The sequence below is a fragment of the Streptomyces sp. NPDC003697 genome, assembly GCF_053587115.1.
Genome location: NZ_JBSFNN010000020.1, coordinates 1 through 57,494 on the forward strand (window position 1 = coordinate 1; position 57,494 = coordinate 57,494).

At 72.6% G+C, this 57,494-nt stretch carries 49 protein-coding genes and 1 pseudogene (1 of these 50 running past the window's edge); 25 read left to right on the forward strand and 25 right to left on the reverse strand.

Annotated features, from left to right (window positions below):
• Positions 1-186: 186 nt before the first annotated feature.
• Complete coding sequence (locus ACWDNY_RS11025; protein WP_451645442.1) at positions 187-489, forward strand: hypothetical protein; 303 nt, start codon at positions 187-189, stop codon at positions 487-489.
• A gap of 71 nt (positions 490-560) precedes the next feature.
• Here the strand turns inward: ACWDNY_RS11025 and ACWDNY_RS11030 are convergent, their stop codons facing one another.
• The 3 genes from ACWDNY_RS11030 to ACWDNY_RS11040 all read right to left on the reverse strand — a co-directional run bounded on the left by ACWDNY_RS11030 (position 561) and on the right by ACWDNY_RS11040 (position 2,464).
• On the reverse strand, positions 561-1,280 hold the full coding sequence (locus tag ACWDNY_RS11030) for a DUF1775 domain-containing protein (RefSeq protein ID WP_451645443.1): 720 nt from the start codon (positions 1,278-1,280) through the stop codon (positions 561-563).
• A 56-nt stretch (positions 1,281-1,336) separates the two neighbouring features.
• Positions 1,337-1,987 (reverse strand): hypothetical protein, encoded by a 651-nt coding sequence (locus ACWDNY_RS11035; RefSeq protein WP_451645444.1) that lies wholly within the window; start codon positions 1,985-1,987, stop codon positions 1,337-1,339.
• Between the two features lie 156 nt (positions 1,988-2,143).
• Positions 2,144-2,464, reverse strand: coding sequence for a hypothetical protein (locus ACWDNY_RS11040; protein WP_451645445.1), 321 nt, complete (start codon positions 2,462-2,464; stop codon positions 2,144-2,146).
• Between the two features lie 136 nt (positions 2,465-2,600).
• Here ACWDNY_RS11040 and ACWDNY_RS11045 point away from each other — a divergent pair, with 136 nt between their 5' ends.
• Positions 2,601-2,885, forward strand: a complete 285-nt coding sequence (locus ACWDNY_RS11045; protein ID WP_451645446.1) for an acyl-CoA thioesterase — start codon at positions 2,601-2,603, stop codon at positions 2,883-2,885.
• Positions 2,886-3,163: 278 nt separating this feature from the next.
• On the opposite strand, the gene ACWDNY_RS11050 is transcribed toward ACWDNY_RS11045, so the two are convergent.
• Positions 3,164-4,159: a DUF6397 family protein gene (locus tag ACWDNY_RS11050; RefSeq protein ID WP_451645447.1), complete on the reverse strand. Its 996-nt coding sequence runs from the start codon at positions 4,157-4,159 to the stop codon at positions 3,164-3,166.
• A 129-nt stretch (positions 4,160-4,288) separates the two neighbouring features.
• The gene (locus tag ACWDNY_RS11055; RefSeq protein WP_451645448.1) at positions 4,289-4,702 is read right to left on the reverse strand and encodes a roadblock/LC7 domain-containing protein; all 414 of its coding nucleotides are present in this window, start codon (positions 4,700-4,702) and stop codon (positions 4,289-4,291) included.
• A gap of 95 nt (positions 4,703-4,797) precedes the next feature.
• On the opposite strand from ACWDNY_RS11055, the gene ACWDNY_RS11060 reads away from it, so the two are divergent.
• The gene (locus ACWDNY_RS11060; RefSeq protein WP_451645449.1) at positions 4,798-5,226 is read left to right on the forward strand and encodes a PPOX class F420-dependent oxidoreductase; all 429 of its coding nucleotides are present in this window, start codon (positions 4,798-4,800) and stop codon (positions 5,224-5,226) included.
• A gap of 110 nt (positions 5,227-5,336) precedes the next feature.
• Positions 5,337-5,945: a class I SAM-dependent methyltransferase gene (locus ACWDNY_RS11065; RefSeq protein ID WP_451645450.1), complete on the forward strand. Its 609-nt coding sequence runs from the start codon at positions 5,337-5,339 to the stop codon at positions 5,943-5,945.
• A gap of 73 nt (positions 5,946-6,018) precedes the next feature.
• Here the strand turns inward: ACWDNY_RS11065 and ACWDNY_RS11070 are convergent, their stop codons facing one another.
• Positions 6,019-6,924: an oxygenase MpaB family protein gene (locus ACWDNY_RS11070; protein ID WP_451645451.1), complete on the reverse strand. Its 906-nt coding sequence runs from the start codon at positions 6,922-6,924 to the stop codon at positions 6,019-6,021.
• A 100-nt stretch (positions 6,925-7,024) separates the two neighbouring features.
• Here ACWDNY_RS11070 and ACWDNY_RS11075 point away from each other — a divergent pair, with 100 nt between their 5' ends.
• From ACWDNY_RS11075 to ACWDNY_RS11085, 3 genes are all read left to right on the forward strand, one after another.
• On the forward strand, positions 7,025-7,318 hold the full coding sequence (locus ACWDNY_RS11075) for a hypothetical protein (protein WP_451645452.1): 294 nt from the start codon (positions 7,025-7,027) through the stop codon (positions 7,316-7,318).
• A 134-nt stretch (positions 7,319-7,452) separates the two neighbouring features.
• Positions 7,453-8,295, forward strand: a complete 843-nt coding sequence (locus ACWDNY_RS11080; protein WP_451645453.1) for a hypothetical protein — start codon at positions 7,453-7,455, stop codon at positions 8,293-8,295.
• A gap of 286 nt (positions 8,296-8,581) precedes the next feature.
• Positions 8,582-9,970: a tannase/feruloyl esterase family alpha/beta hydrolase gene (locus ACWDNY_RS11085; protein WP_451645454.1), complete on the forward strand. Its 1,389-nt coding sequence runs from the start codon at positions 8,582-8,584 to the stop codon at positions 9,968-9,970.
• A 4-nt stretch (positions 9,971-9,974) separates the two neighbouring features.
• Here ACWDNY_RS11085 and ACWDNY_RS11090 read toward each other — a convergent pair whose 3' ends face one another.
• Together ACWDNY_RS11090 and xylA are read right to left on the reverse strand one after the other, a co-directional pair.
• A complete protein-coding gene (locus ACWDNY_RS11090; RefSeq protein WP_073943599.1) occupies positions 9,975-10,157 on the reverse strand; it encodes a hypothetical protein in 183 nt (60 codons plus the stop codon).
• A gap of 204 nt (positions 10,158-10,361) precedes the next feature.
• Positions 10,362-11,528, reverse strand: coding sequence for a xylose isomerase (gene xylA, locus ACWDNY_RS11095; RefSeq protein ID WP_451645455.1), 1,167 nt, complete (start codon positions 11,526-11,528; stop codon positions 10,362-10,364).
• Between the two features lie 178 nt (positions 11,529-11,706).
• Between xylA and xylB the strand changes: the two genes are divergently transcribed.
• The 12 genes and pseudogenes from xylB to ACWDNY_RS11155 all read left to right on the forward strand — a co-directional run.
• A complete protein-coding gene (gene xylB / locus ACWDNY_RS11100; RefSeq protein WP_451645456.1) occupies positions 11,707-13,152 on the forward strand; it encodes a xylulokinase in 1,446 nt (481 codons plus the stop codon).
• A 53-nt stretch (positions 13,153-13,205) separates the two neighbouring features.
• Entirely contained in the window at positions 13,206-14,417 is a 1,212-nt protein-coding gene (locus tag ACWDNY_RS11105; protein ID WP_451645457.1) for an ROK family protein, read from the forward strand.
• 395 nt (positions 14,418-14,812) lie between these two features.
• Positions 14,813-15,412: an N-acetylmuramoyl-L-alanine amidase gene (locus tag ACWDNY_RS11110; protein ID WP_451645458.1), complete on the forward strand. Its 600-nt coding sequence runs from the start codon at positions 14,813-14,815 to the stop codon at positions 15,410-15,412.
• A gap of 117 nt (positions 15,413-15,529) precedes the next feature.
• A complete protein-coding gene (locus tag ACWDNY_RS11115) occupies positions 15,530-16,873 on the forward strand; it encodes a GAF domain-containing protein (protein WP_451645521.1) in 1,344 nt (447 codons plus the stop codon).
• A gap of 323 nt (positions 16,874-17,196) precedes the next feature.
• Entirely contained in the window at positions 17,197-18,720 is a 1,524-nt protein-coding gene (gene adh / locus ACWDNY_RS11120) for an aldehyde dehydrogenase (protein ID WP_451645459.1), read from the forward strand.
• Between the two features lie 146 nt (positions 18,721-18,866).
• Positions 18,867-19,208: a hypothetical protein gene (locus ACWDNY_RS11125; protein WP_451645460.1), complete on the forward strand. Its 342-nt coding sequence runs from the start codon at positions 18,867-18,869 to the stop codon at positions 19,206-19,208.
• Between the two features lie 893 nt (positions 19,209-20,101).
• Complete coding sequence (locus ACWDNY_RS11130) at positions 20,102-21,295, forward strand: hypothetical protein (RefSeq protein WP_451645461.1); 1,194 nt, start codon at positions 20,102-20,104, stop codon at positions 21,293-21,295.
• A gap of 28 nt (positions 21,296-21,323) precedes the next feature.
• A complete protein-coding gene (locus ACWDNY_RS11135; protein ID WP_451645462.1) occupies positions 21,324-24,440 on the forward strand; it encodes a LamG-like jellyroll fold domain-containing protein in 3,117 nt (1,038 codons plus the stop codon).
• 177 nt (positions 24,441-24,617) lie between these two features.
• Positions 24,618-31,040 carry an RHS repeat-associated core domain-containing protein gene (locus ACWDNY_RS11140; RefSeq protein WP_451645463.1) on the forward strand — a complete coding sequence of 2,141 codons (6,423 nt, stop codon included), beginning with the start codon at positions 24,618-24,620 and terminating at the stop codon, positions 31,038-31,040.
• Positions 31,041-31,123: 83 nt separating this feature from the next.
• On the forward strand, positions 31,124-31,591 hold the full coding sequence (locus tag ACWDNY_RS11145; protein ID WP_451645464.1) for a hypothetical protein: 468 nt from the start codon (positions 31,124-31,126) through the stop codon (positions 31,589-31,591).
• 671 nt (positions 31,592-32,262) lie between these two features.
• Positions 32,263-33,483, forward strand: coding sequence for a cytochrome P450 family protein (locus tag ACWDNY_RS11150; RefSeq protein WP_451645465.1), 1,221 nt, complete (start codon positions 32,263-32,265; stop codon positions 33,481-33,483).
• Positions 33,484-33,587: 104 nt separating this feature from the next.
• Positions 33,588-33,744 (forward strand): annotated as a pseudogene (locus ACWDNY_RS11155) (IS701 family transposase); the annotation flags it as partial.
• Positions 33,745-33,753: 9 nt separating this feature from the next.
• Here ACWDNY_RS11155 and ACWDNY_RS11160 read toward each other — a convergent pair.
• The 14 genes from ACWDNY_RS11160 to ACWDNY_RS11225 form a co-directional block, all read right to left on the reverse strand.
• Positions 33,754-35,139 (reverse strand): MFS transporter, encoded by a 1,386-nt coding sequence (locus ACWDNY_RS11160; RefSeq protein ID WP_451645466.1) that lies wholly within the window; start codon positions 35,137-35,139, stop codon positions 33,754-33,756.
• Between the two features lie 205 nt (positions 35,140-35,344).
• Positions 35,345-35,800 (reverse strand): RpiB/LacA/LacB family sugar-phosphate isomerase, encoded by a 456-nt coding sequence (locus ACWDNY_RS11165; RefSeq protein WP_451645467.1) that lies wholly within the window; start codon positions 35,798-35,800, stop codon positions 35,345-35,347.
• Between the two features lie 371 nt (positions 35,801-36,171).
• Positions 36,172-37,167: a LacI family DNA-binding transcriptional regulator gene (locus ACWDNY_RS11170; protein ID WP_451645468.1), complete on the reverse strand. Its 996-nt coding sequence runs from the start codon at positions 37,165-37,167 to the stop codon at positions 36,172-36,174.
• A 644-nt stretch (positions 37,168-37,811) separates the two neighbouring features.
• Positions 37,812-38,054 (reverse strand): DUF5302 domain-containing protein, encoded by a 243-nt coding sequence (locus ACWDNY_RS11175; RefSeq protein ID WP_451645469.1) that lies wholly within the window; start codon positions 38,052-38,054, stop codon positions 37,812-37,814.
• Positions 38,055-38,258: 204 nt separating this feature from the next.
• Complete coding sequence (locus ACWDNY_RS11180; RefSeq protein ID WP_451645470.1) at positions 38,259-39,674, reverse strand: DEAD/DEAH box helicase; 1,416 nt, start codon at positions 39,672-39,674, stop codon at positions 38,259-38,261.
• A 458-nt stretch (positions 39,675-40,132) separates the two neighbouring features.
• Complete coding sequence (locus ACWDNY_RS11185) at positions 40,133-40,336, reverse strand: cold-shock protein (RefSeq protein WP_451645471.1); 204 nt, start codon at positions 40,334-40,336, stop codon at positions 40,133-40,135.
• A 451-nt stretch (positions 40,337-40,787) separates the two neighbouring features.
• Entirely contained in the window at positions 40,788-42,065 is a 1,278-nt protein-coding gene (locus ACWDNY_RS11190; RefSeq protein ID WP_451645522.1) for an APC family permease, read from the reverse strand.
• A 236-nt stretch (positions 42,066-42,301) separates the two neighbouring features.
• Positions 42,302-43,207, reverse strand: coding sequence for a universal stress protein (locus tag ACWDNY_RS11195; protein WP_451645472.1), 906 nt, complete (start codon positions 43,205-43,207; stop codon positions 42,302-42,304).
• An 80-nt stretch (positions 43,208-43,287) separates the two neighbouring features.
• On the reverse strand, positions 43,288-44,163 hold the full coding sequence (locus ACWDNY_RS11200; protein WP_451645473.1) for a CBS domain-containing protein: 876 nt from the start codon (positions 44,161-44,163) through the stop codon (positions 43,288-43,290).
• Between the two features lie 703 nt (positions 44,164-44,866).
• Positions 44,867-45,340, reverse strand: a complete 474-nt coding sequence (locus ACWDNY_RS11205) for a hydrogenase maturation protease (protein ID WP_451645474.1) — start codon at positions 45,338-45,340, stop codon at positions 44,867-44,869.
• Positions 45,337-46,683, reverse strand: a complete 1,347-nt coding sequence (locus ACWDNY_RS11210; protein ID WP_451645475.1) for a Ni/Fe hydrogenase subunit alpha — start codon at positions 46,681-46,683, stop codon at positions 45,337-45,339. The genes ACWDNY_RS11205 and ACWDNY_RS11210 overlap by 4 nt, the downstream gene beginning before the upstream one ends.
• A complete protein-coding gene (locus ACWDNY_RS11215) occupies positions 46,680-47,558 on the reverse strand; it encodes an NADH-quinone oxidoreductase subunit B family protein (RefSeq protein ID WP_451645476.1) in 879 nt (292 codons plus the stop codon). The genes ACWDNY_RS11210 and ACWDNY_RS11215 overlap by 4 nt, the downstream gene beginning before the upstream one ends.
• A gap of 1 nt (position 47,559) precedes the next feature.
• On the reverse strand, positions 47,560-48,381 hold the full coding sequence (locus ACWDNY_RS11220; protein WP_451645477.1) for an FAD/NAD(P)-binding protein: 822 nt from the start codon (positions 48,379-48,381) through the stop codon (positions 47,560-47,562).
• 61 nt (positions 48,382-48,442) lie between these two features.
• Entirely contained in the window at positions 48,443-49,564 is a 1,122-nt protein-coding gene (locus tag ACWDNY_RS11225; RefSeq protein ID WP_451645523.1) for a 4Fe-4S dicluster domain-containing protein, read from the reverse strand.
• A gap of 232 nt (positions 49,565-49,796) precedes the next feature.
• Between ACWDNY_RS11225 and ACWDNY_RS11230 the strand changes: the two genes are divergently transcribed.
• The 5 genes from ACWDNY_RS11230 (at position 49,797) to ACWDNY_RS11250 (ending at position 53,443) form a co-directional block, all read left to right on the forward strand.
• Complete coding sequence (locus tag ACWDNY_RS11230) at positions 49,797-50,024, forward strand: 2-oxo acid dehydrogenase subunit E2 (protein ID WP_451645478.1); 228 nt, start codon at positions 49,797-49,799, stop codon at positions 50,022-50,024.
• A 203-nt stretch (positions 50,025-50,227) separates the two neighbouring features.
• Entirely contained in the window at positions 50,228-51,148 is a 921-nt protein-coding gene (locus ACWDNY_RS11235; protein WP_451645479.1) for a pyridoxamine 5'-phosphate oxidase family protein, read from the forward strand.
• A 363-nt stretch (positions 51,149-51,511) separates the two neighbouring features.
• Entirely contained in the window at positions 51,512-52,414 is a 903-nt protein-coding gene (locus ACWDNY_RS11240) for a universal stress protein (protein WP_451645480.1), read from the forward strand.
• Positions 52,415-52,439: 25 nt separating this feature from the next.
• The gene (locus ACWDNY_RS11245) at positions 52,440-52,568 is read left to right on the forward strand and encodes a hypothetical protein (protein WP_451645481.1); all 129 of its coding nucleotides are present in this window, start codon (positions 52,440-52,442) and stop codon (positions 52,566-52,568) included.
• 5 nt (positions 52,569-52,573) lie between these two features.
• A complete protein-coding gene (locus tag ACWDNY_RS11250; protein WP_451645482.1) occupies positions 52,574-53,443 on the forward strand; it encodes a universal stress protein in 870 nt (289 codons plus the stop codon).
• 106 nt (positions 53,444-53,549) lie between these two features.
• On the opposite strand, the gene ACWDNY_RS11255 is transcribed toward ACWDNY_RS11250, so the two are convergent.
• The 3 genes from ACWDNY_RS11255 to ACWDNY_RS11265 all read right to left on the reverse strand — a co-directional run bounded on the left by ACWDNY_RS11255 (position 53,550) and on the right by ACWDNY_RS11265 (position 56,317).
• On the reverse strand, positions 53,550-54,926 hold the full coding sequence (locus tag ACWDNY_RS11255; protein WP_451645483.1) for a phosphoribosyltransferase family protein: 1,377 nt from the start codon (positions 54,924-54,926) through the stop codon (positions 53,550-53,552).
• Positions 54,927-55,127: 201 nt separating this feature from the next.
• On the reverse strand, positions 55,128-55,796 hold the full coding sequence (locus ACWDNY_RS11260) for a CBS domain-containing protein (RefSeq protein ID WP_451645484.1): 669 nt from the start codon (positions 55,794-55,796) through the stop codon (positions 55,128-55,130).
• Positions 55,797-55,855: 59 nt separating this feature from the next.
• Complete coding sequence (locus ACWDNY_RS11265) at positions 55,856-56,317, reverse strand: cyclic nucleotide-binding domain-containing protein (protein WP_451645485.1); 462 nt, start codon at positions 56,315-56,317, stop codon at positions 55,856-55,858.
• 418 nt (positions 56,318-56,735) lie between these two features.
• On the opposite strand from ACWDNY_RS11265, the gene ACWDNY_RS11270 reads away from it, so the two are divergent.
• On the forward strand, positions 56,736-57,494 hold the 5' portion of the coding sequence (locus tag ACWDNY_RS11270) for a universal stress protein (RefSeq protein ID WP_451645486.1). Its footprint extends 117 nt past the window's final position; 759 of the gene's 876 nt are visible here — the first part of the coding sequence; its start codon is at positions 56,736-56,738; its stop codon lies beyond the right edge, outside the window.

Consider the following 57,494-nt stretch of genomic DNA (forward strand, 5'->3'; position numbering starts at 1 on the left):
GGCGTCCGGTGCGTGCTCTCGGCGTGCCGGCCGGACGCCCTCGTACTGGATGTACTCGGGCTTCCGGCCGGTGCGGCGAGAGGGCGTGCCGGGCGCCGCGACGGGGCGAACGTTGCCTGTCGCGGCACTAGCTGCCGGACGGCGAGCAGATCGGCGCCTCGGGGACGTCGTCGCCGTACTTCGTCAATGAGCACACGGTCTGCGCCGAGACCGACGATCAGGCGGCACGGTCGGCGCACCGCGGCCTCGGCGCTGCTGGGGATGTGCGAGGCGGCGCCGTCCGGGGTGGTCGGTGGATCGGCGGCGGCGATGACGGGGCCCGACCCTGCCGAGCGCATCCGCCGTCTGATCGCGGCATCGGCCGCGTCACCGAGCCCGCTCGCCGACGCTCTCGTCTCGGCCCCGGCCGTCGCTTCGTTCGCGTTGCCGGCGGCGCTCGCCCTGGCACCAGCGGTGCTGCTGTTCGGCACGGCACACATGGGTGGGTGAGCCGACCGGCACCGGCCAACGGGACGGCCCGGCCTCTCTGCTGAGGGTCGGCCGGGCCGTCAGACCAAGAACTACTCGGACGCGGCGGTCCGGCGGCGTACGAGATATACAGCGCCGCCCGTCACGACGACCACCGCGAGACCGATGCCTGCCCAGGCACCGGCCGACAACCCGCTGTCGTCGTCCTTCTTCTCAGCCCGTGCGGACGAGGAGGCCGGGGACTCAGCCGCCCCGGGGGTGGGCGACGGTGGGGGCGCCGTCTCCGTCTTACTCGGCGACGGGCTGATCGGCTTCGCGCCGGGTGCGGCGGCCTTCAGTTTCAGAAACGGCGCCGGGTTGTCGCTGTTCTCGTCCAGCTCGATCCAGCGGTCGATGCGACCGTCCTCGTAGGTCTGCAGGGTCTTGAACGGCAGCTCCTTCGCGTCCGGCAGCTGCTTGACAACGATGGAGTACTCGGCGTTGACGCCCTTCTTCACCGCCGGTCCTTCGACGGTGTAGCCGTCGTCGGCGGAGGTGAACTTCCAGCCCTTGGGGCCTTCCCCGTAGGACACGTCGGCGGGCGCGATGCCCTCCGGCAGCACCACGCGCAGCTTGGTGATGCCGGCGGTGTCGGACTCCGACTCGGCCTCGAAGGAGATCTCGACGTTCTCGGCGAGGGCCTGGGCCTTGTCGGACTCCACTTCGACGTGAGCGGAGGCCGGACCAGCGGTGACAAGGAGCGCGGTCGCGGTCGCCGCGGTGACAAGGGTCAGACGGCAGAGCGCACTGTGCTTGATCTTGGTGTGGGACATGGGTGTCTCCAGGCAGGGTGGTGGCGCGGGACGGCGCGAGGGCTGTCCCGGCAAGATCAGGTGGCGTGAGTGAGGCCCGCCCGGGGAGGGCCCCGCCGTACCACCACGTCTGCGAGCACCGTCCCCTTCACGGGCGGGCATTCCAACCAGGGGTGGACGAGCGCCGACGGCGTGGTCTCCGCCGGTGCTGTTCGCTCCGTGAACAGCCTCCCCGCCGTGGCGATACGTGCGCACGCCCCGTCGACGGCGGTCGTCACACCGCGTGCCAGAGACCAGCAGGCGGTGTCCGCCCGGTGCAGGAGCACGGCGACCAGTACGGCCGCTATTGCGTGCACCGCGGTCATCGCCAGCGAATCGTGCACTTGGTCGTGCCAGGCTGTGTGGGTGTCCACGGCGTGATGCGTGTGCCCGGACATGGCCATGGACGACGAAGCGCCCGGATGCTCAGCCATGAGCCACAGGTGCAGGGCTGCCTGTGCGGCGCCGCAGGCCGTCACCACAGCGACGAGCGGGCGGGGTCGTCGCGCACCCACAAGGCCGGCCCCGAAGAGCACCGCGGCCGCCAGCACCGACTGCCGCCAAGGCATCGGCCCTTCGGCAACCAGGTGGTGCACGCTCACCCCGAGCACCGTCCCGATGAGCGCGAACACCGCCGCCCGCAGGACGGGCAGCGGCGCCGGGCGCGTCACTGTACGGAGCTTGGTCATGGCCCGCCCATCATCGGGCATCCTCCGGTCGAAGCGGATGCTGGATCCCTCAAGAGGCGGCTCGTCCGGAAAGCTCTTGATCGCCTGATGCCAGCAGTGCAGGGCCGTACCGTAGCTTCTCATCGGCACCTGGCCGCCGCGGCGGTCACCCTCCTGTCACTCGGCGGCGAACGCCCCCGTCGGCGCGTCGAGACGGCACCGCCATCCTCGCAGCCGTCGCGGGTGGCCAGGCCGCGCCACGGTATTGCGCTGCTTGTAGGCGTCGCGGTCGGAGGCCGGTGGACGGCCGCTGCAGCTGCCGAGTGCGAGCGTGTCGACGATGCCGTCCGTGATCTCGTCGTTGTCCAGGTCCCAGTCCTGCAGAGCCTTGTCAGCGGCGAAGAACGTGAAGAAGTCGTCCCGGCTCTTGTCCGGCGCGAGCTTACGATGCTGGTCCTCCAAGATGCGCTCCAGCAGCCGCTGATCGTTGCTCTGCACCGACACCACGCGAGACCCCCAATCTCCGCAACCGGAACAAAGAGATGTTGGCAGGCTTGCGCGGTCATGAACAGCCCGCGGACGAGAAGCCCGTGCGTCCTCGGCGGTGGCAGGCATCGCCTCAGCAACTTGTCAGATGGACTGGCTACCACCCATAGCACGATGGTGCGCATGGTGTGCTGGGCATGCGTCCAAGCGCTCTCTACACCAGAAACATGCAGGTCGCCGAGCACTCGCGGCTTCCATCTCCGCCCACGCCATGTGGTTCCACCGGCCGTTCCGCGCGGACGAGTGGTTCCTGTACGACCAGGAGTCTCCCGTGGCCACGGGCGGCCGGGGCCTGGCCCGCGGGCGCATCTACGACATGGAGGGACGTCTGCTGGTCTCGGTCGTGCAGGAAGGGCTGTTCCGCGCGCTGTGACCGCGGGCCGCGCCGCCGCAGGTGCGACGGCCCCAGTCCGGCGCCGGGGCGGAAGCAGCGGAACTAATTGCCGCGACAGGCAACGTTCGCCCCGTCGCGACGCCCGGCACGCCCTCTCGCCGCACCGGCCGAAAGGCCAAGTACATCCCGTAAGAGGGCGTCCGGCCGGCACACCTGGAGCACGCATCGGACGCCGCTCCTCGACGGGCAATCGTCGCCTGCCGCGGCACTAGAACCTGCCGGGGCCCCTGCGCGACCGTTCCGACCGATCAGGCCGCTCAAGCCATTCGGACCGTTCGAAGGGTTGGGACCGTTCGGACGCGCCCCGGGTCCGCGCCGCGGCCGAGCGTCCCGCCCGCACCGGGCGCCTTTCGGGGACCGCGTGCCCGCTCGGCGCCCCCGGCGCGGCGCAGGGCGCGTGGTCCGGTTCCCTCGCGGCGACGAGCGGCCCGCGGTGCCGGGCGCGGTGCGGGACGGTGGGCGCGCGCCTTCACCAGCGCCTGTTCCAGATCCGTCCGAAGCCGTTCGATCTCGTCGGGATCATGCGCCGTCATGAGGTGGCCGGCAAGCCGGGCGGCGGGTGACCGCGGTGCGCCCTGCGGGCGCGGCAGGGGCCGGAAGCGATCCAGGTGAGCGCGTTCCCAGGGGTCCTGGACGAGCTCGGCGACCTGAGCCTGCCCGAGCAGCGAGGCCACCACGGCCGCCCGCTCCCACGGGTCGTCGGCCTGCCGGAGCAGGAGAGCCATGTGCCGCCCGCGCCAGTTGCGTGGCCGCAGGTCCAGTCCCGCGTCCAGCTGGCCACGGAGCCCTTCGGGCAGGGGCTCGCCCAGGAGGGGAGCGTGCTGGGCGTCGGCCGCGAACCGCCGCAGGTCCTCGGCAAGGTACCGCCACACCACGGCCCGGTACCGGTTCAGACGGAACGCGACGGGCACGACCGCGCCCAGCCGGGCCAGACGCGTGAACCGCGCCGTCGTCACCTTCAGGAGAGCCGCGCCCTCCTTGGTGCCGACCGTCTCGACCTGTTCGAGCAGGGACTCGGGAAAAGCCGGCTCCGCTCGCAGCCGTTCCACCTCGGCGGGATCGACACGGCGGCTGCCTCCCCCGTCTTGCACGGTGGCGATCAGGCCGAGGAGAACGGCCAGATCGACAGCGCTGCGTTCGAGACCCAGCTCCCGTGCCGCGCGACTCAGGGTGAAGGGTGTCCCCCGCGGAGCCGCAGGAGCGGACTGTTCCGCCGCGAACGTGGTCTGCTGGGTGATGATGTCGCCGGACATGGTCGTCTCCCCCGTGGAGTGTGTGGGGCTCGCGCCGTGTGCGTCCGCCCGGAACACACACCGTAGCCCGGGCGGCACACAGCGCGAGGAGCCTGTGGACAACTCGGCCGAAGGGGGCGAATGCGCAGTTCAGAGGCCTGTGGCCGGACTCTCCCCGGGTCGGCGGGCGTCCACGTCCAAGTGCTCCCCGACCCGGTTGACGAGCAGCGTCATCTCGTAGCCGATCTGGCCTATGTCCGCCTCGGCGCCGCTGAGGACGCACAGGCAGCTCCCGGCGCCGGCCGCCGTGACGAACAGCACCGCGTCGTCGAACTCGACCATCGTCTGGCGCACCCTGCCCGCACCGAAGTGGCGGCCCGATCCCCGGGCCAGGCTGTGCAGCCCGGACGAGACCGCCGCGAGGTGCTCCGCGTCCTCACGACGCAGTCCCGTGCTCGCCCCCGTCACCAGTCCGTCGTTGGACAGCACCAGTGCGTGCCGTACGTCTTCCACCCGTTCGGTCAGGTCGTCGAGCAGCCAGCCGAGTTTCTGGTTCTGCGCCATGATGCGGTCTCCCCGTGTGACGGTCTTCCCCCCTGGCCGGAGGATCTGCCGCCAGCCTTCCCCACGACCGGTGTCGCGGCAAGGAGGATGAGGACATGGCACAGAAGATGACCGACGAGGAATGGCGGGCGTTCGTCACACACGGCACCCGCACCGGAAAGCTGTCCACCGTCCGGGCCGACGGTAGTCCGCACGTGGCACCGATCTGGTTCGTGCTCGACGGGGACGAGGTGGTGTTCAACACCGGTAAGGACACCGTGAAGGGGCGCAACCTGGCCCGTGACGGCCGGGTCGCACTGTGCGTGGACGACGACCGGCCGCCGTTCGACTTCGTGGTGCTGCGGGGCCGGGCCCGGCTCTCGGAGGACCCCGGCGACCTCCGGCACTGGGCCACACGCATCGCCGCCCGCTACGTGGGCGAGGAGCGCGCCGAGGAGTTCGGCGCGCGCAACGGCGTGCCGGGCGAACTGCTCGTCCGGGTCCCGGTCGACAAGGTGCTGGCGCAGAAGGCCGTGGCCGGCTGACGGTGCACCCGCCCGGTCCTTCCGAACCGGCCGGCGACGGATCGGACGGGGCGGGGCGGGGGATGCGCGCGCGGTGCGGGCGTGGGCCCGCTCCGCGCCGGTGCGGGATCATGCGGAACATGAGCGAGGAACGCGAACACGTCAGGGAGTTCTTCACCACCCGCGCCGCCGACTGGGACCGGCGGTTCCCGGACGACGGCCCCGCCTTCGCGGCGGCGGTCGCGCAGATGGGGCTGCGGGAGGGCGACCGTGTTCTGGACGCCGGCTGCGGAACGGGGCGCGCCCTGCCGCCGCTACGCGCCGCCGTCGGCCCGGCGGGAGTCGTCATGGCAGCCGACCTGACCCCGGCCATGCTGGGGGCAGCCGTGCGGGCCGGACGGGATCGTGACGGGTGGCTGCTGCTCGCCGACGTCGGTGCGCTGCCGCTGCCGTCCCGGTCGCTGGACGCGGTGTTCGCCGCGGGGCTCGTCTCGCATCTGCCGCACCCCGTGGAGAACCTGCGCGAGTTGGCCCGCGTGGTGCGTCCGGGCGGCACACTGGCGCTCTTCCACCCGATCGGCCGGGCCGCGCTCGCCGCACGCCAGGGCCGCCGCGTCACGCCCGACGACGTGCGTGCGGAGCCCAACCTGCGCCCACTGCTGTCGAGGTCGGGCTGGCGCATGACCTCCTACGTCGACGAGGACACCCGCTTCCTGGCGCTGGCCGTACGCGAGGCCTGACCGGAGCCGGGCGGATCCCCGGCTCCGCCCGAGGGGCCACGGGGCGGTACTCGGCCCGCTGCGCGCCTCCGGGTCACTCGGGGCTCTCGCCCGCCGATCCTGCGGGGCGCCGCACGGGGCAGCCCCGGACGCCGGGAACGGGCCGGGTGCCGAGGTCGGCCGGCCGGTAGCCGTCCGGGTAGCTCTTGATCTCCCAGTTCTGGCGCGCGAAGTGCGGATCACGCCGCGGCGGCAACAGGCGCACCACGCGCCCCCTGGCTCTCACCGCGCGGCGCACCAGCGTCCTGGTCCGGGTGGGAGGGGACTCGTAGCGGAAGGCTCTGAGCAGCGGTTCGTCGAGCAGGGCGAGGACCGCGGTACGCAGAACGGGCGCCAGAGGGCGCGGGTACCACGAGGTCATGAGGTCGAGCGTGGCGTCGGAGACCCGCCGGGCCTGCTCGTCCCAGCCGAAGTGCGCCCTCTCGTAGGCGTCCAGGCAGGCCTCGAACTCCTCGTAGGTCCCAGGGATGTCCTTGATGCCCATGTGCCGCCCGAGTGTGCGGTAGTGGACGGCCGATGCCACGACCTCGTGCCGGGACAGTCTTCGCCAACCGTAGGCGTCGATCCACCGCTTGGGCATCACCACGAACGTGCAGAGCACGTAGCGCATGTCGTCGTTGCCGATGTCGTAGGCGCGGTGCATCTGGTTGATGCGGCGGATCGCGGTGCGGCCGTGGTCGCTGTCGAAGCCGTGCTCGACGACGGCGTCGAGCAGCAGCGCGGTGTCGTCGTAGCGCTTCTGCGGACGGTCGGTGAGTTCCGCCGTCTCGGCGAGCAGCCGGCCGATGCTCGGCACGGCGTAGGTCCGGTACAGGGCGAACTCCAGGGCACGGGTGAAGTCCCAAGGGAACTCGTACGCCGCGGAGAGCCGGTAGATCTGTGAGGCGTCCGCCACCGGATCCAGCCGGCGGATCGTCCGCAGCCGCTCGTACCTCTTCATCCGCGCTGCCCCCTTCTGCCGCCGGGACTCCAACTCTACGGTGAGTAGCAGCAGATGAGCGATCGGTACCGGACGGTAGGCAGGGTGAGAGGTGGTTCGCATGTTCGGCAGGATCCGTGAGTCCGTCGTCAGAGTCGTCACGTCCCGTCCGGGGGCCGGCGGGAGCCGGGACACCCGCTCGCACAACCTGTTCGAGGCCGCTGCCGCCTACGTGTCGGCCTGCGCGGAGGATGACCAAGAACGGATCGACGAGGCCGCGTCCTGGGTGTCGCCGGAGGCCCTGTCCTTCGGGGTGAACGAACTGGCGCGCCGCGCGGTGGTCACGCTGGCGCGCGAGCGGGGCCGGTCGCCGCGGGCGGTGGCGCGTGAGCTGCTCGGGCTCCCGTCGGCCTGAGCCGCGCCGGACCGAGGTCGTTTCGCCCCCGTCCAGGCGGAAAACTGCAGGTCCGCGTGGTGCGGTGGTCGTGACAACCGCGCTCCCCGCGCACTAGGGTGCGCGCCGTTGGACGAACCGATGGGGAGGCTGGGATGGCCGGGACGGACGAGGAAGCCGTCGCCGCCGCGGACGATGCGCTCTATGTGCTCACGGCGGTACTGCTGACTCCTGCGCAGTTCCCGAGTGTGCTCGGCGACGACTACCCGGAGGCCTGTGCCGCGCTGGGTCTGGCACCGCGCGCCGACGGGTACGGCCTGGTGCTCGGTCAGGACGGTGCCGGTGCGCGATGGACGGTCGTCGTCGACGACGTCTCCCTGGTCGCCGTGGCGATCGCCTCCTGGGACTGCGGCATGGAGTACGACCTCTCGCCCGACGAGCGGTCGGTCGTCGCGGCCCTGCCGGGCTGGCCCCTGGCGGTCGCCGTCGCGGCTCCCGGTGTGCCCGCGCCGCACGATCCCGGCCCGGACGTCGTGGAGGGCCCTCCGCTGTCGCCGCCGGACACGAGCACCTGGGGTCCGGCCCAGCGGCGGCTGGGCGCCGACGAGATCGCGCTGCAGTGGGCGATGTGGCGCGAGCAGATCGACGACACGGCCTTCGCGTCTCCCGGGGAGGCGACGCCGGGGGGCGCCGGCCCGGCGGAGGAGTCCGGCGGGGAGGCCCCCCAGGGGCGCAGCCGTGTACGGCGTGTCCTGGCGGAGGCCCGCGCGTACGTGGACTCGCCTCCGCCGCTGGGGCGCGTCCGCTCGTCCTTCGCCCCGGGCGACGCGCGGACCCTGCGGGCCGACGGCCCCGGCTGGTCGCTGGTGGCCCGCACCGACGACATCGCCTTCGTGCTCCTGGACGAGGAACCCGGTGAGGTGCTGCCGGTCGGCCGGGGCCCGGAGCTGCCCGGCCTGCTGGAGGCGCTCGACAAGCTGGCGGTGCGTCCCAGCTGAGCGGTGGGTGCCGCCGTGTGCGTTCGCCCGCCGGCGGCGTCCCGTCGCAGGCCGCCGACGGAACCCGGCACGGGCGGCTCCGCCGAGCTCCGGTGCGTCGGGCCGCGTACTGCGGGACGGGGAGAGGGGGTTGTTCCTCCACGTATGTCTCGGGTCACCATCTGGCGTGGTTCCTCGGTGTGGTGCCGGCCCATGGTTGCCCGGGGCGCCGACCCGCACGATGGGGCGGTTCCGGGCTCCACCGGCCCGTGTTCTCCCTGCCGCCCCATCGCGCTCCGGAGGCTCCATGCGCCTGTCCCGCAGTGTTCCCTTGCTGGCCGCCGCCCTCGTGACGGCCGCTGCCGCCCTCTGGCCGTCGTCCGCCGGTGCCGCGCCGGACGGTGCCGCCGCCTGCCCACGGCGGGCGATCCCCGAGGTGCCGGGCGCGGCCTTCCAGCAGAGCGCCTGCCTGGCTGATCTGACCACCACGGGGCTCGCCGGCACCCCGTACACGGACACCGCCGACCAGGCGGGGCTCACCGCCCAGGCGACCCGGACGCCGTCGGGGGTGCCGGGGGCTCAGATCGACGGTTACTTCCCCGACTCCTCGCACTTCAACAACACACACGGCTGGCGTCACGACGCCCAGTTCGTCATCCGGCTCCCGGACCGCTGGAACGGCGGCCTGGTGGTCACCGGCGCCCCGGGCACGCGCAAGCAGTACGCCACCGACAAGGCGATCTCGGACCAGGTGCTGGCGCGCGGGTACGCCTACGCCGCCACCGACAAGGGCAACAGCGGGACCGACTTCTACCGCGACGGCAACCGGCCCGGTGACGCCATCGCCGAGTGGAACGCGAGGACGACCCAGCTGACGCGGGCGGCCCAGCGCGTGGTCGCCCGGCATTACGGCCACGCCCCGCGCCGGACGTACATGACGGGGATCTCCAACGGCGGCTACCTCACGCGCTGGCAGCTGGAGCACCATCCGGAGCTGTACGACGGCGGCGTGGACTGGGAGGGCGCCCTGTGGACCGCCGACGGGCCGAACCTGCTGACCTCGCTGCCCACGGCGGTCGCGCGGACGCTCGGCTCGGCGACCGACGAGGACATGTACGCCGTGGGTTTCGCGCCCGGCTCCGAATTCCTGTGGCCGTACCACGGGCACGCGTACTGGGGCGTCACCCAGAAGACCTACCGCGCCGAGTTCGACCCGGGGTACGACCCGGACTGCCCCGGTGCCTCGGCGGGGACGACGGTGGAGCAGATCCTCGCCCCCTGCTCCTCGGACTCGGGGTACGACTACGCCGCCCGGCCGGCGTCGGTGCACCGCGCCGTGGCCCGCGTGGCGCTGACCGGCCGGATCGGCAAGCCCCTGATCACGCTCCACGGTGACCTGGACACGCTGCTGCCGAAGGCTGCGGACTCGGACGTGTACGCACGCATGATCGACGCCCGGGGACGGGGCCGCTTCCACCGCTTCTACACGGTCGAGGGCGGCACACACGTCGACGGGCTGTACGACACGTATCCGGACCGGTTGCGGCCGATCCTGCCGTGCTACCGGTCGGCTTTCGACACGCTCGTGGCCTGGGTGGAGCGCGGCGTGCGCCCGCCCGCGGACCGGACCGTCGGCAGGCCCGCGGACGGCGACGTGGTCGACTCCTGTTCTCTGACCGGTGGCGCTGGGCGGTAGTCCCTCAGCGGCCCAGCTCCTTGCGGGTGACGCGGCGCAGTCTGCGCCGCTGCGAGGGGTCCAGCGCGAGGTAGGCGGCGGCCGGGACGCCCAGGACTATCAGCAGGGCGGCCCACCAGGGCAGCCAGATCAGCAGGATGAGCCCGGCCGCCACGCCTCCCGCGGCGATCTTCGCGTTCTTCGACATCTGTCGCCTCCTCAGCGGCCGCTGCCGCTCTCTGTCGTGAGAACGGCCCCGCGCTTCCGGCGGTTCCTGGTGGCGACCCTGATCCGTCCCTGAGACCCGCCCCTACGGGACGGAGGTGTCTCCGACACGCGCGCCGGGCGGGGCGGGACACCGACGCGCGCGTGCCGGACGAGGCCGGCACGCGCTCCGGTCCGCGGGGCCGGGTCAGCCGCGCGCCGCCAGCAGGTGGTCCATCGCGAGCTGGTCGAGCCGCTCGAAGGCCATCCCGCGTGCGGCGGCGGCGTCGACGTCGAAGTCCTCGAAGGCGGTGCGGTCCGCCAGCAGTGCCTGCAGGCCGTCCGCCGCGGTGGGCTCGGCGAGCTGGTCCAGCCGGGCGGCGCGCAGGGCCTCCTGGACCTCCGGGTCGGCGCGGAAGGCGGCCGCGCGCTCCTTGAGGATGAGGTAGTTGCGCATGCAGCCGGCCGCCGACGCCCACACGCCGTCCAGGTCCTCGGTCCGCGGCGGCTTGAAGTCGAAGTGGCGAGGCCCCTCGTAACCGGCGCTCTCCAGCAGGTCCACCAGCCAGAAGGCGGCCCGCAGGTCGCCGGCGCCGAAGCGCAGGTCCTGGTCGTACTTGATGCCGGACTGGCCGTTGAGGTCGATGTGGAAGAGCTTGCCCGCCCACAGGGCCTGGGCGATGCCGTGCGGGAAGTTCAGCCCGGCCATCTGCTCGTGGCCGACCTCCGGGTTGACCCCGTACAGCTCGGGGCGCTCCAGGCGCTCGATGAACGCCAGCGCGTGGCCGACGGTGGGCAGGAGGATGTCGCCGCGCGGCTCGTTGGGCTTGGGCTCGATGGCGAAGCGCAGGTCGTAGCCCTGGGAGACGACGTACTCGCCGAGGAGGTCGAAGGCCTCCTTCATCCGGTCGAGAGCGGCGCGCACGTCCTTGGCGGCGCCCGACTCGGCCCCCTCGCGGCCGCCCCAGGCCACGTACGTCTTCGCGCCCAGTTCGGCCGCAAGGTCGATGTTGCGGATCGTCTTGCGCAGGGCGTAGCGGCGCACGTCGCGGTCGTTGGCGGTGAACGCGCCGTCCTTGAACACGGGGTGCGTGAAGAGGTTGGTGGTGGCCATCGGCACGGTCATGCCGGTGGCGTCCAGCGCCTGACGGAAGCGCTTGACGTGCGACTCACGCTCGGTGTCGGAGGACCCGAAGGGGATCAGGTCGTCGTCGTGGAAGGTGACGCCGTGGGCTCCGAGTCCGGCCAGGCGCTGCACCGTCTCGACCGGGTCGAGGGCGCGGCGCGTGGCGTCGCCGAACGGGTCCCGTCCCTGCCAGCCGACGGTCCACAGGCCGAAGGTGAACTTGTCCTCGGGGGTGGGCTGGTAGCTCATGCCGCGGCTCCTTGCTCGGGTGCGACTATTTCGTCATGGCGGTTTACAAATTAGTATGCGGACGCTTCCCTGGGAAGGGACACGATGCCCCCGACCGGGTCCGCGCCCGCACACCACGCGCCGGACGCGGTGAAACACCAGGTCGGTACCCCGCCAGCCGCGTAAGAGGGAGAGCCTGATGTCAGGAGCCGAGGGTCCGTTCGTCGTCGGTGTGGACTCGTCCACCCAGTCCACCAAGGCGCTCGTCGTCGACGCGGCCACCGGACGGGTCGTGGCGAGCGGCCAGGCACCGCACAGCGTCACCTCGGGGGCCGGCCGCGAGAGCGACCCGCGGCAGTGGTGGGAGGCCCTGTGCGAGGCGCTGCACCAGTGCGGGGACGCGGCGCACCAGGCCGCCGCCGTGTCGATCGGCGGCCAGCAGCACGGACTCGTCACCCTGGACGCCGGCGGCGAGCCCGTACGGCCCGCCCTGCTGTGGAACGACGTGCGTTCGGCTGCGCAGGCCCGCCGGCTCGTCGAGGAACTGGGCGGCCCGAAGGCGTGGGCGGAGCGCACCGGAAGTGTGCCCGGCGCGTCCTTCACGGTCACGAAGTGGGCATGGCTGGCGGAGAACGAGCCGGAGGCGGCGCGCGCCACGGCGGCCGTACGGCTTCCGCACGACTACCTCACCGAGCGGCTGACGGGCCTCGGCACCACCGACCGCGGGGACGCCTCGGGAACGGGCTGGTGGGCCTCGGCGACGGAGGCCTACGACGAGGACATCCTCGGCCTGGTGGGGCTGGACGCCTCGCTGCTGCCCCGCGTGGTGCGCCCCGGCGAGGTGGCGGGAACCGTGCGCGGCAGCCACGACCTGCCGTTCTCCAAGGGCACGCTGGTCGCACCCGGCACCGGGGACAACGCCGCGGCGGCGCTGGGCCTCGGTCTGCGACCCGGCACGCCCGTGCTGAGTCTCGGCACGTCGGGCACGGTGTACGCGGTGTCCACGCACCGCCCCGCCGACCCGTCCGGCACGGTCGCCGGCTTCGCCGACGCGCGCGGCGACTGGCTGCCCCTGGCGTGCACACTGAACTGCACCCTCGCCGTCGACCGGGTGGCGGCGCTGCTGGGCCTGGACCGGGACGCCGTCGAACCCGGCACCACCGTCACCCTGCTCCCCTACCTGGACGGGGAACGCACCCCGAACCTGCCGAACGCCTCCGGGCTGCTGCACGGGCTGCGCCACGACACGACCGCGGGTCAGCTGCTGCAGGCCGCGTACGACGGCGCCGTGCACTCCCTGCTCGGCGCGCTCGACCTCGTGCTCGACCAGGAGGCGGACCGCGACACGCCCCTGCTGCTCATCGGCGGCGGCGCCCGGGGCACGGCGTGGCAGCAGACCGTGCGGCGGCTGTCGGGACGGCCGGTGCGGGTGCCGGCGGCCGGGGAACTGGTCGCCCTCGGCGCCGCGGCGCAGGCGGCGGGCCTGCTGACCGAAGAGGACCCGGCCGCGGTCGCCCGCCGCTGGAAGACCGCCGAGGGTCCGGTGCTGGAGGCGGTGGAGCGGGACGAGGCGGCGCTGGCGAGGATCGCCGGGGTACTCTCCGACGCGGCCCCGCTGCTGGAGCGGGGCACGGACACCCGCTGACGAGGGCCGGACGGACTTCCGCCGGCCACGCCGACCGAGGACGGACGGAGGGCATGACCGCACCGCTGCACCAGGCCCGCGCGGCCGCCGATCCCGGGCGCGCGCTGCCGGACAACCAGCAGGGCATGCGCCGCCGCAACCTCGGCCGCGTCCTGCACACCGTCAGCGCCGAGGGGCCGCTGTCCCGGGCCGCGGTCGCCTCGCGCATCGGCCTGACCCGCGCGGCGGTGTCCACCCTCGTCGACGAGCTCATCCGCTCAGGCCTGCTGGAGGAACTGGGACCCGAGCGCCCCGGCCGGGTGGGCCGGCCGGGTTCGGCACTCGCCGTCAGCGGGCGCGGCCCGGCCGGGATCGGCGCCGAGGTCGGCGTGGACCACCTGACGGCCTGCGTGGTCGACCTGCGCGGGCGGGTGCGGGCGCGGGCCGTGCGCCGCGGTACGAACCGGGACCGCGCTCCCGGACCGGTGACCCGGCAGCTCACCGCACTCATCCGCGAGGTGGTCGCCGACGCCGAGCAGCAGGGCCTGTGGGCGGCGGGACTCGCCCTCGCCGTCCCCGGCCTGATCGCACGGGACGGCCGGACCGTGGTCAGCGCGCCCAACCTCGGCTGGCACGACGTCGACCTCGGGGCCCTGCTGCCCGCCGAGTTCCCACTGACCGTGGACAACGAGGCCAACTTCGGCGGGCTCGCCGAACTCTGGCTCGGCGAGGGCACGCCGCGCGACTTCCTGCACGTGTCGGCGGAGATCGGCATCGGTGCGGCGGTCGTGGTGGACGGGCGGCTGCTGCGCGGAACGCGCGGCTTCGCGGGCGAGCTGGGACATGTCCCGGTCGAGCCGGACGGGCCCGCGTGCCCGTGCGGCGGGCGCGGGTGCCTGGAGCAGTACGCGGGTGAGGAGGCCGTGCTCCGGGCGGCCGGCCTGGAGGCGGGCGGGGAGCGGGTCGGACTCCTTGCCGCACGCGCCGCCGCGGGCGACCAGGCCGTACGGCGTGCCCTGCGCGACGCGGGCACGGCGTTCGGCGTCGCGCTGACCGGGGCCGTCAACCTGCTCGACCCCGAGACCGTCGTACTGGGCGGTGCGCTGTCCCGGCTCGCGCCCTGGCTCCTGCCGTCGCTGGAGGCCGAACTGGCCCGGCGCACCGCGGGCCCGGCCTGCCCGGTCGCCGTCTCCCGGCTGGGCCCCGAGGGCCCTCTCCTGGGGGCCGCGCACTCGGTGGTGCGCGCGGTGCTGGACGATCCGGCGGCTGTGGCCGAACGGGCCTGACAGGGCCCGCTCTTCACCCGCCCGGGTGGCGGGGTTGTCCACAACCGCACGGCCGTCCACCGAACCCTGCCGCACTCTCCTGCCCGGTGCCCGGGCGCCGTACCGTGATGCACGCGGGGCGCAGCCGCCGTCCCGGGTCCGGCCGGGCCGGGACGGCGGCAGGTGTGTCCTCCTGACGCACGGCCTGTCAGGGATCCCTCCGGGCGGCCGCGTCGGCCAACACGTGCGACATGCCGCGTGCGCGTGGCCAGGCTCCACTGGGAGCCGCCGCCCGTGCGCGACACTCACCGCGGACCGCACGCAGAGCGCACGCGGACCGCGCGGTACGGCTGCCGCTCGCCGCACCGGGCGCTGCGGTGAGCCGACGACGACCACCTCCAAGAAAGGCCACGCCCATGGACCGGACCCAGTACTCCGCCGGGAGACGGCGGTTCCTGAAGGGCGCGGCCCTGGCCGCGGTGCCCTACGCGTTACTCCCCGCCGCCGGGGCAGGTGCGCTGACGCGGTCCGACGACTACCCGCCCGCCGAGTGGCAGCCGGCCGGCAGCTCCAACTACACGGTGTCCAGCCGTCCCGCCACCTACGCCATCGACCGGATCGTCATCCACGTCACGCAGGAGACCTATGCCGACACCCTGGCCATCTTCCGGGACCCGCTGAAGGCGGTGTCCGCCCACTACGTCGTCCGGTCGGCCGACGGGCACGTCGCGCAGTGCGTCCGCGAGGCGAACGTCGCCTGGCACGCGGGCAACTGGACCTACAACACCCGCAGCATCGGCATCGAGCACGAGGGCTGGGTGGACCGGCCCGCCTACTTCACCGACGCCCTGTACGAGCAGTCGGCCCGAGTGACAGCGGCCGTCTGCGACAAGTACCGCATCCCCAAGGACCGCGCCCACATCATCGGCCACCACGAGGTGCCGGGCACGGACCACACCGATCCCGGACCGAACTGGGACTGGGTCCGCTACATCAGGCTCGTCAACTTCGCCTGACGGCCACGGGCCGGGGCCCGGACCGCGCATCCGCGGGTGACCACCGTCGAAGAGGTTGTCGGCGCGCACACCCGGAGTGACGATGTCCCCAGCCGCATCACCGTCCGGGAGGCCGAGTTGACCGATCCGTGGGTGGCCCTGGAACCGGGGGCCGACCCTGCCGAACGTGTACGCCTGCTGCGCCGCGCCCACGAGACGTTCACCGCGGTGGGCACGGTGCCGCGACCGGTGCGCCCGGTGGTGGCCGACTCGTGGCGGCGTTCCGCGCGCGCCGGGGTCGGTCCCGACGGCACCGCCAGCGTGGAACTGATGGACGGCGACCTCGGCGCCTACCGGGCTGAGCACCCGCTGGCGCCGGTGATGCCGCTGTTCCGTGAACTCCTCGGCACGTTCGCCGCCGACGGGGAGCACCTGCTCGCCGTCTGCGACGCGCACGGCAGACTGCTGTGGGTGGAGGGGCACCCGGCGACGCGGCAGAAGGCCGGGCGGATGAACTTCGTGCCGGGTGCGCGCTGGGCCGAGTCCGCGGTCGGCACCAACGCGCCGGGCACGGCGGTCGCGGTGGACCGTCCGGTCCAGGTGTTCGCGGCCGAGCATTTCATCCGGCGGGTGCAGCCCTGGACGTGCGCGGCGGCGCCGGTGCACGATCCCCGCACCGGACGTGTGCTCGGTGCGGTGGACATCACCGGCGGGGACGGGCTCGCGCACCCGCACAGCCTCGGCTTCGTCCAGGCGGTGGCGCGGGCCGCGGAGTCCCACCTGGCCCTGCTCCCCCCGCGCGGTCCGGCCGTCGGCGGACCCGAGCTGACGGCCCTGGGCCGCGACCAGGCCCACCTCACGGCGGACGGCCGCAGGCTCCGGCTCAGCCGCCGGCACAGCGAGATCTTGGTCCTGCTGGCCCGCCACCCGGAGGGCCTGAGCGGCGACGAGCTGCTGTGCGCGCTGTACGAGGACGAGTCGGTGACGCCGGTGACGCTGCGGGCCGAGCTGGCCCGGCTGCGCCGGGTGCTCGGCCCCGGCACGCTCGCATCGCGCCCGTACCGGCTCACCGTGCCGGTGCGGTCGGACGTGGCCGTGGTGGAGCGGCGGCTCGAGGCGGGCGCGGTCGCGGCAGCCGCGGCGGCGTACGCGGGCCCGTTGCTGCCCGCCTCGCAGGCACCGGCGGTCGCACGGCTCAGGGAGCTCCTCGCCGACGGCCTGCGGACGGCGCTGATCGCCCGCCGCGATCCCGACCTGCTGGCCGACTGGGCGCACGCGCCGTGGGGAGAGGAGGACCTCGACGTCTGGCGTGCGCTCGCGTCGGTCCGCCCGACGCCACCGGTGCGGGCCCGCCTCGCCGCACTGGAGGCGGAACTGGGGCTCACGTCGGTCCGGCCGGCGGTGCCGCTCCCCGCCCGGCTGGCCGCGCCGAGGGCGGAACCGGGGGTCAGGGGCACGCGCCCGGGCCGGTCACCGCGCTGACCGCACCCGACCGCGCCGTACGCCGCACGGCGGCCCGCGCACCCCGCGCTCCCGATGCCCCACCGACCCCTCCCCCGCCCCCGTCCCGACCGCCGCACCCGCCCCCGTCCCGACCGCCGCACCCGCCGCATCCTGGGCCGACCGCCGCACCGCGCCCCGTCCCGTGCCCACCGCCGCACCCCCGCATCGTGCCCCGTGCCCACCGCCGCACCCCGCACCGCTCGAAGCCCCCCTGGCGCAACGTCGTTGCAACGTCGTCGTCCCTAGCCTCGCGCCGAGAGCTGCCCGAAGGCGGGCAGCGCTTCTGAAGGAGGCAGACCAGGATGACCCGTTACGCGGCACCCGGCACCGAGGGCGCGATCGTCTCCTACCAGGCGCGCTACGACCACTTCATCGGCGGCGAGTACGTGCCACCGGCTCGTGGGCAGTACTTCGAGAACCCCTCACCGGTGAACGGCCTGCCCTTCACGGAGGTCGCGCGCGGCACCGCGGAGGACGTGGAGCGGGCGCTGGACGCGGCGCACGCGGCAGCCCCGGGCTGGGGCCGGACGTCGGTGACGGAGCGCGCCGACATCCTGCTGAAGATCGCCGACCGTATGGAGGCGCACCTCGAACCGCTGGCCGTCGCCGAGAGCTGGGAGAACGGCAAGCCGGTGCGCGAGACGCTGGCCGCCGACATCCCGCTCGCCATCGACCACTTCCGCTACTTCGCGGGCGCCATCCGGGCGCAGGAGGGCTCGCTCGGGGAGATCGACGACGACACGGTGGCCTACCACTTCCACGAGCCCCTCGGCGTGGTCGCGCAGATCATCCCCTGGAACTTCCCGCTCCTGATGGCGACGTGGAAGCTGGCGCCGGCACTCGCCGCGGGCAACGCGGTGGTCATCAAGCCGGCCGAGCAGACCCCGGCGTCCATCCACTACTGGATGAGCCTGATCGCGGACCTGCTGCCGCCCGGTGTGGTGAACATCGTCAACGGCTTCGGGGTCGAGGCGGGCAAGCCGCTGGCCTCCAGCCCCCGGGTGGCGAAGGTGGCCTTCACGGGCGAGACGACGACCGGGCGGCTGATCATGCAGTACGCCTCGGAGAACATCAAGCCGGTCACCCTGGAGCTGGGCGGCAAGTCGCCGAACATCTTCTTCGACGACGTCTCGGCGCTGGACGACGACTTCCGCGACAAGGCGCTCGAAGGCTTCACCATGTTCGCCCTGAACCAGGGCGAGGTCTGCACCTGCCCGTCCCGGGCGCTCGTCCAGCGCGGCCACTACACCGAATTCCTCGAGGCGGCGGTCGCGCGCACCGAGTTGATCAAGCCGGGGCACCCGCTCGACACCGACACGATGATCGGCGCCCAGGCCTCCAACGACCAGCTGGAGAAGATCCTGTCCTACCTCGACATCGGCCGGCAGGAGGGCGCGCGGGTCCTCACCGGCGGCGAACGCATCGAGTACGACGGGGAGCTGAAGGGCGGCTACTACGTCCAGCCGACCATCTTCGAGGGCGACAACCGCATGCGGATCTTCCAGGAGGAGATCTTCGGCCCGGTGGTCTCGGTGACGTCCTTCGACGACTTCGACGACGCCGTCAAGGTCGCCAACGACACGCTGTACGGCCTGGGCGCGGGCGTATGGACCCGGGACGTCAACACCGCCTACCGAGCGGGCCGCGCCATCCAGGCGGGCCGCGTCTGGACGAACTGCTACCACGCCTACCCGGCCCACGCGGCCTTCGGCGGCTACAAGCAGTCCGGCATCGGCCGCGAGACGCACCGGATGATGCTGGAGCACTACCAGCAGACGAAGAATCTGCTGGTGTCATACTCGCCGAAGAAGCTCGGCTTCTTCTAGAGGCACGAGGAAAGGCGCCTGACCTGGGTTTTCACCCGTCAGGCGCCCTTCGTGCAGCCCGCTCTCGACCGGGCCCGACTTGCGCGCTGACTCCCCACGACTGCACCCGGGTCCACTCCGGAGTAGAGCCAGAACGAGATCCCGGCGTGACGGACGCCCCTATGGCGCGGGGGTGCGGGAAACCTGCCCTGCGGACACTGGCCGGGGACGCCTCGGCGGCCGGGCGGCCGACGCCGGACTTCTGCCCCTCCATCCCCCTGGCGCTCACCGAGCGTCCCGTGCCCGAACAGCACCGGCGTCTGGGCCAGGGCAGCCTCGAGCAGCTGCACGCCGACCTGCTCCTGCTGGACAAGCTGGGGGCCCGGTACGTCACCCTCAACACGGATCTCGGTGACCAGCGCCTGCGCCGCCCGGCCGAGCAGGACTGGGAACTGTTCGAGGTGCCGGCACGCACCGTCATCGACACCGAGGGTGAGACCGTGCGCTGACACCCCCTCGGATGCCGGGCGGGGGGCGACGCCGGCGGATGGCACGGACCTCGGTGGGGCCTCGCCGTATCACCCGTGTATCACACAGCCATCACCAACTGGGCAGGCCCGCCCGGACCAAGAGGCTCGGACCTGCATTTCCATGCCCGCACTGGACTGGCACAGACGTCCCTGGACGGTCTCTACGACCTGTGCCACGTGGTACCGGCACGCGCCGGAGGCGCATCTCATTGAGCGCCGTCCTTCCCCACCGGTTGTGGCTTGGCCCGGAGTCTCGCCCTCACCGGCGGATGAGGGAAGCCAAGATCCGGACCATTGACGGGCCAACGAATCCGCATCAGAAGTAGCTTGCATCATCGACACAGGTGAGAGCCGCGCAGGTGCCGTACCACCAGCGGACGAACAACATTCTTTGTTCCCACAGCCATCGGAAACTGGGCTTCTTCTTGAGCCTTAAGTCGCATCGCCCGCAGGCTTCGCCATCCTGCAGGCGACCCGATATGACGGAAAAACCCGGCGATCAGCGCGCTACTTCGCGCCACCCATAATCACCGATTAAGCCTGGGTTGTACTCGCTCATTTAAGGCGTTCGCGGGGAATACGGCCGCCGGGACCGCCGCGGGGGCGTGAACCCGTGGAACAGCCGGGCACCGGGACCGACCTGCCGTTCCGGCTCCCGGCGCACGGGTCAGGGGCCGAGCGGGACCTGGGGTGCCTACGCGGTGGCCGGAGTGCTGACCGACCCGGCCAACACACCATGGGCGTCACATCTACAGCCACATACGGCGTATCGGACTGCGGAATGCAGCGGTCCGGATAAAGCTCATTGACACGTTTGAACGGCCGACCAGATACTGATCTTCACATTGTGAAAATTTCATGAGAGGCCTGGCGTGGCTGAAAGATATCGGGGGAGAACCGCCGTCGGTGCGATCTCCCTACTGGTCGGGGCTTTACTCACGGGGCAGCTACCGGGGTCGTCCCTACCCGCCGCGTTCGCGCAGACCTCGGATCCGGCGACGACGCAGTCCCCCGTCGCCGACGATCCCGCACCGGACACGCTGCCCCCCGGCGTCCGCCAGACACAGGAGCAGGCCCGGCGGGACGGAAAGCAGGTCGAAGTCGTCTCCGAACGCGGCGCGAACCGGGAGGTTTTCGCCAACCCGAGCGGCACGCTCACCGAGATCACGCACATGGAACCGGTGCGCACCCGCCGGGCGGGCAAGTGGGTCGACATCGACACCAGCCTGCGGCGTCTGGACGGTGCGGGGATCGCGCCCGTCGCCTCCGCCCTCGACGTGGTCTTCTCGGCGGGCGGCAGCCGGGAGCCGTTGGTCAGGATGAACAAGGCGGGCCGAGAGCTGTCGCTGTCCTGGCCCGGCGTGCTGCCGTCGCCGGTGCTCGCCGGACCGTCGGTGACCTATCCGGACGTCTTCCCGGACGTGGACCTGCGGTTGACCGCCGAACCCGACGGCTTCTCCCAGGTCCTGGTCGTCAAGAGCGCCGAGGCCGCGGCCAACCCGGCGCTCGCGGAACTGAAACTGCCCATGACGGGCGCAGGGCTCACCGTCCGCTCCACGGACTCCGGGGGGATCGAGGCGGTTGACACCCAGGCGGGGGGCGTGGCCTTCGAGGCGGCGCAGCCCGTGATGTGGGACTCCCGTGAGCCCGGTGACGTCCGGGCAACGAGCACGACCGAAGCGAACGGGCCGACGACGCCCGCCGCCAAGTCGGCCCGGTCCACGAGCACCGCCGCGTCCGCGAGGCCGGCCGGGGACTCCGGTCCGCGCAGCGCGCCGTCCGCCGAGCTGTACGACGGCCCCGGCGAGGGTTCGGCACGGGCCGATGTGCGCGTCTCCGTGACCGGCGACTCCCTTCGCCTCACCCCGGATGCGGAGTTGCTCTCCGGTGAGGACACTCACTACCCCGTCTTCATCGACCCGTCGTGGTCCTCGCCGCGTGCGTCCTCCTACGCGATGGTCTCCCGGGCCTACCCCGATTCCGACTTACAAGTTCGACGGTGCCGACGACGCGGGTCTGGGCTTCTGCCCGCCGAACTTCACTGGCCTCAAGTGCGCGACCAATGACGCCAAACGCCTCTTCTACAAGCTGCCCGTGACGAACTTCGCGGGGAAGAGCATCACCAGCGCCGAGTTCGTCGTCCGCGAGACGTTCGCCTACAACTGCGTGAAGCAACCGGTGGAGTTCTGGCGGACCAAGCCGCTCACCTCCACGACCACCTGGAACGACCAGAAGGCCACGGGCTACTGGATCGACCAGATGCCGACCGTGCTCGCGGCCAAGGGCGCGACGGCCTCCTGCCCGGACGGCGACATCGAGTTCAACGCCAAGGACGCGGTGGTGTGGGCCGCCGCCAACAAGCAGACCTCGCTCACCTTTGGCCTGAAGGCACCGAACGAGAGCGCCGAGAACCAGTGGAAGCGGTTCTCGGGCAACGGCTTCCTGCGAGTCGAGTTCAACAACCCGCCGAGCCAGCCCAAGCAGTCGCAGCTGACCATGAGCCCCGGCGGCACCTGCACGCTGGCGCCCAAGGCGGTCAACGTCATCCCCAAGGCGACGGCCGTCCTGTCGGACCCCGACAAGGACCAGGTGTACGCGGAGTTCAAGGTCGAGTGGAACGCGGGCGACGGCTGGAAGGAACACTGGAACTCGGGCCGCATCGGTCCCAAGGCCTCCGGACAGGCGTACACGATCACCCTCCCGTCGAACATCCCGCAGAACGTCACGGCGGCGTGGAGCGTACGTGCCTCGGACGGCAAGCTGTGGGGGCCCTGGAGCTATGCCGGTGACACCCAGACCGGTTGTTACCTGACCTACGACTCCAAGCATCCGGCGGCGCCGTCCGTGGCCTCCTCGGAGTACCCCGCATCCCGCACCGACGACCCTCTCGACCCGTGGCTGGACGGGGTCGGCAGATACGGCCGCTTCACCATCGACTCGACCGCCTCGGACGTGACCAAGTACTGGTTCGGCCTGAACGCGGACCCGACCGCGGCCAACGAACGCAAACCCGCGACCCCGGGCGGGCCCGTCACCATCGACGTGATGCCGACTCGTCCGGGACTGAACAACCTCTACGTGCAGGCCTGGGACGCCAACAACAACGACAGCACGATCGCGAGCTACCAGTTCCGTGTGGCGACCGGCCAGCCCGAACGCGCCGCGTGGACTCTGGACGCCTCATCCGGTTCGACGCAGGACACGGGCAGTGGCGGCTCCCGGCCCGTCCTCCTCGACGGGACCGCGGCACTCGGTGAAACGGGTGTCCACGGCACCGCCCTCACCCTGAACGGCGGCGCCGCCACGGACGGTTCCGCGGCCGCAGGCCCCCATCTGCTGGACACCGAGGGCGACTTCACCGTCTCCACCTGGGTGCGTCTGGACTCGGACTCCGCCACCGCCACCGCGGTCAGCGTCGACGGCACCACCCAGGCGGGCCTCTACCTCGGTTACCTCAAGGGCAGCGGACGCTGGGCGCTGCGCGTGCCCACCAAGGACGCGACGGGTGCGGACTTCAGCGTCCAGCAAGTCCAGTCGTCCACCCCCGCGCAGGTCGGCACCTGGACGCACCTCGCGGCTGTCCGTGACGCGCGGGCCGGCAAGTACACCCTGTACGTCGACGGCGCTCCGGCCGGCTCGGCCTCCGTCACCAGCACCTGGCACGCCGCCGCCAACCTCCAGTTCGGCCGCGCCAAGTACAACGGCGCCTACGGCGATGCGTGGCAGGGCGCGATCGACGAGACCGCCGTCTACGACCGCCCGCTGAACGCTCAGGACGTCGGCCGGCTCGCCCAGCAGCAGCCCCTGACCACGGGCCGTCCGGCCAAGGCGGCCTGGGACTTCGACGACCCGGCCACCTCCCTGGTGGCCAAGGGCGCCAGCCAGGTGGATCCGCTGGTCCTCAAGGGCGAAGGCGGTGCGTTCGGCGCCGGGGGGAACGTCGGCGGCGCGCTGGACCTCAGCTCTCCCACCAACGGCTACGCGAGTACCGCCAGGCCGCACCTCGACACCCTGCGCAGTTTCTCGGTGTCGGCCTGGGCCAGACTGCCCAGGACGGAGCCGACCGGAGCGCAGATCATCGCGACCCAGGCCGGCAAGGAGCAGAGCGGCTTCGAGCTCTACTACTCCGCCTCGTACCGCCGCTGGGTGTTCAACCGCTACAACTCCGACGCCGCGGGCGTCGATCCGACCCGGGCCATGGCGAACCTCGGCAAACCCGCCGCCGACCAGGTGTATCCCGGCGACAGCTGGCACCACCTCCTCGGCGTCTACGACGGCACGCTGAAGGAACTGCGGCTGTTCGTGGACGGCGGGCTCGTCTCCACGGTGCCGTTCACGTCCGCGCCCTGGGACGCCACCGGTGCGGTGCAGGTCGGTGCCGGATCGTACGGCGGCAAGCCCAGCGCGTTCTTCAAGGGGCAGGTCGACGACGTACACCTGTACGACCGGGTGGTCTCCAAGGACGAGGCCGGCGACCTGTTCAAGCAGCACCCGCAGGTCAAGGGGCGCTGGAAGTTCGACGCCACGACGGCCGGCACTCCGGCGTCGAGCCCCGACGACAGCGCCGGCAACCGGCCCGCGCTCCTGGGCGCCCAGGCGAGCGTGAAACCGGGCGCCGGCTGGGTCGGTGCCGGCGGTCTGGTGCTGGACGGTGTGGACGACTACGCCGCCGCCGCGACGGTTCCCGTGAACACCAAGGAGAGCTTCACCGCGACCGCATGGGTGAGCACCGCGGCACGCCCGCAGAAGAAGGTCACCGTCCTGTCGGCGGAAGGAGCCGTCAACAGCGCCTTCACCGTGCGGTACGCCCCCGACCCCGCGGACCCGCAGAACCAGGGCGGCTACGAACTCGAACTCCCCACTGCGGACGACACGGCAGCGTCCCGGCCCGTGGTACGGCACTCGAGTTTCCAGTCGGACTTCGAGTGGGACCATCTGGCGGTCGTGTACGACTCCTTCGCCGACGAGGCGCGCCTGTACGTCAACGGCCACCTGGAACAGGTGCTGGACGCCATGTCGTGGCGGTCCAACGTCCGGCCGTTCCAGGCGACCAAGCAGCTCCAGTTCGGCCGCAACAAGGAGAACGGCACAGCCGGCGAGTACTGGCCGGGCGTGATCGACGACGTGTGGCTGTTCTCCGGCGTGGCGAGTGAAGCCCAGATCGCCAAACTCGGCAACGGCGAGTCCCTGGACACGGTCCCGGGCCCGTAGCACCCGTCCGGAAGCGGTCGGCAGCACGTCCCCGTCGACCCGTGGGCCCGTCAACGACCGGGCCCACGGGTCCTGGCCCTGCGATCGACCGGCAGCAAGCCACACCCACCGACGTCCGCACCCGCCGGCGTCCACGCCCATCGACCCCCTCACCCACCGACGTAAGGAACCATCGGGTTGTCCAGACCCATACGGCCGCTGCGTGCGGCCCGTCTCCCTCGCTCCACCGCCTTGGCGCTGGCCGCGCTCATGGCCTGCTCGGTGTTCCAGGCCGATCCGGCGCTGGCCGCGTCGAAACCGGGTGGCACCAGGCACACGGCGCCCGTCGAAGCCGACCACCCGGTCCCCGGCACAGCGCTCAGGACCAAGCCGCGCAAGCGTGACGGACTGGCCTCCGGGCACCGCCGGGCGCTCCGCGCCGCCTGGCCGGCAGCCCGCACCGCGACGGTCACCCTCACGCCCGCGGCCACCTCCCGTACCGAGTCCGGCAAGAAGGCCCCGGGCGCACCGGCCAAGGGTGCCGCCGCCACGCCCCAGCGTGTTCCGGGCATGCCCGTCCGGCTGCTGCCCGCACCAGCGGCGACCGACCCCGCCAAGGCCGAGGTGCGGCTCCTGCCGCAGGACCGTGCACGCGGTCTCGGCCTTGACGGAGTCCTGCTCTCCGTCAGCGCCGCGGACCCGGCGCGCACGGACTCCGGTGCCCCGCGCGTCGGTGTCAGCCTGGACTACTCCGCGTTCGGCGAGGCGTACGGCGGCGACTTCGGCGCCCGGCTGCGTCTCGTCACCCTGCCCTCCTGCGCGCTGACCACGCCGAAGCTGCCCCGCTGCCGCAAGACCGCCCCGGTGGCCGGCCGCAACGACAGTGAGAAGCGCACGGTCTCCGCCGACTCCGTCGCGCTGCGCCCCGCCGCGTCCCCCGTCGTGCTGGCCGCCGTGGCCGACCCCGGCAGCGGCTCCACGGGCTCCGGCGACTACACCGCGACACCGCTGTCGTCGTCCGCCATGTGGCAGACCAGCCTTCAGACGGGTGACTTCTCCTGGTCCTACCCGCTGACCGCCCCGACCGTGCCCGGAGGGCTGCTGCCCAAGCTGTCCCTCGGCTACTCCTCGGGCGCCGTGGACGGCCAGACCACCACCAGCAACAACCAGTCCTCCTGGGTCGGTTCCGGCTTCGACATGAACACCGGCTTCATCGAGCGGCGCTACAAGCCGTGCGGCGAGGACGGCAGCTGGAGCAAGGACGACGCCCCGGGCGATCAGTGCTGGGGGTACGACAACGCCACCATCAGCTTCAACGGCCGCGCGGGCGAACTGATCCCGGCGGGCAAGGACACCTGGCGGATCCGCAACGACGACGGCACCCGCGTCGAGAAGCTCACCGGCGCGGACCGGGCCAACGGCGACGACGACGGCGAGTACTGGAAGGTGACCACCACCGACGGTCTCCAGTACTTCTTCGGTTACAACCGCCTCCCCGGCTGGAGCGCGGGCAAGCCCGAGACCAAGTCCGCCTGGACGGTCCCCGTCTTCGGCAACGACACCGGCGAACCCTGCCACCAGGCCACCTTCGCCACGTCCTGGTGCCAGCAGGCGTGGCGCTGGAACCTCGACTACGTCGTCGACCTCAACGGCAACGCCATGTCGTACTGGTACAGCCCGGAGACCAACTCCTACGGCCGCAACCGCGTGGCCGCCGACGACACGTCGTACGAGCGCGGCGGTGTCATCGACCGCATCGAGTACGGCCGGCGCAGCGACACGCTGTTCACCGCCAAGGCCGTCGGCAAGGTCCTCTTCACCAACACCGAGCGGTGCATCGAGGCCGCGGCCGCCGACTGCGCCGCCACGGAGATCGAGAAGAACCCCGACCGCTGGGAGGACACTCCGTACTACCTGAACTGCAAGACCGGCACCGACTGCGACAAGGGCCGCTTCGCCCCGTCCTTCTGGTCCCGCAAGCGGCTTTCCAAGGTCACCACCCAGATCCTGCAGCCCTCGGGCGGCTACGCCGACGCCGACGCCTGGACGTTCACCCAGAAGTGGGGTGACGCGGACATCGACCGCGCCCTGCTCCTGGACTCCGTCCAGCACACCGGTCTGTCCGCGGACCCCTCGATCACCCTGCCCAGGGTGACCTTCGGCTACAAGCAGGCGCCCAACCGCCTCGACCGGCTCGGCGACGGTGTCGCGCCCTTCATCAAGTACCGGCTGTCCAACGTCTCCGACGAGTCGGGAGGGTCGATCGACGTCGCCTACTCGGCTCCCGAGTGCGACTTCGACGCGCTGCCCGACCCGGAGACGAACACCACCCGCTGCTTCCCGCAGTACTGGCAGCCCGCCGGTGCGGCGGACCCGGTCCAGGAGTGGTTCAACAAGTACGTCGTCACCCAGGTCACCGCGACCGACCGCACCGGCGGCGGCGACGACATGGTCACCACGTACTCCTACCTCGACGGCGCCGCCTGGCACTACGCCGACGACGACGGCCTGACCAAGGAGCAGTACCGGACCTGGTCGCAGTGGCACGGCTACGGCCGGGTCAAGGTACAGACCGGCGGCTGGGCCGGCATGCGCTCGCTGACCGAGCACCTGTTCCTGCGCGGCATGGACGGCGACCGCAAGAACGCCGCGGGCGGCAGCAAGTCCGTCACCGTCCCCGACGGCGAGGGCGGCGACGTCGTCGACCACGAAGCCTTCCAGGGGACCGAACTCAAGACGGTCGAGTACACCGCGCCGGACGGTACGGTGGAGAGCAAGACCCTGAACACCCCGTGGCGCAAGGAGACCGCCAAGCGGGTACGGGACTGGGGCACGGTCACCGCGAACCTGACCGGTACGTCTGCGACCCGCTCCTGGGCCCGGAAGCACGACGGCACCTGGCAGCAGACCTCCACCGCGACGACCTATGACGACGAGGGCCGGGTCATCAAGGAGAGCGATCTCGGCGAAGCCGCGTCCGGCGACGAGCAGTGCACGACCACCACGTACGCCGACAACGCCACCAACTGGCTGCGCGCCCTGCCCCAGCAGGTCGAGGTCCTGGACGTGGCATGTGGCACGGCCGTCACCTACCCGGCGCACCTGCTCTCCCGCAAGCGCAACACCTACGACTCCCTCGGCTTCGGGGCCGCGCCGACGCGGGGCCTGCTCACCAAGTCGGAGGAGTTGGTCGGTTACACCGGAACCACGCCCCGGTACCGGTGGAAGAGCACCAGCTACGACGAGTACGGGCGGGCCCGCTCCACCTCCGACTCGTCCGGCGCGACCAGTACGACCGTCTTCACCGCGGCCACCACCACCAAGCCCGGCACACTGACCGTGACCGGCACCGAACTCGTCGCCGGCACCCCGTCCAGCGCTCAGTCCGTCGTGACGGAGTTCGACGGCGTCCGTTCGCTTCCCACCGCCACGATCGACGCCAACGGCAAGCGCAGCGACGCGGAGTTCGACGCGCTGGGCCGGCTCACGAAGGCCTGGCTCGCCAACCGTCCCAAGGCATCCAGCCCGACGCCCAGCCTGGAGTACGGCTACCAGATCAAGGAAAATTCCATCGCCGCGGTCGTCGCCAAGAAGCTGCTGAACGACGGCAGCCAGCAGGCGTCGTACATCCTCTACGACGGCTGGCTGCGGCCCCGGCAGTCGCAGTCCGCAGGCCCCGACGGCGGACGCCTGATCGACGACACGTTCTACGACGAACGCGGCCTGGTCAAGCGGAAGTACGCGCCCTACTACGCGACTGGTGCGCCGACGGGCACGCTCTTCGGAGTGACCGAACAAGGTGCCGTGGACTCCCAGACGGTCAACGAGTACGACGGTCTCGGCCGCCAGACCGTCAGCAAGGCGCTCCGAGGCAACGGCGTGGGCGTGGAGCTGTCCCGCACCACGACCACCCACAGCGCCGACCTGGTCACCGTCGACCCGCCGGCCGGCGCCACCCCGACCGCGACGGTGCTCGACGCGGCCGGCCAGGTCACGGAACTGCGCGAGTTCCACGGCGCGTCGCCGACCGGCGCATTCGACAGCACGCTCTACGAGCACGACGCCAACGGGCACCTGACGAAGGTCACCAGCCCGGACAAGACGATCCGTTCCTTCACCTACGACCTGCTCGGACGTCAGCTCACCTCCACCGACCCCGACTCCGGCACCACCAGGACGACGTACGACGACGCCGACCGCGTCACCACGACCACGGACGTCGGCCGCAAGAAGACGCTCGCCTTCGTCTACGACCGGCTCGGCAGGCACACCGAGACCCGGGAAGACTCGACCACGGGGCCGCTGCTGGCCTCCTGGACCTTCGACACCGTGCGCACGGGGTACCTGGGCAGTTCCACCCGTTACGTGGGCGGCGCCGGCGGTGCGAAGTACACGCAGACGATCAACGCGTACGACAACCTGTACCGGCCGCTGCGCACCACCGTGTCGATCCCGGCGTCGGAACCCGGACTCGGCGGCACGGCAGGGGTGAGCTACCAGACCAACACCACATACAACCTGGACGGGACGGTCAAGTCCGCCAGCTACCCGGCGGCGGGGAACCTGCCCGCCGAGGTGGTCGCGCCGACCTACGACGGTCTGCAGCGCGTGGTGAAGGCCGAAGGTCTCGGCACCTACGTCGGCAACGCCCGCTACAGCCTCACCGGGAAGCTGGAGGAGCTGGAGCTGGGCAGCGCGGGCAAGCGGGCCTGGATCAACAACACCTACGAGCCGGGCACCCAGCTGTTGTCCACCAGCCGGGCCGAACGCGAGGGCGTTCCCGGGGTCGACCGTGCGGTCACCTACGCCTATGACGACGCGGGCAACGTCACCTCGGCCACCGACGCCTCGCGCCAGGGCACGGACCGGCAGTGCTTCCGCTACGACTACCTCCAGCGGCTGACCGAGGCGTGGACCCCGGCCGGTGACTGCGCGAGCGACCCCGGCAAGACCGCCCTCGGCGGACCCGGCCCGTACTGGCAGTCGTTCACCTACACGACGGCCGGGAACCGCGACACCGACACCCTGCACGATCCCGCCGGGAAGACCGGCGGGGACGTCACCCGCACGTACCGCTACGACGAGAACGGGAAGAACCAGCCGAACACCCTGACGTCGGTCTCCTCCACCGGCGCCGTGACCGGGAAGGACACCTACACCTACGAGCCGGGCGGCGGCACCGAGTCCCGCACCCCGAGCGGCGGGGCGAAGCAGTCGTTCGTCTGGGACTCCGAGGGCAACCTCGCCTCGGTCACCAAGGGCTCCTCGGTCACCGAGTACCTGTACGACGCGGACGGCAAGCGGCTGATCAGCCGTGTCCCCGGTGTCAGTTCGACGCTGTACCTGGGCGCGACCGAGATCACCTGGACCAAGTCGACCGGCAAGACGACGGCACGCCGGTACTACGACCTCGGTGGGGCGAGTGCCGTGCGCCAGGACGACGGCACGCTGTCGTTCGTGATCGGCGACCACCACGGCACCGGCGAACTCGCCGTCGACGCGGCGACCCAGGCCATGGTGCAGCGCCGCAACCTGCCCTTCGGCGGGGCACGCGGCACGACTTTGCCGGCCGGGAACTGGCCGGGGACCAAGGGCTTCGTCGGCGGCACTCAGGACGCGACCGGCTTCACCCATCTCGGGTCCCGGGAGTACGACCCGGACACGGGCCGCTTCCTCAGCGCCGACGCGGTGGTCGACCCCTCGGACCCGCAGCAGCTCAACGGCTACGCCTACGGCCACAACAACCCGCTGCGCCGCAGCGACCCGACGGGCAACTACGACCCGGAGATGATGGAGTACTGCCGGACAGCCCCGCCCGGGACCTGCGTGGGCGGAAGGGTCGTCCCCAAGTCGCCGAAGCCGAAGAAGAATCCCAACCCGGGCATGCACAAGAAGCGTGCCTACATGCCTCCGGTGGAGAACCAGCGTCTCAAGGACATCATCGAGGAGCTGTACATCCGGCCGATGGTCGCCGATTCGGACGTGAAGGGCGACGGTAAGACGGCCACGGCGCTGATCGAGGAGATGAACGAGGGCAAGGGCTTCGGCGGCGACGGAACGAAGTGGCACATCGAGAAGGCCGTCGCCAAGCTGGGTGGTCTGCGCGACCTGCTGGAGGACGACCGCAAGGCCAAGGAGGGCACCGGGAAGGGCATCCTCTCCGACGCCGACCGGAAGGTCGCGCTCAACGAGTCGAAGGAACTCTGGACGGCCCTCAACGCGGACGACGTCGCCGGAGTGGTGACGAAGAACGTGCAGGCCAAGCCTGAGTTCGCGAAGACGGTGTCCAAACTCATCAAGACCGTCATCTCGGCGGAATCGATGAGCGAGGTCACCGGGCAGAAGTTCGCCGTGCCCGAGAACCTCCATCCCAGGGCGCCCCAGCGGGCCGTGCCCTCGGGTGAAAGGATCAAGGGACGGGGCTTCGCCAAGGCGTTCGGGGTGGTGGGCGGCGCCCTCAGTGCCGCCCAGTACCCGGCGGACATCTACAACTACGGCGTCAAGGAGGCGACCAAGCAGCTCTCGGAGTCCCTGACGGACCCGCTGGACGTCGTCCCCGACGGACAGGGCGCGGGGTGCGTCCTCTTCGGTGACTGCTACATAGTCGCTCCGATGGCCTGACCCTTTGCCGAGGACGCCGCCGGCCGGAAGCCCACCCGGCCGGCGGCGCGGTATTTTGCTGCTCGCAACGAAGGAGTACGGATATGCAGGGAATTCCCTCAGGGGAACTGGTGGAGCGGCTGGTGCGGCTCCTGCCCGAGGTCGTTCCCCACGTCGACGAGGCGGCCCGACGGCACGGCATGCGTGCGTCGCAGGTGAACCACTGGGACCAGGTCAACACCCACCCCGGGACGTTCCTGTCCGAGGTACTCGTCTACCCGCTGTTCAAGCCCCTGATGATGTCCGCCGAGCCGACCCCCGAAGAGGAGGACTTCCTGGCGCGCTGTTTCGAGTTCATCGAGGGCCTGGAGGAGAGTCCCGCGGGCGAGCTGGTGGACACGGCCCACTTCACCTTCCTGGAGAACCTGTTGGAGAGCAAAGCGGTCCTCGACCGCGCCTTCCGGTTCGCCCTGCCGAGGACCCGGGCGGAGATCCTCTCCATGCTGAGGGGCTGGAACATCCCCGTGGACCCGGCGTGGGAGGACCCCGCGCGGAAACGCCGTGACACCTGAGCACGACGGGAGTGCACCGCGGCCCGTGATGCCGCTGCGGGCCGGCGACGAGGGGCGATGCGCCCTCCTGCGGTGACGAGACGCCCGTCGGGGGCACCCGGAAGCGCGGAAGCCGCTGTTTCCGCCGGCTGGAGCCGGCCGGCGCGATCGGAGAACGAGGCCGCGCCGTCCGTCACGAAGACCCGAGCCCGTTGTCCATCAGCCGGTTCAGATCGCGTGCAACGACACGCTCGGAGATGGCGCCGCGCGTGATGGTGTAGGCGATCACCGTGCGGGTGTGCGCCGGCGGATGCCCGGGGCGTGCATCCGGTGACGGTCTCCGCTCCCTGCGCATGGGGCAGCCACCGTGCAACTCTCCATGGTGAACGGGCAGTCCGACGCAGGAGGTGCGCGGTGGCCTTGTCCCGACCTACTCCGCCTGCTGGAGTCAATACGTTCGGCGGACGGACCCGGAACTCGTGCGCAATCGGGCCCACTTCACCTGGGGAACCGGCCCGCACAGCGGCCCGGCCGGATCGCACGCGTCCCTCATCGCCGAAGCCGCCATCCCCCACGTCCTCGACGCTCTGCCCGAGATGGACCCCGACGGCCACCGGGACGACGTCGTCCGGCGCCCCGCTCCCTGGCCGCCCTGCCCGTCACCTTCGCCACAAGCTGAAAGAGACCCAGCCGTGTCCGAACAGCAGATACTCGTCCTCGACCCGACCGGATCCGACCCGGACGCCGAACACCAGGCCCTGCGCGAGCGCGGCCCGGCGACGCCGGTGGACATCCTCGGCGTGCGCGCCTGGGCCGTCTCCGACCCGGCCCTCCTCAAGCAGCTCCTGACCAGCAAGGACGTCTCCAAGGACGGCCGCGCCCACTGGCCGGCCTTCGCCGAGACCGTCGCCACCTGGCCGCTGGCCCTGTGGGTCGCGGTGGAGAACATGTTCACCGCCTACGGCAAGGATCACAGCCGGCTGCGCCGCATGGTCGCCCCCGCCCTCTCCGCCCGCCGCACCGCCGCCCTCCAGGCGGACATCGAGGCCCTCGTCGACGGCATCCTCGACGCCCTCCCGGCCGGCGAGACGGTCGACCTGCGCGAGCACCTCGCCTACCCGCTCCCGATCGCTGTCATCGGCAAGCTCATGGGAGTCCCCGCCGACCAGCGCACCGAATTCCGCACCGTGGTGGACAATGTGTTCGCCACCCACCTCTCCGCCGAGGAGCAGGCCGCGAACACCGCCGCCCTCCGCGGCCTGCTTGACGCCCTGATCGAGACCAAGCGCACTGAGCCCGGTGAGGACATGACCTCGCTGCTGATCGCCACCCGCGACGAGGAAGACGGCTCCGCCCTCCGCCACGCCGAGTTACGCGACACGCTCCTGCTGATGATCAGCGCCGGATACGAGACCACCGTCAACGTCATCGACCAGGCCATCACCACCCTGCTGACCGATCCCCAGCAGCTCGCCCACATCCGGGAAGGCCGCTGCACCTGGCAGGACGTCGTCGAGGAGACCCTGCGCCACCAGCCCGCGGTCAAGCACCTTCCCCTGCGCTACGCCCGCACCGACATCCCTCTCCCCGGCGGGCGGACGATCAAGGCCGGCGAGGCGATCCTCGCCTCCTACGCGGCCGCCAACCGCCACCCCGACTGGCACAAGGAGGCCGACCGTTTCGACGCCACACGCCCCAGCAAGGAACACCTCGCCTTCGGACACGGCGTTCACTTCTGCCTCGGTGCCCCGCTCGCCCGGCTCGAAGTCGCCACCGCGCTGCGCCTGCTCTTCGAACGCTTCCCCGACGCCCAACTCGCCACGGAACGAACCGCGCTGAAGAGGCTGCCGAGCCTCATCAGCAACGGACACGCCTCCGTCCCCGTGCGCCTGCGCCCGCCGTCGAGCCACTGACCGATACCGACGGGGAAGACCACCGAGGAGCGCGAGGCGGCTCGCGTCGGCGCACGCGTCGAGGCGGCCTACGGCGCGGGGTACGCACGCGAAGCCTGCTGGAGGCGACGCGAGTGACCGGCGACGAAGCCCACGGGCAGGACCCTCGGCTTCGTCGCCGGCCTGGAAGCGCGCGGCATCGGCTACGTGATGGCGGCCGTCTGCTCCACACGGGTGCGGATCAACTCAGCCCGCACCCCCACCCGCGCGGACACCGTCGCCGCGACGAGTTCACCGAGAGCCAGGCGAGGGCGGCAGGACGGCATTCACCGGAGTGCCGGCCGCGGTCTGGGCACGGCCTTCTTCTGCAACGAGGCGGAGCACCCGCTCCCGCTCCTGGCGGCCCCAGGTCTCCTTGGTCGCGAGGATGCCGACGAGACCGATCAAGGCCGCGCCGAGGTAGAGCAGCGCCGCGCCCGGCCACCCGAAGGCGCCCACCAGGGCGGCGGCGAGCAGTGGTGCGAAGCCGCCGATGGCCGCGGCGACCTGGTAGCCGAGCGAGGCGCCCGAGGTACGGGTGGCGGTGCGGAACTGCTCGGTGAGCAGAGAGCCCTGGGTTCCTGTCAGCGATGCGTGGATGAGGCCGATGCCGATGATGAACACCGTCACCACCAGCGCGGGTCGGGCGGAGTTGGTGAGCAGGTACATCGGGAAGGCGAAGAGGATCGCCGCCGTACAGGCCGTTATGTAGATGGGGCGGCGTCCGATGCGGTCGGTGAGTGCGCCGGCGAGGAAGGTGACTGCCATGGCGAGGACGCTGGCGGCGGTGATCGCACTGAGGGCCACGGGCCGGAGGTCGGGGTGGCGTTCGGTGATGTAGTTGAGCAGGTAGGTCGCGGTGGAGTAGTAGGCGAAGGATTCCACGACGCGCAAGGCGATGACACGCACGATGCCGCGCCAATCGCCGGCCAGGGTCGCGAGGAGCGGGTTCTTCTCGGTCTTGCCGGTTGCCTGGGCCTCCTGGAACTCGGGGGATTCCGTGAGACGGGAACGTACGATCAGCGCGACGATCACCAGGACGGCGCTGAGCAGGAAGGGCGTCCGCCACTGCCAGTTGCCGTCGAGGGTGTCACTCCACGCGAACACGCCGCTGGCCAGAGCAATGCCCAGAGGGTTGCCGGACTGGGGGATCGCGGCGAACATGCCGCGGCGGTGCCATGGCGCGTGCTCGTAGGCCATGGTGATCGCACCGCCCCATTCGGCACCGAATGCCAGGCCCTGCAGCATGCGGAGGGCCACGAGCAGGATCGGTGCGAGCACGCCGACCTGTCCGTAGGTCGGCAGCGCGCCGATGAGGAAGGTGGCGGCACCCATGACGAGCATCGCCGTGACGAGGACGGGTTTGCGGCCGACCTTGTCGGCGAAGTAGCCGCCGATGGCTCCTCCGAGCGGTCGCATGACGAAACCGACGGCGAGGGTGGCGAAGGAGAGCAGGGTGCCGACGAACCGGTCGCTCTCGGGGAAGAAGACCGCTCCGAAGTAGAGCGCGGAGGCGGTGCCGTATGCGATGAAGTCGTAGTTCTCGACGCTGGTGCCGAGGCCCGCGGCGACTGCTGTCTTGACGCGGTCCTTGGAGCCGAGCACGCTTCGCCGTCCGGCGGGGGCGCTGATGGACATGGGGGATCTCCTTGGTGGGTTGCCGGAGAGAAGCCGGCGTCTGCGCAGTGAGGAGGATGGGGCCGCACGAGGAGGAGGCCGGATCCTCTGACTGCGTGCTTCTGGGCATGACGAACAGGCGCCCGGCGCAGTCGTTCGCGGGCGGGGCACTTCGGTGTCAGCGGAAGAGAGAGTTCACCCGCTCAAGGGGTGTGCGGGCGGCTTGTCAGGAGGCCGAGGTCAGGGCGTCGAGCGCGTTGAGCTTGGCGACCCGGCGGCGGGTTTCTTCGTCGTCGTCGAAGACGGCACCGAGGAACTCACGGACGATGTCGGGCACGAGTGCGTGCGGGACCAGCCAGGCCCCGATGGCGATGGCGTTGGCGTCGTCGTGCTCGACTGCTTGGTGGGCGGAGTAGGGCTCGTGGGCGAGACCGCAACGGACGCCGGGCAGTTTGTTGGCGGCCATGACGGCGCCCTGGCCGGTGCCGCATACGAGCACCGCCCGATCGGCGGAGCCGGAGAGCACCACCTCGCAGGTGCTGCGGGTGATGTCCGGGAAGTCGACAGGGTCGCAGCTGTGGGTGCCGCAATCGATCACCTCGTGACCGAGAGCCTCAATGGCCTGCCGGACGGCATCTTTGAGCGGATATCCGGCGTGGTCCGCGCCGAGGGCGACCCTCATCGGTGGTTCCTTTCAGGACGGGCGCACTGCCTGCCGTCGAACTGGGGACGGAGGTTGTGGTGCTGGGTCTGGTGTGACAGCGACGGTGGGTGCCTCGTGCGGGTGTTGGTCGCACGCTGCGCGATCGCGTAAGCGCAGGCGACGGCCCTGCCGGGCATCGCACGCTCGGCGCCGGGCCCCGAGGAGTGCTCTCCACCTCGGCGGCTGTGCCTGTGAAGACGCCGGGATCGTGGGAGAGGAAAGCATCCAGGGCGGCATCACCGTCGACGGCGTCGGTCTCGAGGTGGGCTGCACCGTTGCGCCTTGACGACGCGGAGGGCTGAGGAAGCCGGCGTCCTCGGTGGGGGCGGCGCCGAGGGCGATTCGCGTGCTCATCGGATGTCCTGCGCGGACCGGTCGGCGAAGGTGGTGGGGACACGCTGTCCGAGTGTGGCGCGGCCGGCGATGAGGTCGACGAGCCCGCGTACACCGAGCCGGCCGATCGACGACGCGTCGTTGCGCACCGCGCTGATGGGCGGAGAGGCGAACTCGAACCAGTCGAGGTCGTCGAAGGAGACGACTTCGATACGGGCGGCCTGTTCTGCGCCGAGCCGCTCACGCAGGGCGCGCACGGCTCCCAGGGTCGTCAGACCGTTCGCGCCGAACACGGCCGTGAACGTGACGCCACGGTCGAGGATGCGGGACATGGCCTCGGCCGCTCCGCCAGCCAGGAAGTCACCGGCGTCGAGCAGCCTGTCGTCGGTGCTGATGCCGTGTGCCTGGCGCCCGGCGAGGTAGGCGGCGCGGCGCTCGGCGCCGGTGGAGATCGAGTCCGGGCCTCCGATGAAGGCGACGTCGCGGTGGCCCCGGCGCTCCAGCCAGGCAAGCACCTGCTGCACGCCCTGAGCGTTGTCCGTGCCGTACAGCGGGGCGTCGACGCCCTCGATCGTGCGGTTGAGGAACACGACCGGCAGTCCGGACGCGAGCGTGGCGGCAACCTGCGGCGAGACGGTGCTCTGCGGGGAGAACAGCAGGCCGTCGATGCGCTGAGCGGCGAAGGTCCGAAGGTATGCGTCGGCCTGCTCGGCGTCCTCGTTCGCGTTGGCCAGCAGCACGGTGTATCCGTGGCGGCGCGCCTCCTGCTCTGCGGCGTGAGCCAGCTCGGAGAAGAACGGGTTACGGATGTCCGAGACGAGCAACCCGAGCACGTCCGTACGGGCACGCCGCAGCGAACGGGCGGGGCCGTTGGCGATGTATCCCAGCTCGGCGGCGGCCGCGAGCACACGGGCACGGGAGTCGGCCGAAGTCTGACTGCTGCCGCTGAGCACACGGGATGCGGTACCCAGCGCGACGCCGGCTCGTGCCGCGACATCCTTGATCGTGGCCATCCGCCCCACCTCCTCACGGAAACGTTTCCATGGCTGGAATGAGACTAAGATCGCACATCGATCGGGAGATGAGCAAGGGCCGAAACACATACATGCAGCGACGAGCTGCTGCCCCTGCTCGACAGGGCGCCGGCGGTGGACCGCGTCGTCGGACGACCCCGACGATGGCTCTGGCGAGGGTCGGCGAGGACTTCGATGGTGTCCGTGCCGTGTGCGCGCACAGCTAGAGGGCCCGCTTGCCGGGCATGGCCCTTCTCGAATTGACGAGGCGCTTCGTCACACTGGCCGGGCGTGGCTTGCTCGGTCAGGCAGCGCGGGCCGGCGAGTTTCTCATCGGCGTTGCTTGATGCGGACGGCTCGGGGGCAACGCCGACGGGGGTGGCCAGACGCGCCGGCGTCGCACCGGGCCGTCAGCCACGTCCGGCCACCGTGCAGCGTCGGCGGCCGGACGTCCTGGCCGGAACTCCAGCACGGAGGCGCCACCGACCCGCGCCGACGGCGGCTGGGCCCTTCCCACAGGCGAGACCGCCGGCCAGGCCTCGCCCGCAGCGCGCACAGGGGACGTTGCGGGCCACTGCACGGGGCGCGCGAGTGGTGGCGCTCAGAGTGCTGGTTGAGCCGGCCGGACCGCGGGACTGATCGACTCAGCCACCGCTCTTGCGCCTGAACGACCGCTGGCTCGCAGCCGGGCCGTGCGCCGCGCGCACCTTCGACGCATCCGGGTTGACGGCAGCATCGGCGGCGTCCGCCTGCGCACCGCGCTTGCGCGCCAGGGCTTCGCGGAACTTGCGCTTGAGGTCGTAGTTGCCGTCGCTGTCCGGCGCCAGAGGGGACGTCTCGGGGGCAGCCGGCTCCGAACCTTCCGTAGACGTGGGCTCTGCGGTCATGGTGACCTCCTGGGTTCGGGGATGGGCAAGCACAGCTTGTCATGCCGAGCGCAGTGCGGGGCGCCGGCAACATCATCCTGTTCCGTTTCGGCGGGTATCCCTCTCACTGCCGAGGGCGTTCGCTTCGGGGCGCAGGACGGGCTTCGGACTGGGCCGATGGTTGTCGATCCCTGGCCACGAGATTCGCTGCCAGCGCACCGGCTCTCAGCCGTTGCGACGCACCAGGGCCGCCTTACGGGCCTCGGCGAGCTTGCGGGCCTCGCCGGCCTTTCGGGACTTGCCGCCGGCGCCGCGGGACGTGTCCTTGCTGGTGCCGAGGCCACGGAAGGGAGCGTTGGTGTTCTTGGGCCGGGGAACGGCGGGCCCGCCGTCGAGCGGGATGCCGGAGGGAGCCTTGGCGCCGGTGATCCGGCTCAGCTCCGCCTCGCCGGAGCGCACCTTGGTGACGGTCGCCTCGATGCCGGCCTCGGCCATCATTCGGCTCGTCTCGCGGCGCTGGCCCGCCGGTACGAGCGTGACCACGATGCCGGACTCACCGGCGCGGGCGGTGCGGCCCGCCCGGTGCACGTAGTCCTTGGGGTCGGTGGGCGGGTCGACGTTGACCACGAGATCGAGGTCGTCGACGTGCAGGCCACGGGCCGCGACATTGGTCGCCACCAGAACGGTGACCTGGCCGTTCTTGAACTGCGCCAGGGTCCGGGTGCGCTGTGGCTGGGACTTGCCGCTGTGCAGGGCCCCGGCGTGCACCCCGCTGGCCCGCAGATGCCGGGTGAGCTGGTCGACGGCGTGCTTGGTGTCGAGGAACAGCAGTACGCGGCCGTCACGAGCGGCGATCTCCGTGGTGACGGCGTAGCGGTCAGGGCCGTGGACGACCAGAACGTGGTGCTCCATCGTCGTGACCGTGCCCGCGGACGGGTCCACCGAGTGGACGACCGGGTCGTGGAGGTAGCGGTGGACCAGCTGATCGACGTCGGGATCGAGAGTGGCTGAGAACAGCATCCGCTGACCGTCGGGGTGCACCTGGTCGAGCACGTCGGCAACCTGCGGCAGGAATCCCAAGTCGCACATCTGGTCGGCCTCGTCCAGCACGGTGATCCTGACCCGTCCCAGGCGGCAGGCGTTGCGCTCGATCAGGTCGTGCAGGCGCCCGGGGGTGGCGACGACCACCTCGGCTCCCTGGCGCAGCGCGGCGACCTGCCGGCCGATCGACATGCCGCCGACGACCGTGGCCATCCGCAGCCGCAGTGCCTCGGCGTACGGCGCCAGCGCCTGGGTGACCTGTTGGGCCAGCTCCCGGGTGGGCACAAGAATCAGAGCGAGGGGCTGCTTCGGTTCGGCGCGCCGCCCGGCCGTACGTGCCAGCAGCGGCAGGCCGAAGGCGAGCGTCTTGCCCGATCCGGTGCGCCCGCGCCCCAGGACATCGCGCCCCTTCAGGGCATCGGGCAGTGTGGCGGCCTGGATCGGAAAGGGCTCGCGCACCCCCAGTCCGCTCAGTGTCCGCAGCACCTCCACCGGCAGTCCCAGACCTGCGAAGGAGACGGCCGGGGACGCCGCCGGGGTCGTGGCCTCGGGCTGGGCGGGACCACCGTGAGCGATGCCGGAGTCATCGGGATACTTCAAGAACAGCCTTCCGCAGGGGAACGTACCGAGGAAGGCCCGGCAGGATTGAACAGCCCACGCACAAGCGGAACCGAACAGGCAGAATCGCCCACCGCGACGACCACGCAAGCGCATGACACTAACACACGGCATGACATCGCGCCGAGATACGGATCGCCCCTCACGGTCTGACCATTGGGTTCTAGTCCGATCTCCTTCGCCGCGGCCTGCGTCAGCTGCGAACGGGAGACCAGGACGCGCGTGCGCGGAATCGTGGCCTGGTGGAGCGCCTCGCGGACGCCTCGCCCGCGCATGCCGTGCAGCTGGTCGCCGATACGGCGGCGCGGGTGCGGGAGCTGCCCACCGGCAAGACGGGACGGAGGTCGATCGGCCGGCCCGGGTCGGGGCGCGGCACCGGGATGCGGGCGGGCCCGGCGCCCTCCAAGACGCCGGGGGACCGGGCCCGTCCGGGTGCCGGATCAGATGACGCGGATGTTCTCCGCCTGGGGGCCCTTCTGGCCTTGGGTGACGTCGAACTCCACGCGCTGGCCCTCCTGCAGTTCCCGGTAACCCTGACCGGTGATGTTGGAGTAGTGGGCGAAGACGTCCGGGCCGCCGCCCTCCTGCGCGATGAAGCCGAAACCCTTCTCGGCGTTGAACCACTTCACAGTTCCCTGTGCCATGCCTGTCTCCTTCGACGGGGGTCGGGCCCGCGTGATGCTGCGGGTCCGGAGGTAATCGCCCTGGTCCGGAGAGGGCTGCGCAGCAAAAACGCCCGCGGGCAAAGTGACCACGGGCGAACGACTTCGGAACCACGACCGCTCTGTGAACCACGCTAATCCCTCTGCCGGGGCACCGCCAGGCCGAAACGCCGTCGGCCCCGTCGTGCGCCGGTCCAGGCGCTGCCGCGAGCCGCTGAACGGAGCCGGGGCCGGGGGAAGCGTCCGGCCGACGGGCACGACCCGGGGCGCCGATCGTTTGCGCGCGAGGTGGAAGGGCCGGGGCGGCGCGCTTCCCGGACGCTTGCGGTGCGCGGTGCGGCAGCCCGCCGTCCGGACAGCGCACGACGGACCGGCCGGCGGGCGGCGCCGCCCGCGGGAGTGATGGACCGGGCGGTGACGGAGATCAGCAGGGTCAGCGCCGCGAGCGGTCGGCCAGGGCCTTCCGCACGCCGTACACGGCGGCCCCGACGACGAGGACGGCGGCGCCGGAGGCCACGGTGGCCGGGGGCTGGGCGAGGGCGAGGGCCGCGCAGCCCGCGAGGCCGATGACGGGCACGAGGCGGGGCGGTCGTCCTTCGTCCGGGCTCAGCGTCCGCGCCGCCGCGTTGGCGATGGCGTAGTAGGCGAGGACACCGAAGGAGGAGAAGCCGATCGCGCCTCGCACGTCGACCGACGCGGCCAGAACGGCGACCACGGCGCCGACGGCCAGTTCGGCTCGGTGGGGAACGTGGAAGCGCGGGTGGACCGCGGCCAGGGCTCGCGGAAGGTGACGGTCGCGGGCCATGGCCAACGTGGTGCGCGAGACGCCGAGGATCAGTGCGAGGAGCGACCCGAGCGCGGCGATGGCCGCGCCTGCGCGCACGACGGGAGCCAGACCCGGGACACCGGCGGCCCGCACTGCCTCGGCGAGCGGCGCGGCACTTCGCGCGAGGCCGTCCGGCCCCAGCACCGCGAGCACGGCCACGGCGACCGCCGCGTACACGACGAGGGTGATGCCCAGCGCGAGAGAGATCGCGCGGGGAATGGTGCGGGCGGGATCCCGCACCTCCTCGCCGAGCGTGGCGATCCGGGCGTAGCCGGCGAAGGCGAAGAAGATCAGGCCGGCGGCCTGGAGGGTCCCGCCGACGGTCGTGTCCGCGCCGGTGTCCAGGAGCGCGGCATCGGCGGTGCCGCTGGTCGAGCAGGCGACCACCACGGCAGCCAGGACCGCAAGGACGACAGCGACGACGACACGGGTCAGCAAGGCGGACTTGTGCACCCCGGTGTAGTTGAGCGCGGTCAGCGCCACCACGGCGGCGACCGCGACCGTGTGGGTCTGGCCCGGCCACGCATAGGCGCCGACGGTCAGGGCCATGGCAGCGCAGGAGGCGGTCTTGCCGACCACGAACGCCCAGCCGGCCAGATGGCCCCAGAAGCCGCCGAGACGCTCCCGGCCGTAGACGTACGTCCCCCCGGACTCGGGGTGGCGGGCGGCCAGCCGGGCCGACGAGGTCGCGTTGCAGTAGGCCACGACCGCGGCCAGCGCCAAGGCGAACAGGAGCCCGGAACCGGCCGCCTCGGCCGCTGGGCCGAACACCGCGAAGACCCCGGCCCCGATCATCGACCCCAGGCCGATCACCACCGCATCGGCCGCCCCCAGGCGGCGCCGCAGCTCACCCGGGCCCGACGAGGCACCCACCGCCGCGTTCATCCCCTGCTCCTCCACCCGCACCAGGCGTCGATCCCAGCGCACGGTAGCCGACGAAGGTGTCCGGCAGGGTGGCCGAGCCGCCGCATCGACGGCCGTGCCTGTCGGCGGACCGTCTCTACCGGCTCCGGCCGTGGTGCGTGCCCGGCGAGGTGGCTGTCGCAAAAGGATCGGGTCAGGCCGTGATCGAGACGGAAGGGTCGTCCTCGACGGTGCGACGCACCGTGCGGGACGGCGGCTCAGCCGTGCGCGACGACGGCGACGGGAGCAGCGACGTGGTGCAGGACGGCATGGGTGACGTGACCGATGCGGGCGCCGAGGGGACGGGTGCGGACACGCCGGCCGACGACGACCAGGGAGGCGTCGTGGGAGGCGCTGACGAGGGCCGGCGCGGCGTTCTGGTACCGGCTCGCCTCGATCACCCGGACGTCCGGGAACTTCTGCCTCCAGGGGCGCAGCACCTCGGTGAGAACGGCCGCTTCGCGACTCGCGAGGGAGCCTTGCGGATGGAGGTCGGCGGACATGCCGTACAGGTAGGTGGGTGGCGGACTCCAGCCGTGCACCACCCGCAGGGGGGCGTTCCGGCGGGCGGCGGCGTCGAAGGCGAACTCCAGCAGCCTCTCGTCCGGGGCACCGGTGTCGAGGCCGAGGACGACGGGCCGGAAGGGGGTCCCCGCGGACGGCACGCCGGCCGGGTCGGTCCCGTGCTCGTCGGCGGCCTGCTCGCCCGCCCGGACCAGCACCACGGGACGTACGGTGTGGGCGATCACGAACAGGCTGACCGAGCCGGTTGTGAACCCGGCGATCCCGCCGATCCCGCGCGAGCCGAGGACCAGCAGCTCGGCACCTTCCGCCGCCTCGGCCAGGCATGCGGCCGGATCACCGGTGACCTGATCGGTCACCACCTCGATGCCGGGGTGGCGCAGCCGGATGCCCTCCTCGGAGTCGAGCGGCATCCCTTCGGTCCGGTGCCGGACCGCCCCGGGGGCCGGCGCGGGAGCGCGGGCGACGGGCAGGGGCGGGGGCTCCCACACGTGGAGCAGCCTCAGCGGCAGGCCGCGCAGCCGCGCCTCGCGCGCCGCCCATTCGGCAGCCGCCCGGCTCTCGGGCGAGCCGTCGAGACCTGCGGTGATGGTTCGCGACATGGTCTGCGCCTCCGGGGTGCGAGGTCCGGCCTCCGCGGTGCGAGGTCCGCTCCGGGCGTGGCTGTGCGGGGGCAGACGGGTCAGGCGGCGGTGAGGAGGTTCTTCACCTCGACGACGTCGGTGATCCCCTCGACCTCGGCCACGAGCCGGTCCATCGTCGTGGTCGGCACGCGTCCCGTCAGTTCCACGATGCCGTCGTGCACCGCCACCCCGATGGTGTTCCGGTCGTCCTGAGGGCAGAAGGCCTCGATGCGGGCCTCGACCTCCGCGCGGATGCCCGCGTCGTCCCTGATCAGCGTCTGCAGCAGCGCCTCGCGGCGCACGACGCCGACGAGGCGGCCCTCGTGATCGGTGACCGGCAGCCGCTTCAGCCGGGACAGTGCCGCCAGCCAGGCGGCCTCGGCGACCGTCGCCCCCGGCAGCACGGTGATCGCCGGGCTCGTCATCAGGTCGGCGGCCGTCTCACCGTGGGCCTTGCCGTGCAGGCGGCGCTCGCGCAGCCTGTCGATAGGTCCGGGCCGGTGACCGGAGGCATCGAAGGCGATCTTCGCCAGCAGGTCGGACTCCGAGACGACGCCGACCACGTGGTCCTCGGCGTCCACGACGGGGACCACGCCGGCCCGCTCGCTCGCCAGCAGGCGGGCGATGTCGCGGTACGGCAGGTCCTCCTGCACGGACGCGGCGGGCACGTCCATCACGTCCCGCACCGGCGCGAGCCCGGCCTCCGGCGGTGCGGGCGGTCGCGTGGGAGAGGGGGCCGACGGTGCCGGGCGGGCGGTGCCGCGGGCCGGGGCCGTCGAAGCCCCGGTGCCGGTGTGTCTGGCCGCGGCCGTGGCGACGGCTCCCAGATAGCGGACCAGCATGTCCTGCTGCGCCTCTTCACCGGGCTTCCAGGGACGGGAGGCCACGGACCGGCGGGCCTCGGCCTCCGCGGAGAAGTTCTCGTGCGCGTTCACGATGGCCTCCGGACTCCACTCGGTCGAGTTGCCTACCGCGCCAGTCTTCCCCTCTCACCCTCCCTGCCAAGAGCCGAACGGCCCTGGTGCGACGGCATGACGGCCCTATCCAGCGCCTGCCGGGGGGGGACCCGCGCGGGCCGGACTGCGCCAGGCGGTGTCCGGCGCCCCGAGCCGGTACGGCTGCTCGGGCACGTCCGCACCGCGGCCCGGGTGCAGCCGGGGGACGATGAGGGCTGCCCTCGCCGCCTCGCCCTGGGGCGACCCCGGTGACGACACGCCGTGGGCCCTGGTCACCGGCTGCGCCTGGCCGCCGCACGGCGCACCGCGTCGCCGTACCGGCGGCACGCCGCTGAGCTCAGGGACGGACCGCGCTGCTGACGGCCCGTGAACTGTTCGTACACGGGCGGACGCTCAGGCACCGCGCCTGGGAGATGCTGACCACCCTGCCCCGCGGCCGGCTCGGCATGATCCCGGCCGATCTGATCGACGCCCACCGCCCGCCGCGGGAGGGTGCACCGTCGTGAGCGTGCACGGACGCCGGGTGGCGCCGGGCCGGGCGGCTGCGGTTGCGGTTGCGGCTGCGCCGCAGTCTCGCCACCGCGCTGCGCGGAGCCGACCTGCTGGAGCGCAAGCCCCGGCTCCTGCTGGACCACGAGCGCGCGGCTGGTCGCGCCGCGGAGGAAGCGGGCCGGGTGTGGCGTCAGTGGTTGCGTTCGTGCGCCTGCCGCAGGGAGGCGACGGCACGGTCGACCAGGCCGGGGAGCGCCGAGCGCACCGCTTCGCTCAGGCCGGCGCCGAGCTCGGTGCCGGCCACTTCCACGGCGTGCACGACGAGCCTGCGTGGCAGCCGGCCGAGGGCCTCGGCCAGGGCGAGGCCCTCCCCCAGCCCGAGGGCGTGCGTGCTGGCCGTGCCCGGGCAACGGCCGGCCGCTTCCGCCGCCGTGAGCGTGTGCAGCTCGCCCGGCCGGGCCGGCCGGGCGCGGAGTGCCTCGATCACGATCACCGTGTCGGCGCCCTGCCACAGGTCGAGCATGCGCGCGGGTTCGCCGTCGCTGACGGCCAGGACGGTGCCGTCGGGCACACGGCTGCGCAGCGCCTCCACCGCTGCCGGACCGACCCCGTCGTCGCCGCGCAGGGGATTGCCCACACCGATCACCACCACGCGGCCGTTCAAGGACGTTCCACGGTCATGTCGAGGAAGTGGGCGGCGCAGGAGATGCACGGATCGTGGTTGCGGATGGCCCGTTCGCACAAGTGGGTGAGCTCCTCGTCGTCGGCGGCCGGCCCTGCCCGGTCCAGGCGTGCCTGGACCACCCTGCGCACGTCCTCCTCGATGGCCGTCTGGTTCTGGGCCGTGGGCGGGACGATGCGGGCCTCGGTGAGCGTTCCGTCCTCCGTGAGGGCGTAGCGGTGGTACAGCAGCCCCCGGGGCGCCTCGGTGGCCCCGGCGCCGGTCCCCCGGCGCGGCGGGACCTCGACGGCCGGCCGGGGAGGCCGTTCGTATCCGTCGATGATCCGCAGGGCCTCCTCGACGGCGTGTACCACCTCCACGGCGCGTACGACGATGCTCCGGAAGGGGTTGTCGCAGACGGCGCCGGCCGCCGGGTCGCCCAGTCCGGCGTCGCGCGCCGCCTCCGCGGCCACCGGGTGCAGCCACCGGCCGTTGACGGCGTAGCGGGCCAGCGGGCCGGTCAGGTACCGGTGGCCGTCGAGAGTGGCGGTCAGGGCGGTGGAGTGCGGTACCTGCCCTTCCCGGACATGCTCCTCGAAGTCGGCCAGGGGGAACTCACGCACCTCGGGGATCCGTCCACGAGCGGTGCTGACCGCGGGTGTCCCGGAGTCGATGGCGTAGCGGCCGGGATCGCGCAGCGCGAACAGGTCGTGGTCGCACACGGCGTCGGGGAAGTCGAACGCCGCCACCCAGCGGACGGTCTCCAGCGCGTCCTCCCGCGCCCGTCGCAGCCGTTCCGCCAGGGGGCGGAGTTCCTCCGGTGCCGGCGTCCGGTAGAACCCGCCGGTCCGGACGTTGACGGGGTGGATGGCGCGGCCGCCGAGCTGTTCGAGGATCGCGTTGCCGGCCTGCTTGGTCCTCAGGCCGCGTTCGACGGCGGCCCGCTGGTCGCGGGCGAGTTCCACGACATCCGCGCGTCCGAGGAAGTCGGGGGCGTGCAGCAGGTAGATGTGCAGGGTGTGGCTCTCGATCCACTCGCCGCAGTACAGCAGGCGGCGCAGGTCCGCGAGCGGGCCGTCCACGGTGACACCGCAGGCGTCCTCGATGGCCCGGCAGGCGCTCATCTGGTAGGCGATCGGGCAGATCCCGCAGATGCGCGCGGTGATGTCGGGAGGTTCGGTGTGGCCCCGGCCGACCAGGAAGGCCTCGAAGAAGCGCGGCGGTTCGTAGATGCGCAGCCGCGTCTGCGTGACCGCGCCCTCCTGGACGCGCAGGTGGAGGGCCGCTTCGCCCTCCACCCTGGCCAGCGCGTCCAGTCGCAGGACGCGGGTACCGCGAGCGTTCATGCGGGCCTTTCGGGGCGGTTGTCCGTGCCGGCCCGAGGGCTGTGCTGCTTCTCGGCCGCGACGTCGGGTACGGAGGCATATTCGGGTGACGCGGCGTTGAAGGTGTGGAGGACACGCTGGATGTCCCGCTCACTCATCCCGTCGTGGCGCAACTGCGCGGCCATGGAGCGCAGGTCGGGCCGGGTCGTGGGCCCGAAGCAGCCGTAGCACCCGCGTCCGTAGGCAGGGCAGATGGCGCCGCATCCGGCGTGCGTGACCGGGCCCAGACAGGGGGTGCCGTGGGCCACGGTGATGCAGGTGGTGCCGCGCCTCTTGCACTCGAAGCAGACGCTGTGGCCGGGGATCCGGGGTTTGCGTCCGGCCAGGTGGGCGGTGATGACCTCGAGGAGCTGGCGGCGGTCGATGGGGCAGCCGCGCAGTTCGAAGTCGACCGGGACGTGGGCGGAGACAGGTGTCGAGGTCTTGAGGGTGGCGATGTACTCCGGTCGGGCGTAGACCGCGGCGAGGAACTCGTCGACGTCCGCGAAGTTGCGCAGGGCCTGGATGCCGCCCGCGGTGGCGCAGGCTCCGATGGTCACCAGGTACCGGGAGACGCTGCGGATGTGCCGGATCCGCTCGGCGTCCTCGGCGGTGGTGATCGACCCCTCGACCAGGGACAGGTCGTACGGTCCCCGGCCGTCCAGCCGTACGCGCTCCCCGTCGGACCCCTCGACCGGGGTCATCTCCACGAAGTGGTCGATGTGTACGCGCTCGGCGAGGTCGAGGAGTTCGTCCTCGCAGTCCAGCAGGGTGAGCTGGCAGCCGTCGCAGGAGGCGAACTTCCACACGGCGAGCGACGGCCGTTTGCCGGTGGCCGGTCCGGGTTCGGTGACCATGTCACAACTCCCTCACGAGGAGCAGGCGTTCCACGCGGTCGTAGCCGACGACCGGCCCGTCGCGGCACAGCAGGAGCGGGCCGAGCTGGCAGTGGCCGCAATGACCGGTGGCGCAGCGCATGTTGCGTTCGAGAGACACCTGGACGCGGTGCGGGACCAGGCCCCGGACGAGGAGGGCGCGGGCGGTGTGACGCATCATGACCTCGGGTCCGCACACCAGGGCACAGGTTTGTTCGGGGCGCAGGTGGAGGCGGTCCAGGAGCGCGGTGACCACGCCCACCGAGCCCCGCCAGCCGGGGCCGGGCCGGTCGACGGTCACCTCCACCCGGGCGCGGCCGCGCCAGCTCTCGATCTCGTCGCGGTACACCAGGTCGGCGGGGGTACGGGCGCCCACCAGGATGGAGAGGCGGCCGTAGGCGGCCGGCCGGTCCAGGACCGCGTGCACGACCGGCCGCAACGGAGCCAGCCCGATGCCGCCGCCGATCACCAGCACGTCGTGGCCGGCTGCCGCGTCGAGGTCCCACCCGGTGCCGTACGGCCCGCTGAGTCCGACGGCGTCACCCGGGCGCAGCCGGTACAGCGCGGCCGAGACCGCGCCCACCGCGCGCACGGTGTGCACGAGGCCTCCCTGGCGGCCGCGCAGTGCGCTGGCCGAGACGGGCACCTCGCCGACCCCGAACGCGTAGATCATCGCGAACTGCCCCGGCGCGAAGGGCGGGAGTGCCCGGCCGGCGGCGGGTACCAGTTCGACCGACCGGGTGTCGGCGGTCTCGCTCCGGGCGTCCGCGACGCGGTACGGCAGCGGGGGCAGCACGGTGGTCATGGCGGCCCGCTTCCCGGCGGCCGTGGGGCCGCGGGAGGGACTCGGCAGGCCCGCGTCCCGGTCACCACGCCGCTTCCCCGGGTGCTCCGGACCGCGTCCAGTCGTGCAGGGCGGCGGCCTCCTCGGTGATGTCGATGCCGACCGGGCACCACACGATGCAGCGTCCGCAGCCCACGCAGCCGGACGAGCCGAACTGGTCGTACCAGGTGCCCAGCTTGTGGGTCATCCACTGCCGGTAGCGGCTGCGTTCCGAGGAGCGCACCGGACCGCCGTGCAGATGGGAGAAGTCCAGGTCGAAGCACGAGTCCCACAGCCGCCACCGCTCCGCGTGGTCGCCGGTGAGGTCGGTGACGTCCTCGGTGGTGGTGCAGAAGCAGGTGGGACACACCATGGTGCAGTTGCCGCAGGTGAGGCACCGGCCCGCGACGTCGTCCCAGCGGGGCGCGTCGAGGGTCCCGGCCATCAGCTCCCGCAGGTCGGCCTCGGGCATGGTCCGTCCCATCCGGTCCGCGGCGGCGGTGACGGCCGCGCCTGCGGCCTCCCGGGTTTCCGCGTCGGCCGGGCGGGCGGGCAGTTCGGCCAGGATGTCCGCGCCCTCCGGGCTGCCGCCGCGGACGAGGAAGCGGTGCCCGTCCTCGTCGACCACTTCGGTCATCGCCAGGTCGTAGCCGGAACCCGCGGCGGGTCCGGTGCCCATCGAGACGCAGAAGCACGTGGCGCCCGGCTCCGTGCACTCGACGACGATCAGCAGTGCACCGCGGCGCCGCCCCGCGTAGCCGGGGTCGCGGTACGTCCCACCGGTCAGCACCCGGTCCTGGACGGCGATGGCCCGCAGGTCGCAGGGACGCACGCCCAGGAAGGCGTAGCGGGGAGGCGCGGCCTCGTCGGCCGTGAACACCAGCTCCCCCTCCACCCGGTCGGCGCTCCACTCCCGCACCCGCGGCGGGTGCAGGAACGACTTCCACGACTGGGGGCCCGCGGCGTTCGCGAAGGCCGCGCCGTCCGGCCGCTCCCGCAGCCGGTACCGCCCTGCCTCCAGCTCCACACCCCAGCCGTACGGCAGCTCGTCGGCCGACCCGAGCTCGGCCAGGACGATCGCGCCGTCGCGCACGGTCGGCCCGACCACGGTGAACCCGCGCCGCGACAGCACCTCCACGAGCGCCGCCATACCGTCCTTGTCCATGACGAGCCCGCCGGACGCGGAGGCGGGGGAAGCGTTCACATCGGCGTCGGTACTCACGATGGGCCTCCTGGCGCACTGCGGACGGCAACCGGCGGCCCGGCCGTCCTTTCGGGCCCACGTCCGCAGCGTCCGCCGACACGACGGCGGGCCGCCAGAGCCATGCGGGCCGGGGGAAGGGCCATTGGTCCTGCGGCCCCGCGGCCCGGCCCGCCGCCGTGGCTACGGGCGGGCGGTGACGTGGACTGAGCCGTCCGGCCACCCGGCCCAGCGCACTCGCCGGGGCCGGCTGCACGACGGCGAGACGACCGGCGCGACCTTGACCGTCAGCAGCCTGGGCGCTCAGGGCGCGGAGGACGTGTTCGGGGTCATCCATCCGCCCCAGGGGGCGCTCGTCGGCTTCGGCGCGGCGTCGAGCGGCCGTGGACCGCGGACGGCACGCTCGGCGTGCATCCGGTGGTGACCGCGACTCTGGCCGCCGACCACCGGACCACGGACGGTGCCGTGGGGCGCGCTACCTGACGGCGGTGGACCGGCTGCCGGTGGTGCACGGCGCCTCCCGTGTACGGCCGGCCGCCTCGCCGGCACGGCGTTCTCGCCCCGAGCGGCGGTTCGGCCCGCGTGGCAGGGTGGATACAGCACCAGTCTGGGGAAGGGGCGGCGATCATGCGAGCTCGCCTCGGCGACCAGCTCGTCATCGAGAGGTCGGCCACCGGCGCGTCCCGGCGCGACGGCGAGATCGTCGGACTCCACCACGACGACGGAACGCCTCCCTACGACGTGCGCTGGTCCGACACCGACGAAGTGACGCTCGTGTTCCCCGGACCCGACGCCCACGTCCGGCACCTCGAACACGGACACGCCGGCGTCCGGCGCGAGTCCCGGCCGGACACCGGTGAGGCGGAGGCCGTGCCCGTGACTGCCCCGCCGACGGGCACCACAGGCCCCGGCGACATCGGCAGGCGTGTGAGCCGCGCACGCCGGAGGCAGGGGCTCAGCCGGGAGGAGACCGCCCGGCGTGCCCGGATGTCGCCCCACTACCTGGCGTACCTGGAGGAACGGCCCGGCGACCCGACCCTGGCGACTCTCATCAGGCTGGCCGACGCACTGGGTACCACGGTCACCGCACTGCGCGGCGGAGGCACGGATCTCCCACCCGGTCAGGGCCAGGCACTGCTGCACCCCCGCCTCCGGGACCTCGGCCCGAAGGAGTGCCGCTCGCTGCTCGCCGGACACGGTGTGGGGCGCATCGCGGTGGGGACGCCCGAAGGCCCGCCGGTGGTCCTCCCGGTGAACTACGACGTCGTCGACGAGGCCATCGTCTTCCGGACCGCGCCCGGCTCCGTCACCGCGGCGGCCGCGGACACGGAGGTCGCCTTCGAGGTCGATCACGTGGACGAGGCTCTGAGCCGGGGCTGGAGCGTGCTCGCCGTCGGGCCCGCGCGTGTCGTGACGGATCCCGGCACCGTGCGATGGCTCGCCCACCACGCCCACACCCCGCCGTGGGCGGGCGGTGAACGCGAGATGTGGGTGTCGATCCGGCCCACCAGCCTCACCGGCCGCCGCATCGACCCGGCCGAGCAGTAGGGGCCGCGGACCATCCGGGCGGCACCCGGTCCCGCCCTGCCGCGACCACGCGTTGAAGAACCGGCTCACGACGAAGCCCGCCTGGACCATGGTGATCGTCTCCCGGCAGCCGGGTTCGTCGGCGCGACCCCGACCGGTCACGCCGGCGGCGGTCACGGGCCCCTCGGCGAGGGCGCGGACCGCCGGCGTGACACCGCGAGGCCCCGGCCGGCGGCAGGGCCGGTCGGGTCCCGTTCGGCTCGCCGTCCGGTCCCCTGGCAGGTGGGGGCCGGCGGTCCCCGGGACAGGACCTGCGGCCCCTGCCCGTGGCGCACGGCCGACGCGATGCTCATACCGCACACTCGTCACCAGGAGGTGGAGACCATGCCCCGTACCGTCACCGTCGGTCTCGACGGATCGCCCGAGAGCCGGGCGGCGGCCGAGTGGGCGGCCCGGGAGGCGAAGCTGCTCGACGTGCCGGTGAGGCTCGTCCATGTGTGGGAGCCGGTGCCGGAGCCCCTGGCACAGGCCCCCCTGCTCGGCGCGGAGACCCAGCGGCACTGGACCGAGCGCATCCCCCGCGAGGCCGCCGAGGGACTGCGGCTGCGGCACCCCGGAGTCGAGGTCATGGCCGAGCAGGTGCTCGGACACCCCGCGGAGTCGCTGGTCGAGGCCGCCGAGGAGGCGGAACTGCTCGTGCTGGGCTCCCGCGGCCTGAGCGGGGTGGCCGGCTTCATGGTCGGCTCCGTCGGCCTGGCCGTCGTCGCCCGTGCCGAACGGCCCGTCGTCCTGGTCCGGGCCGGCGAACAGGCGGCGGACGAGCACGAGATGGACCCCGCCGGTGTCCCGTCGGCCGCCGCCCGCTTCCGCCCCGTCGTACTCGGCGTGGACACCATCAACCCGGACGAGGCCGTGCTCGCCTTCGCCTTCGACGCGGCGGCGCGCCGCGGTACGTCCCTGCGCGTCGTCCACGGCTGGAGCCTGCCGCCCCACTACTGGACGAGCCTGGTGCCCGAGCCCGACCCGCGCACGCTGGGCGAGGAGGAGTCCACCGCCCTGACCGAGCTGCTGCGCCCGTGGCGGGCCAAGTTCCCGGACGTGGAGGTCCATGAGGAGTCCCATCTCGGCAGTGCCGCCGAGCAGTTGATCGTCGCCTCCCGCGAGGCCTCACTGCTGGTCGTGGGCCGGCGCACCCGCCGCAGTCCGCTCGGCGCCCACATCGGCCATGTCACGCATGCCGTCCTGCATCACGCCGCCTCCCCCGTCGCGGTCGTCGCCCACGGCTGACCCCGGCCCCGGAGGAGAACCCGTCATGAAGGCACCGGTCGTCCAGGCGTTCGGCACGGCCCGCGCCATCGAAGAGCGTCCCGGTGACGGCGTCACCCACAAGGTGCCCTTCGGCCGGACCGGGACCGTCCTCGGCTCCGGCCCGGGACGGTGAGCGCGGTGCGACCGCCGATCGTCGTCGGCGTCGACGGCTCGGAGCCGAGTCTGCGGGCCGTCGACTGGGCGGCCGACGAGGCCGATCTGCGCGGGGTGCCGTTGCGCATCGTCCACGCGTCCCTGTGGGAGCGGTACGAAGGTGCCGCTCTCTCCCGTGACCTCGGCAAGCCCTCGAAGCAGGTAAGGGCCGAGGACATCGTCGAGGCCGCCGTGCGGCGCGCCCGGCTGCGCCGGCCCGGCCTTCCGGTCAGCGAGGCGGCCCTGCCGGAGGAACCCGGGTACGCGCTGGTGCGGGAGGGCCGCACCGCCTCCGCCCTGGTCGTGGGCAAGCGCGGACGCAGCGGCATCGCCGACGCGCTGCTCGGTTCGGTCAGCCTGTTCGTGGCCGCCCGCGCCGACTGCCCGGTGATCGTGCTGCGCGGCGGCGACGACAACCAGGCGGCCCGCGGGGTGCACGGCCGCATCGTCGTCGGAGTGGGTGACGTCCCGGCCACCGCCGCCCTGGACTTCGCCCTCCAGGAGGCGCAGCGGCGCGGGGTCCTGCTGGAGGCCGTGCGGGCCTGGCGGTGTCCCGCGCACGAGACGATCGACCACCCGCTGATCGCGGGGGAACCCGAGCGGGTGTACGAGGAGCGGGCCGCCGAGGAGCTGGAGGCTGCGCTGCGGGACGCTCCGGCGGACGTGAGAGTGCGCCGCAGCACCGTCGAGGGACCAGCCCGCAGAGTGCTGCTGGGCGCCTCGCACGGCGCCGACCTGCTGGTCGTCGGTGCCCGGCGCCGTCCCGGGCACGTCGGCCTCCAGCTCGGCCGGGTCGCCCACACCGTGCTGCACCACGCCGCCTGCCCGGTCGCCGTGGTGCCCGAGCTGGCATGACGCCACCGGTCCCCGGCGTCACCGACCGCCTGGGGATCTCGCCGGCATCCCCTGGAGTCCTCCGCGCGTCGGCCCCCGGCCTCGCCCGGCGGCGCCTGCTCCCCGCTCAGGCCGACGTCAGCGGCCTCGACGCCCCTTCCAGGGGGGCGAGATGAGCGGTGAACCAGTCTCGGGCGAGGTCCGCCACGGCCTCCAAGGTGCCGGGCTCGGTGAACAGGCGGGTGGCCCCGGGGACGACGGCGACACGGTGGTCGCAGCTCATCCAGTCCGCAGCGCACCGGTTGAGGCCGAGCACTCGGGGGTCCAGGTCAGCGACCACCAGCAGGGACGGGGCGCGCACCCGGGCCAGCGCCGCCGGGCCGGCCAGGTCGGGACGGCCGCTGAGACAGACCACGGCGCGGACGTCGTCGTCCACCGCGGCTTTCAGGGCGGCACCGGCGCTCGTCCCCTCCCCGCACAGGCTCACCGGCAGGCCGGTCTCCCGGCGCAGATGGGCGGCCACGGCGTGCAGGCGCCCGGCGAGCAGGACGATGTCGAAGGCGTTGTGCTCGTTGCGCTTCTCCTCCTCGCCGAGCAGGTCGACGACCAGGGTCCCCAGACCGGCCCGATGCAGGGCGGTGGTGACGCACGCGTGGCGTGGACCGAGCCGGCAGCTGCCTTCGCCGTGTGCGTAGGCGACCACCGCGCGGGCCATGGCGGGCAGGGTGAGCCGAGCGGCGAGGCGCACCCGGCCGGCCGACACCTCCAGCTCCCGGTCGGCCGCAGTCAGCTCCGGCCGGGGCGGTGCGGCAGCGGAAGTGAAGACCGCTGTGCCGGTCGCGGCGGTCGTGGTGCCCGCCGTCGCGGTGGCCCGGTCCGCCTCGGCCAGCAGGGCGGCGATCTCCGCGTCGGTGGCCGGTCCGAAGTCCCGGTACCAGGCCTCCGGGGAACCGAGGTGGCACAGCGGCTGCCGACAGACGACCTGGTCCGCCATCGTGGCCAGATGCGGCAGCGCGGCTTCCGCAGCGAGCGGTACGGCCAGGACCACCCGGTCCGCCCCCCGGGCCCGGGCGGTCAGGCAGGCGGCCTCGGCCACCGCGCCGGTCGTCACCTTGTCGTCCACGACCACGGCGGTCCGCCCGGCCAGCGGCACCGGTGTGCGGCCGGTCCGCCAGCGGCGCACCCGCCGCTCCAGCTCCGCGCGTGCGGTGCCCTCGGCTGTCTCCCGCTCGGCCGCACCCAGCCCGCTCTCCCGTGCGACGTCCTGGTCGAGGACGCGGACCCCGTACTCCCCCACGGCGCCGAAGTCGAGCTCCGGCTGCCAGGGCACGCTCAGCCGGCGCACCACCGCCAGGTCCAGCGGCGCGCCGAGACGCCGAGCCACTTCGAAGGCCACCGGGACACCGCCGCGGGGGATCCCCAGCACCACCACGTCGCTCCCCCGCAGGTGCTCCAGGCACCGGGCCAGGCGCCGCCCGGCGTCCGCCCGATTGTCGTAGCGCATGTGCCACCTCCCAGTACGTGGCTCCGGCCCGCCGGCGGAGATCGGCCGCCTCGTCTCCAGTGGAACGCGAGCCGGCCGGCCGGAGCAGAGACGACCGACCCCGCGAAAGGGGCCGTTCGGCCTTTCCGGTGCTCGGTGGGACGGGGCGGGGCAGGCCCGGCGCTCGGCCGGATCCGCCGGTGTCGCGTTCGATCCGGGCTCTCATCGGGGCCCGGTGAGCGGCGAGCCGCCCGCCGTCAGGTGGCACTCGACGTCGACGACCCCTTCCACGGCCCGCACGAGCCGCGCGGCGACCGGCACGAGTGCGGTGTCCCTGACGCGGCCGGTGAGGGTGACGACGCCGTCGTCGACCTGTACCTGGACGGGTGAGACCGCGGAGGGCAGGAGGCAGGGCACGATCTCCCGGCGGACCTCCTCCGCGAGCTCGTCGTCGGGCCGCAGGAAGACCTTCAGCAGGTCCGCGCGGCTGACCAGACCCCGCAGCACCCCCTCGCCGTCCACCACGGGCAGTCGCTTGACCTTGCGCTGGGCCATGATGCGGGCCGCCTGGGCGAGCGTGGCGTCGGGGTGGACGGTGACGGCCGGGGTGCTCATGAGGTCCTCGGCCCTCAGCCCTCCCGCCTTGGCCAGGTCGGACAGCCGGCGCAACTGGGTGAACCGGTCGGGGTCGCTGTCGCGGAACTCCTCCTTGGGCAGCAGGTCGGCCTCGGAGACGACCCCGACCACCCGGCCCTCGCCCTCCAGCACGGGCAGCGCGCTGACGCTCCACTGCTCCATGAGGCCGACGATGTCCTTGAACGGGGTCTCGCGCCCCGCCGCCACGACGGCGTGCGTCATGGCGTCGCTGACGACGTGCGGGCTGCCGTGCATGCTCTCTCTCCTCCTCGCTGCGTCGGTGCGGTGGCCCCGCGGCACGTGGGCGGCAGGCGTCACCGGCCCCCGCCCCCGCTTCCGTACGGGGCGTAGAGGTCCAGGAGCCGGATCCGGGTCGAGTGCAGCCGGTCGCCGACCGCCTTGCCGACCCAGACGGCGACCGCCCGGCCGAACTCGGGGTCCTCGGCGCACCGGGCCCGTACGGTCCCGGCGTCGAACTCCCAGGCGCGCACCGGGGTCATCGCCTCGGCGCCCAGCTGCCAGACGTAGGGCGGGAAGTGCCAGGACCAGCCGACCAGTTCGCCATGGCCCAGGGACTCGATGACGGCGGCACGCCGGCCCGGGACGTGCAGGTCGAGCGCGACGGTCCCCGTCCTGATGGTCCAGAACCGGTCGGCGTAGCGGCCCTCTTCGAACAGTCGGCTGCCCGCGGCGAATGAGACGTCGCGGGCGAGGGACATCAGTCGTTCACGGTGTTCCGCCGGCAGGGCCGCGGTCAGGGTGGTGGGAAAGGTCATCGCGTCGGCTCCTTCCGGAGCGGGACCCTCGGGGCTGCGGCTTCCGGGGCCGTGCCGGACGGGCACGGCGCCGCGGGGGGATCGGTGCCGCCCCTGACCATTGTCGGGGAGGCGCCTGCCGCGGTGAAGGCGCCGAAGGTCCCTTCGCGGCGCGGCCGGTCCCCGGAGGCGGGCCGGAGCCGCGGCCGGCCTGGCCGGCCGGGCTGCCGTGCCCCGGCCACGCGGTCGACGGCCTGCCGGGCGGAGGCGCGGCTGACGGAGAAGAACCGCAGCCGCAGATTGTCGCGGGTACGCGCGGGGGCCGAACGTCCCCGGAAGGGGCCGAACCGCCCTCGCCTGCGGCCGCGGGGGGTGCGACGGTGACACAGGGACCAGTTGCCGCGCCACGTGGCAGCCCGACGGGAAGGCGGTGGGGACGATGGAACTGCCCTTGGTCGTGGGCGTCGACGGTTCGGACGCCGGCCTGACGGCGGTCGACTGGGCGGTGGACGAGGCGGCGCGCCACGGGCTGCCGCTGCGACTGGTGCACGCCTCCCTCTGGGAGCGCTACGAGGGCGCCGTCCCCACGGGCAGCCTGGACCGCCCCTCGGAGCAAGTCATGGCCGAGCACCTGGTCGCCTCCGCGGCGGAGCGGGCCCAGCGGCGCAACCCGGACGTGAAGGTCTCCACCGACGTCCTCCCCGAGGACGCGGTGACCGCCCTGCTCCGTGAGGGCGACGACGCCTGGGCGCTGGTCACCGGCTGTCGCGGGCGCGGTGAGCTGAAGGGGCTGCTCCTCGGCTCGGTCTCCCTGGCCGTGGCGGGCCGCGCGCGCTGCCCGGTGGTCGTGGTCCGAGGCGACCCGGCGGGCCTGGCCGGCACGCACGAGCGGATCCTGCTCGGCGCCGGCGAGTCCGGCACCGGCGCGGAGGCCGTACGGTTCGCCTTCCGCGAGGCCGAGGCACGCGGCTGCGTCCTGGACGTGGTACAGGCCTGGCGCCGCCCCGCGCCCGGACGGCCCGGCGGATCCCCGGCACCCGGGGACGCGGCCGCCGACCCCGAGGAGCGGGCCTCCGCGCTGCTGCGGGAGCTGCTGCGCGCCGCGGTCGCCGAGCATCCGGACGTGCGGGTGCGCCCCGCGGCCGTCGAGGGGCCGGCGCACCGGGTGCTCGTGCACCGTTCGGCCGCCGCCGACCTC

What these genes read in the sequence shown, in the direction of transcription:
- ACWDNY_RS11025 (WP_451645442.1), top strand. Translation starts at nt 187, where the DNA reads ATGAGCACACGGTCTGCGCCGAGACCGACGATCAGGCGGCACGGTCGG.
- ACWDNY_RS11030 (WP_451645443.1), bottom strand. Translation starts at nt 1,280, where the DNA reads ATGTCCCACACCAAGATCAAGCACAGTGCGCTCTGCCGTCTGACCCTT.
- ACWDNY_RS11035 (WP_451645444.1), bottom strand. Translation starts at nt 1,987, where the DNA reads ATGACCAAGCTCCGTACAGTGACGCGCCCGGCGCCGCTGCCCGTCCTG.
- ACWDNY_RS11045 (WP_451645446.1), top strand. Translation starts at nt 2,601, where the DNA reads ATGGACTGGCTACCACCCATAGCACGATGGTGCGCATGGTGTGCTGGG.
- ACWDNY_RS11050 (WP_451645447.1), bottom strand. Translation starts at nt 4,159, where the DNA reads ATGTCCGGCGACATCATCACCCAGCAGACCACGTTCGCGGCGGAACAG.
- ACWDNY_RS11055 (WP_451645448.1), bottom strand. Translation starts at nt 4,702, where the DNA reads ATGGCGCAGAACCAGAAACTCGGCTGGCTGCTCGACGACCTGACCGAA.
- ACWDNY_RS11060 (WP_451645449.1), top strand. Translation starts at nt 4,798, where the DNA reads ATGGCACAGAAGATGACCGACGAGGAATGGCGGGCGTTCGTCACACAC.
- ACWDNY_RS11065 (WP_451645450.1), top strand. Translation starts at nt 5,337, where the DNA reads ATGCGGAACATGAGCGAGGAACGCGAACACGTCAGGGAGTTCTTCACC.
- ACWDNY_RS11070 (WP_451645451.1), bottom strand. Translation starts at nt 6,924, where the DNA reads ATGAAGAGGTACGAGCGGCTGCGGACGATCCGCCGGCTGGATCCGGTG.
- ACWDNY_RS11075 (WP_451645452.1), top strand. Translation starts at nt 7,025, where the DNA reads ATGTTCGGCAGGATCCGTGAGTCCGTCGTCAGAGTCGTCACGTCCCGT.
- ACWDNY_RS11080 (WP_451645453.1), top strand. Translation starts at nt 7,453, where the DNA reads ATGGCCGGGACGGACGAGGAAGCCGTCGCCGCCGCGGACGATGCGCTC.
- ACWDNY_RS11085 (WP_451645454.1), top strand. Translation starts at nt 8,582, where the DNA reads ATGCGCCTGTCCCGCAGTGTTCCCTTGCTGGCCGCCGCCCTCGTGACG.
- ACWDNY_RS11090 (WP_073943599.1), bottom strand. Translation starts at nt 10,157, where the DNA reads ATGTCGAAGAACGCGAAGATCGCCGCGGGAGGCGTGGCGGCCGGGCTC.
- xylA (WP_451645455.1), bottom strand. Translation starts at nt 11,528, where the DNA reads ATGAGCTACCAGCCCACCCCCGAGGACAAGTTCACCTTCGGCCTGTGG.
- xylB (WP_451645456.1), top strand. Translation starts at nt 11,707, where the DNA reads ATGTCAGGAGCCGAGGGTCCGTTCGTCGTCGGTGTGGACTCGTCCACC.
- ACWDNY_RS11105 (WP_451645457.1), top strand. Translation starts at nt 13,206, where the DNA reads ATGACCGCACCGCTGCACCAGGCCCGCGCGGCCGCCGATCCCGGGCGC.
- ACWDNY_RS11110 (WP_451645458.1), top strand. Translation starts at nt 14,813, where the DNA reads ATGGACCGGACCCAGTACTCCGCCGGGAGACGGCGGTTCCTGAAGGGC.
- adh (WP_451645459.1), top strand. Translation starts at nt 17,197, where the DNA reads ATGACCCGTTACGCGGCACCCGGCACCGAGGGCGCGATCGTCTCCTAC.
- ACWDNY_RS11145 (WP_451645464.1), top strand. Translation starts at nt 31,124, where the DNA reads ATGCAGGGAATTCCCTCAGGGGAACTGGTGGAGCGGCTGGTGCGGCTC.
- ACWDNY_RS11160 (WP_451645466.1), bottom strand. Translation starts at nt 35,139, where the DNA reads ATGTCCATCAGCGCCCCCGCCGGACGGCGAAGCGTGCTCGGCTCCAAG.
- ACWDNY_RS11165 (WP_451645467.1), bottom strand. Translation starts at nt 35,800, where the DNA reads ATGAGGGTCGCCCTCGGCGCGGACCACGCCGGATATCCGCTCAAAGAT.
- ACWDNY_RS11170 (WP_451645468.1), bottom strand. Translation starts at nt 37,167, where the DNA reads ATGGCCACGATCAAGGATGTCGCGGCACGAGCCGGCGTCGCGCTGGGT.
- ACWDNY_RS11175 (WP_451645469.1), bottom strand. Translation starts at nt 38,054, where the DNA reads ATGACCGCAGAGCCCACGTCTACGGAAGGTTCGGAGCCGGCTGCCCCC.
- ACWDNY_RS11185 (WP_451645471.1), bottom strand. Translation starts at nt 40,336, where the DNA reads ATGGCACAGGGAACTGTGAAGTGGTTCAACGCCGAGAAGGGTTTCGGC.
- ACWDNY_RS11190 (WP_451645522.1), bottom strand. Translation starts at nt 42,065, where the DNA reads ATGAACGCGGCGGTGGGTGCCTCGTCGGGCCCGGGTGAGCTGCGGCGC.
- ACWDNY_RS11195 (WP_451645472.1), bottom strand. Translation starts at nt 43,207, where the DNA reads ATGTCGCGAACCATCACCGCAGGTCTCGACGGCTCGCCCGAGAGCCGG.
- ACWDNY_RS11210 (WP_451645475.1), bottom strand. Translation starts at nt 46,683, where the DNA reads ATGAACGCTCGCGGTACCCGCGTCCTGCGACTGGACGCGCTGGCCAGG.
- ACWDNY_RS11215 (WP_451645476.1), bottom strand. Translation starts at nt 47,558, where the DNA reads ATGGTCACCGAACCCGGACCGGCCACCGGCAAACGGCCGTCGCTCGCC.
- ACWDNY_RS11220 (WP_451645477.1), bottom strand. Translation starts at nt 48,381, where the DNA reads ATGACCACCGTGCTGCCCCCGCTGCCGTACCGCGTCGCGGACGCCCGG.
- ACWDNY_RS11225 (WP_451645523.1), bottom strand. Translation starts at nt 49,564, where the DNA reads ATGGACAAGGACGGTATGGCGGCGCTCGTGGAGGTGCTGTCGCGGCGC.
- ACWDNY_RS11235 (WP_451645479.1), top strand. Translation starts at nt 50,228, where the DNA reads ATGCGAGCTCGCCTCGGCGACCAGCTCGTCATCGAGAGGTCGGCCACC.
- ACWDNY_RS11240 (WP_451645480.1), top strand. Translation starts at nt 51,512, where the DNA reads ATGCCCCGTACCGTCACCGTCGGTCTCGACGGATCGCCCGAGAGCCGG.
- ACWDNY_RS11245 (WP_451645481.1), top strand. Translation starts at nt 52,440, where the DNA reads ATGAAGGCACCGGTCGTCCAGGCGTTCGGCACGGCCCGCGCCATCGAA.
- ACWDNY_RS11255 (WP_451645483.1), bottom strand. Translation starts at nt 54,926, where the DNA reads ATGCGCTACGACAATCGGGCGGACGCCGGGCGGCGCCTGGCCCGGTGC.
- ACWDNY_RS11260 (WP_451645484.1), bottom strand. Translation starts at nt 55,796, where the DNA reads ATGCACGGCAGCCCGCACGTCGTCAGCGACGCCATGACGCACGCCGTC.
- ACWDNY_RS11265 (WP_451645485.1), bottom strand. Translation starts at nt 56,317, where the DNA reads ATGACCTTTCCCACCACCCTGACCGCGGCCCTGCCGGCGGAACACCGT.